50 protein-coding genes and 1 tRNA gene (1 of these 51 running past the window's edge) are annotated in these 53,434 nt (G+C 61.5%); 22 read left to right on the top strand and 29 right to left on the bottom strand.

Features of this window, described 5'->3' with window-relative positions:
• The 4 genes from AADW18_RS04190 to AADW18_RS04175 form a co-directional block, all read right to left on the bottom strand.
• The coding region (locus tag AADW18_RS04190; protein WP_337342081.1) for a flagellin at nt 1-996 on the bottom strand (996 nt) is incomplete at its 3' end.
• An 81-nt stretch (nt 997-1,077) separates the two neighbouring features.
• Nucleotides 1,078-2,250, bottom strand: a complete 1,173-nt coding sequence (locus tag AADW18_RS04185) for a flagellin (protein ID WP_337342080.1) — start codon at nt 2,248-2,250, stop codon at nt 1,078-1,080.
• Nucleotides 2,251-3,202: 952 nt separating this feature from the next.
• Entirely contained in the window at nt 3,203-3,793 is a 591-nt protein-coding gene (locus tag AADW18_RS04180) for a hypothetical protein (protein ID WP_337342079.1), read from the bottom strand.
• Entirely contained in the window at nt 3,786-4,640 is an 855-nt protein-coding gene (locus tag AADW18_RS04175) for a hypothetical protein (RefSeq protein ID WP_337342078.1), read from the bottom strand. Before AADW18_RS04175 ends, AADW18_RS04180 begins: the two co-directional genes overlap by 8 nt.
• Before the next feature lie 249 nt (nt 4,641-4,889).
• Between AADW18_RS04175 and AADW18_RS04170 the strand changes: the two genes are divergently transcribed.
• Nucleotides 4,890-5,309 carry a hypothetical protein gene (locus AADW18_RS04170; protein WP_337342077.1) on the top strand — a complete coding sequence of 140 codons (420 nt, stop codon included), beginning with the start codon at nt 4,890-4,892 and terminating at the stop codon, nt 5,307-5,309.
• 63 nt (nt 5,310-5,372) lie between these two features.
• Here AADW18_RS04170 and AADW18_RS04165 read toward each other — a convergent pair whose 3' ends face one another.
• The 3 genes from AADW18_RS04165 to AADW18_RS04155 form a co-directional block, all read right to left on the bottom strand.
• Nucleotides 5,373-7,157 carry a serine hydrolase domain-containing protein gene (locus AADW18_RS04165; RefSeq protein ID WP_337342076.1) on the bottom strand — a complete coding sequence of 595 codons (1,785 nt, stop codon included), beginning with the start codon at nt 7,155-7,157 and terminating at the stop codon, nt 5,373-5,375.
• A 245-nt stretch (nt 7,158-7,402) separates the two neighbouring features.
• Nucleotides 7,403-8,029, bottom strand: coding sequence for a TetR/AcrR family transcriptional regulator (locus AADW18_RS04160; protein WP_337342075.1), 627 nt, complete (start codon nt 8,027-8,029; stop codon nt 7,403-7,405).
• Entirely contained in the window at nt 8,029-8,298 is a 270-nt protein-coding gene (locus tag AADW18_RS04155; protein WP_337342074.1) for an acyl-CoA-binding protein, read from the bottom strand. Before AADW18_RS04155 ends, AADW18_RS04160 begins: the two co-directional genes overlap by 1 nt.
• Before the next feature lie 151 nt (nt 8,299-8,449).
• Here AADW18_RS04155 and AADW18_RS04150 point away from each other — a divergent pair, with 151 nt between their 5' ends.
• Entirely contained in the window at nt 8,450-10,453 is a 2,004-nt protein-coding gene (locus AADW18_RS04150) for an SDR family oxidoreductase (protein WP_337342073.1), read from the top strand.
• Between the two features lie 95 nt (nt 10,454-10,548).
• Here AADW18_RS04150 and AADW18_RS04145 read toward each other — a convergent pair whose 3' ends face one another.
• The 3 genes from AADW18_RS04145 to AADW18_RS04135 form a co-directional block, all read right to left on the bottom strand.
• Nucleotides 10,549-11,484, bottom strand: coding sequence for a restriction endonuclease (locus tag AADW18_RS04145; protein WP_337342072.1), 936 nt, complete (start codon nt 11,482-11,484; stop codon nt 10,549-10,551).
• Nucleotides 11,485-11,974: 490 nt separating this feature from the next.
• Nucleotides 11,975-12,547 (bottom strand): phasin family protein, encoded by a 573-nt coding sequence (locus tag AADW18_RS04140; protein ID WP_337342071.1) that lies wholly within the window; start codon nt 12,545-12,547, stop codon nt 11,975-11,977.
• 237 nt (nt 12,548-12,784) lie between these two features.
• Complete coding sequence (locus AADW18_RS04135) at nt 12,785-14,038, bottom strand: patatin-like phospholipase family protein (RefSeq protein WP_337342070.1); 1,254 nt, start codon at nt 14,036-14,038, stop codon at nt 12,785-12,787.
• A 101-nt stretch (nt 14,039-14,139) separates the two neighbouring features.
• On the opposite strand from AADW18_RS04135, the gene AADW18_RS04130 reads away from it, so the two are divergent.
• Nucleotides 14,140-14,853, top strand: a complete 714-nt coding sequence (locus AADW18_RS04130; RefSeq protein ID WP_337342069.1) for a hypothetical protein — start codon at nt 14,140-14,142, stop codon at nt 14,851-14,853.
• Nucleotides 14,854-14,953: 100 nt separating this feature from the next.
• Here AADW18_RS04130 and AADW18_RS04125 read toward each other — a convergent pair whose 3' ends face one another.
• Nucleotides 14,954-15,229 carry a polyhydroxyalkanoic acid system family protein gene (locus AADW18_RS04125; RefSeq protein ID WP_337342068.1) on the bottom strand — a complete coding sequence of 92 codons (276 nt, stop codon included), beginning with the start codon at nt 15,227-15,229 and terminating at the stop codon, nt 14,954-14,956.
• A gap of 111 nt (nt 15,230-15,340) precedes the next feature.
• Between AADW18_RS04125 and AADW18_RS04120 the strand changes: the two genes are divergently transcribed.
• Nucleotides 15,341-16,141 carry an FHA domain-containing protein gene (locus AADW18_RS04120; RefSeq protein WP_337342067.1) on the top strand — a complete coding sequence of 267 codons (801 nt, stop codon included), beginning with the start codon at nt 15,341-15,343 and terminating at the stop codon, nt 16,139-16,141.
• Here AADW18_RS04120 and msrQ read toward each other — a convergent pair.
• Both msrQ and msrP read right to left on the bottom strand, forming a co-directional pair.
• Entirely contained in the window at nt 16,110-16,745 is a 636-nt protein-coding gene (gene msrQ / locus AADW18_RS04115; protein ID WP_337342066.1) for a protein-methionine-sulfoxide reductase heme-binding subunit MsrQ, read from the bottom strand. The genes AADW18_RS04120 and msrQ overlap by 32 nt on opposite strands.
• A 157-nt stretch (nt 16,746-16,902) precedes the next feature.
• Complete coding sequence (gene msrP, locus AADW18_RS04110; RefSeq protein ID WP_337342065.1) at nt 16,903-17,871, bottom strand: protein-methionine-sulfoxide reductase catalytic subunit MsrP; 969 nt, start codon at nt 17,869-17,871, stop codon at nt 16,903-16,905.
• A gap of 202 nt (nt 17,872-18,073) precedes the next feature.
• On the opposite strand from msrP, the gene serC reads away from it, so the two are divergent.
• The 3 genes from serC (at nt 18,074) to aroA (ending at nt 21,852) form a co-directional block, all read left to right on the top strand.
• Entirely contained in the window at nt 18,074-19,159 is a 1,086-nt protein-coding gene (serC, locus tag AADW18_RS04105; RefSeq protein ID WP_337342064.1) for a phosphoserine transaminase, read from the top strand.
• A 109-nt stretch (nt 19,160-19,268) separates the two neighbouring features.
• On the top strand, nt 19,269-20,429 hold the full coding sequence (gene pheA, locus AADW18_RS04100; protein ID WP_337342063.1) for a prephenate dehydratase: 1,161 nt from the start codon (nt 19,269-19,271) through the stop codon (nt 20,427-20,429).
• A 115-nt stretch (nt 20,430-20,544) separates the two neighbouring features.
• Nucleotides 20,545-21,852, top strand: coding sequence for a 3-phosphoshikimate 1-carboxyvinyltransferase (aroA, locus tag AADW18_RS04095; RefSeq protein WP_337342062.1), 1,308 nt, complete (start codon nt 20,545-20,547; stop codon nt 21,850-21,852).
• Between the two features lie 145 nt (nt 21,853-21,997).
• Here the strand turns inward: aroA and AADW18_RS04090 are convergent, their stop codons facing one another.
• Together AADW18_RS04090 and AADW18_RS04085 are read right to left on the bottom strand one after the other, a co-directional pair.
• Nucleotides 21,998-22,579 carry a TonB family protein gene (locus tag AADW18_RS04090; RefSeq protein WP_337342061.1) on the bottom strand — a complete coding sequence of 194 codons (582 nt, stop codon included), beginning with the start codon at nt 22,577-22,579 and terminating at the stop codon, nt 21,998-22,000.
• A gap of 135 nt (nt 22,580-22,714) precedes the next feature.
• Nucleotides 22,715-23,359 (bottom strand): energy transducer TonB, encoded by a 645-nt coding sequence (locus tag AADW18_RS04085; RefSeq protein WP_337342060.1) that lies wholly within the window; start codon nt 23,357-23,359, stop codon nt 22,715-22,717.
• Nucleotides 23,360-23,488: 129 nt separating this feature from the next.
• Between AADW18_RS04085 and serS the strand changes: the two genes are divergently transcribed.
• Entirely contained in the window at nt 23,489-24,769 is a 1,281-nt protein-coding gene (gene serS / locus AADW18_RS04080; protein ID WP_337342059.1) for a serine--tRNA ligase, read from the top strand.
• 146 nt (nt 24,770-24,915) lie between these two features.
• On the opposite strand, the gene AADW18_RS04075 is transcribed toward serS, so the two are convergent.
• From AADW18_RS04075 to AADW18_RS04060, 4 genes are all read right to left on the bottom strand, one after another.
• Complete coding sequence (locus tag AADW18_RS04075) at nt 24,916-25,827, bottom strand: NAD(P)/FAD-dependent oxidoreductase (RefSeq protein WP_337342058.1); 912 nt, start codon at nt 25,825-25,827, stop codon at nt 24,916-24,918.
• Nucleotides 25,817-26,281, bottom strand: a complete 465-nt coding sequence (locus AADW18_RS04070) for an Rrf2 family transcriptional regulator (RefSeq protein ID WP_337342057.1) — start codon at nt 26,279-26,281, stop codon at nt 25,817-25,819. The genes AADW18_RS04075 and AADW18_RS04070 overlap by 11 nt, the downstream gene beginning before the upstream one ends.
• 112 nt (nt 26,282-26,393) lie before the next feature.
• On the bottom strand, nt 26,394-28,292 hold the full coding sequence (locus AADW18_RS04065; protein ID WP_337342056.1) for a serine hydrolase: 1,899 nt from the start codon (nt 28,290-28,292) through the stop codon (nt 26,394-26,396).
• A gap of 280 nt (nt 28,293-28,572) precedes the next feature.
• The gene (locus AADW18_RS04060) at nt 28,573-29,991 is read right to left on the bottom strand and encodes a peptidoglycan DD-metalloendopeptidase family protein (RefSeq protein WP_337342055.1); all 1,419 of its coding nucleotides are present in this window, start codon (nt 29,989-29,991) and stop codon (nt 28,573-28,575) included.
• 254 nt (nt 29,992-30,245) lie between these two features.
• Between AADW18_RS04060 and AADW18_RS04055 the strand changes: the two genes are divergently transcribed.
• Nucleotides 30,246-30,905, top strand: coding sequence for a CARDB domain-containing protein (locus tag AADW18_RS04055; RefSeq protein WP_337342054.1), 660 nt, complete (start codon nt 30,246-30,248; stop codon nt 30,903-30,905).
• Nucleotides 30,906-30,934: 29 nt separating this feature from the next.
• Here AADW18_RS04055 and AADW18_RS04050 read toward each other — a convergent pair whose 3' ends face one another.
• From AADW18_RS04050 to AADW18_RS04040, 3 genes are all read right to left on the bottom strand, one after another.
• Nucleotides 30,935-33,697 carry a tetratricopeptide repeat protein gene (locus AADW18_RS04050; RefSeq protein ID WP_337342053.1) on the bottom strand — a complete coding sequence of 921 codons (2,763 nt, stop codon included), beginning with the start codon at nt 33,695-33,697 and terminating at the stop codon, nt 30,935-30,937.
• A complete protein-coding gene (locus AADW18_RS04045; protein WP_337342052.1) occupies nt 33,694-34,248 on the bottom strand; it encodes an ECF-type sigma factor in 555 nt (184 codons plus the stop codon). Before AADW18_RS04045 ends, AADW18_RS04050 begins: the two co-directional genes overlap by 4 nt.
• A 371-nt stretch (nt 34,249-34,619) precedes the next feature.
• Nucleotides 34,620-35,198, bottom strand: a complete 579-nt coding sequence (locus AADW18_RS04040; RefSeq protein WP_337342051.1) for an NAD(P)H-dependent oxidoreductase — start codon at nt 35,196-35,198, stop codon at nt 34,620-34,622.
• Nucleotides 35,199-35,315: 117 nt separating this feature from the next.
• Here AADW18_RS04040 and AADW18_RS04035 point away from each other — a divergent pair, with 117 nt between their 5' ends.
• The 8 genes from AADW18_RS04035 (at nt 35,316) to AADW18_RS04000 (ending at nt 41,630) form a co-directional block, all read left to right on the top strand.
• Complete coding sequence (locus tag AADW18_RS04035) at nt 35,316-36,311, top strand: LysR family transcriptional regulator (protein WP_337342050.1); 996 nt, start codon at nt 35,316-35,318, stop codon at nt 36,309-36,311.
• Between the two features lie 247 nt (nt 36,312-36,558).
• A tRNA-Ser gene (locus AADW18_RS04030) sits at nt 36,559-36,648 on the top strand.
• A gap of 100 nt (nt 36,649-36,748) precedes the next feature.
• On the top strand, nt 36,749-37,189 hold the full coding sequence (locus AADW18_RS04025) for a hypothetical protein (protein WP_337342049.1): 441 nt from the start codon (nt 36,749-36,751) through the stop codon (nt 37,187-37,189).
• 127 nt (nt 37,190-37,316) lie between these two features.
• Complete coding sequence (locus tag AADW18_RS04020; protein WP_337342048.1) at nt 37,317-37,658, top strand: hypothetical protein; 342 nt, start codon at nt 37,317-37,319, stop codon at nt 37,656-37,658.
• Between the two features lie 228 nt (nt 37,659-37,886).
• Nucleotides 37,887-39,923 carry an ATP-binding protein gene (locus AADW18_RS04015; RefSeq protein WP_337342047.1) on the top strand — a complete coding sequence of 679 codons (2,037 nt, stop codon included), beginning with the start codon at nt 37,887-37,889 and terminating at the stop codon, nt 39,921-39,923.
• Nucleotides 39,920-40,342: a hypothetical protein gene (locus AADW18_RS04010; protein ID WP_337342046.1), complete on the top strand. Its 423-nt coding sequence runs from the start codon at nt 39,920-39,922 to the stop codon at nt 40,340-40,342. The genes AADW18_RS04015 and AADW18_RS04010 overlap by 4 nt, the downstream gene beginning before the upstream one ends.
• 182 nt (nt 40,343-40,524) lie before the next feature.
• Complete coding sequence (locus AADW18_RS04005) at nt 40,525-41,157, top strand: class I SAM-dependent methyltransferase (RefSeq protein ID WP_337342045.1); 633 nt, start codon at nt 40,525-40,527, stop codon at nt 41,155-41,157.
• Between the two features lie 248 nt (nt 41,158-41,405).
• On the top strand, nt 41,406-41,630 hold the full coding sequence (locus AADW18_RS04000; protein ID WP_337342044.1) for a hypothetical protein: 225 nt from the start codon (nt 41,406-41,408) through the stop codon (nt 41,628-41,630).
• Nucleotides 41,631-41,958: 328 nt separating this feature from the next.
• Here the strand turns inward: AADW18_RS04000 and AADW18_RS03995 are convergent, their stop codons facing one another.
• Complete coding sequence (locus AADW18_RS03995; RefSeq protein ID WP_337342043.1) at nt 41,959-42,765, bottom strand: isocitrate lyase/phosphoenolpyruvate mutase family protein; 807 nt, start codon at nt 42,763-42,765, stop codon at nt 41,959-41,961.
• Nucleotides 42,766-43,034: 269 nt separating this feature from the next.
• Here AADW18_RS03995 and AADW18_RS03990 point away from each other — a divergent pair, with 269 nt between their 5' ends.
• Nucleotides 43,035-43,592, top strand: a complete 558-nt coding sequence (locus AADW18_RS03990) for a GNAT family N-acetyltransferase (RefSeq protein WP_337342042.1) — start codon at nt 43,035-43,037, stop codon at nt 43,590-43,592.
• Between the two features lie 94 nt (nt 43,593-43,686).
• Here AADW18_RS03990 and AADW18_RS03985 read toward each other — a convergent pair whose 3' ends face one another.
• Both AADW18_RS03985 and AADW18_RS03980 read right to left on the bottom strand, forming a co-directional pair.
• The gene (locus AADW18_RS03985) at nt 43,687-43,911 is read right to left on the bottom strand and encodes a hypothetical protein (protein ID WP_337342041.1); all 225 of its coding nucleotides are present in this window, start codon (nt 43,909-43,911) and stop codon (nt 43,687-43,689) included.
• Between the two features lie 446 nt (nt 43,912-44,357).
• The gene (locus tag AADW18_RS03980; protein ID WP_337342040.1) at nt 44,358-45,239 is read right to left on the bottom strand and encodes a M28 family metallopeptidase; all 882 of its coding nucleotides are present in this window, start codon (nt 45,237-45,239) and stop codon (nt 44,358-44,360) included.
• Nucleotides 45,240-45,393: 154 nt separating this feature from the next.
• On the opposite strand from AADW18_RS03980, the gene AADW18_RS03975 reads away from it, so the two are divergent.
• Nucleotides 45,394-46,041, top strand: a complete 648-nt coding sequence (locus AADW18_RS03975) for a response regulator (RefSeq protein WP_337342039.1) — start codon at nt 45,394-45,396, stop codon at nt 46,039-46,041.
• A gap of 153 nt (nt 46,042-46,194) precedes the next feature.
• Here the strand turns inward: AADW18_RS03975 and rne are convergent, their stop codons facing one another.
• Nucleotides 46,195-49,443, bottom strand: a complete 3,249-nt coding sequence (rne, locus tag AADW18_RS03970; RefSeq protein ID WP_337342038.1) for a ribonuclease E — start codon at nt 49,441-49,443, stop codon at nt 46,195-46,197.
• A 410-nt stretch (nt 49,444-49,853) separates the two neighbouring features.
• Between rne and AADW18_RS03965 the strand changes: the two genes are divergently transcribed.
• Nucleotides 49,854-50,831, top strand: coding sequence for an RluA family pseudouridine synthase (locus AADW18_RS03965; RefSeq protein WP_337342037.1), 978 nt, complete (start codon nt 49,854-49,856; stop codon nt 50,829-50,831).
• 107 nt (nt 50,832-50,938) lie between these two features.
• Here AADW18_RS03965 and AADW18_RS03960 read toward each other — a convergent pair whose 3' ends face one another.
• The 3 genes from AADW18_RS03960 to AADW18_RS03950 form a co-directional block, all read right to left on the bottom strand.
• Complete coding sequence (locus tag AADW18_RS03960; RefSeq protein ID WP_337342036.1) at nt 50,939-51,328, bottom strand: DUF1761 domain-containing protein; 390 nt, start codon at nt 51,326-51,328, stop codon at nt 50,939-50,941.
• A gap of 84 nt (nt 51,329-51,412) precedes the next feature.
• Nucleotides 51,413-51,844, bottom strand: coding sequence for an energy transducer TonB (locus tag AADW18_RS03955; protein ID WP_337342035.1), 432 nt, complete (start codon nt 51,842-51,844; stop codon nt 51,413-51,415).
• Complete coding sequence (locus tag AADW18_RS03950) at nt 51,841-52,188, bottom strand: 4a-hydroxytetrahydrobiopterin dehydratase (protein WP_337342034.1); 348 nt, start codon at nt 52,186-52,188, stop codon at nt 51,841-51,843. The genes AADW18_RS03955 and AADW18_RS03950 overlap by 4 nt, the downstream gene beginning before the upstream one ends.
• A gap of 93 nt (nt 52,189-52,281) precedes the next feature.
• On the opposite strand from AADW18_RS03950, the gene AADW18_RS03945 reads away from it, so the two are divergent.
• Together AADW18_RS03945 and AADW18_RS03940 are read left to right on the top strand one after the other, a co-directional pair.
• A complete protein-coding gene (locus AADW18_RS03945) occupies nt 52,282-52,878 on the top strand; it encodes an NfuA family Fe-S biogenesis protein (protein ID WP_337342033.1) in 597 nt (198 codons plus the stop codon).
• Between the two features lie 15 nt (nt 52,879-52,893).
• On the top strand, nt 52,894-53,434 hold the beginning of the coding sequence (locus tag AADW18_RS03940) for a hypothetical protein (RefSeq protein WP_337342032.1). The gene runs 1,100 nt beyond the window's last position; 541 of the gene's 1,641 nt are visible here — the first part of the coding sequence; it begins with the start codon at nt 52,894-52,896; its stop codon lies off the right edge, out of view.

Below are 53,434 nucleotides of genomic sequence, written 5' to 3'. Positions count from 1 at the left end.
GCTGGTCTGCAGGTTGGCGACCACCGAGGTGAAGCGGTTCTGCACCGCACCCAGGTCGGCGCGGGCACCGTTGACCGAAGTCAGCGCGGCGTCGACGATTTCCAGTGCCTTCTGCGCGCCTTCGAACGTGGTGATGTCCAGGTCCTTGGCGAACTGGGCGGTGCCGGCGGCGGCCGTGGTGGTAGCGGCGGTCAGGCCCGAGCCTGTCACCGTGCCACCGACGACCAGATCCTTGCCGGCCTTCACCGAGTTCAAGGTCAGTTCGTTGTTGGCGGCGCCGCCAACCGTGGCGTACACGCCGGATTCGCCCATCTTGGCGTTGATCGCGGTGGCCAGCGTCTTGGCGATATCCGCACCCGTCGTGCCGTTGGTGTAGGAAACGGTGTCGATGGCCACGCCATTGACGGTCAGGCCGGCAACGCTGCCATCAGCGGCGGCGGTGGCGATCGCTCCGCCCGTGACATCGGCGGCAAACTTGACGTTGCCCAGCGACTGCGAGCGGGCATCGACGACTTTGTCGATGGCGATGGCTTGCGCCGCATTGGCGCCCACCTGGAACAGCTGGCTGGTGAACGAACCGTCCAGCAACTTGGTGCCGTTGAAGTCGGACTGCTTGGCGACGCGGTCGATTTCGGACGACAGCTGCTTGACTTCCGCATTCAAGGCGGCGCGGTCGGAAGCCGAGTTGGTGGCGTTGGCCGACTGCACCGACAGCTCGCGGATACGCTGCAGGTTGTTGCCGATCTCGGTCAGCGAACCTTCGGCGACCTGGGCCAGCGAAATGCCGTCGTTGGCGTTGCGAACCGCGACATCCAAGCCGCGGATCTGGGTGCTGAAGCGCTCGGAGATGGCCAGACCCGCCGCGTCGTCCTTGGCACTGTTGATGCGCAAGCCGGACGACAGGCGTTGAATGGTGGTGGCCAGCGAAGCGCCGCTGGTGCTCAGATTGCGCTGAGCATTGAGCGACATCGTGTTGGTGTTGATTACCTGTGCCATGAATGCGATTCCTTAGGCGGTTGCTGCACGGAGGGTTGAGTTGATGGAACGTCCCCCGCCGTGCCGCCGGGGACGCCTGGTTCAGCGTTGCAACAGACTTAAAACGTTTTGCGGTACCTGGTTGGCCTGGGCCAGCATGGCCGTACCGGCCTGCTGCAGGATCTGGGTGCGGGTCAGTTCGGCGGTTTCCTTGGCGAAGTCGGTATCGCGAATGCGGCTACGCGAAGCGGCCAGGTTTTCCGAGCTGGTCTGCAGGTTGGCGACCACCGAGGTGAAGCGGTTCTGGATGGCGCCGAGGTCGGCGCGCGCACCGTTGACCGAGGTCAGCGCGGCGTCGACCACTTCCAGCGCCTTTTGGGCGCCAGCGAAAGTGGAGACGTCCAAATCCTTGGCGAAGGTGGAAGCTGAAGCCGCCGCCGTGACCGAAGCTGCGATGCCGGTCAGACCGACTTCCACCGCGGTGCCCAAGGTGCCGGCGGCGTAGGTGAAATCCTTGCCGGCTTTCACCGAGGTCAGCGAGATCTGGTTGGAAGCGTCCACCGAGGCGTACACGCCGGTTTCGCCGATCTTGGCGTTGATGCCGGCGGCAATGCTGCCGGCTACTTGCGATGCGCTGGCGCCGTTCTTCCACTCGACCCGGTCCACGACCACACCGTTGATGGTGAGGCCGGTCAGGTTGTTGTCGGCAGCCGCGACGGCGGCGCCGGTGGTGGCGGTGGTGACGGCAGCGAATTTGACGTTGCCCAGCGATGCCGCACGCGCATCGACCACTTTGTCGATGGCGATGGCCTGGCCCGCGTTGGCGCCGACCTGGAACAGCTGGCTGGTGAACGAGCCGTCCAGCAGCTTGGTGCCGTTGAAGTCCGCCTGCTTGGCGACGCGGTCGATTTCGGAGATCAGCTGATCGACTTCGGCGTTCAGCGCGGCGCGATCGGACGTGGAGTTGCTGGCGTTGGCGGACTGTACGGCCAGTTCGCGGATGCGCTGCAGGTTGTTGCCGATCTCGGTCAGCGAACCTTCTGCGACCTGGGCCAGCGAGATGCCGTCGTTGGCGTTGCGAACCGCAACGTCCAGGCCGCGGATCTGGGTGCTGAAGCGCTCGGAGATGGCCAGGCCGGCCGCATCGTCCTTGGCGCTGTTGATGCGCAAGCCCGAAGACAGGCGCTGAATAGTGGTAGCCAGCGAAGCACCGCTGGTGCTCAGATTGCGCTGAGCGTTAAGTGACATCGTGTTGGTGTTGATTACCTGTGCCATGGGTCGTCTCCTCTTGTTTAGGTCCCGGCGGAATGGAACGGGAGTGCTGCCGGTTTTTTGTGGATGGCTAGTCGCCCCCGTTGGTGAAATGAATAACGGCGCTACCGAAAAAACCTTTAGCGCCTGATTGAAAATTTGTGCTAGGCGGCGTCGATGGGCGAGGGGCGATGGGTCGCCAGGCCGGGGGAGGGCGGCCAAAACCGGCGCGAAAGAGTGCCCAGAGCCGGGTAGGAGCGCCGTCCCGCGCCGGGTGGTGAACAGCGGGCTTTCGTCGCTCTTCGCTTCAGGCGCGATCTGACAGGAAGAGCTCGCAGCCGGAGGCAGCTCCCACAACGGCGCTGCCGATAACCCTGTAGGCGCGCCGTCTTGGCGCGAGGTTTTGCCTTCAGCGTGTTCTGACAGGAAGAGCTCGCAGCCGGGGCCAGCTCCCACAACAGCGAAGCCGATAACCCTGTAGGAGCGCCGTCTTGGCGCGAGCGTTTGCCTTTGGCGTGTTCTGACAGGAAGAGCTCGCGGCCGTAGGCAGCTCCCACAACAGCGAAGCCGATAACCCTGTAGGAGCGCCGTCTCGGCGCGAGGTTTTGCCTTTAGCGTGTTCTGACAGGAAGAGCTCGCAGCCGGAGGCAGCTCCCACAACGGCGCTGCCGATAACCCTGTAGGAGCGCCGTCTCGGCGCGAGCGTTTGCCTTTGGCGTGTTCTGACAGGAAGAGCTCGCAGCCGGAGGCAGCTCCCACAACAGCGAAGTCGATAACCTTGTAGGAGCGCCGTCTCGGCGCGAGCGTTTGCCTTTGGCGTGTTCTGACAGGAAGAGCTCGCGGCCGGAGGCAGCTCCCACAACAGCGATGCGGATAACCCTGTAGGAGCGCCGTCCCGGCGCGAGCTCTTCGCTTCTACCGCGATCTGACCGTAGAGCTCGCGGCGGGACGCCGCTCCTACGACAGCAGGCTTGGCTTATTCGCCAGGCGGTTGCGGTACCGGGCTTGGCGGTAAGGGCAGCGTGGCCTTGCGCCAGCTATCCAGAGGATCGTCCAGCAACGACAGGTCGGGGATGCGGTATTCGCAGCCGATCAACACGTGATCTTCCAATCCTGGCTGTTCCGCAGCGTAGACCACCAGGGCATGTTGTTCGTCGAAGGCGCTGGACAGCGGAGTATCGCGACTTTGTTCCAGCGCCTGTTCCAGATGCATGGCCGCCTGTTCCAGCGGACCTTCCACCGCAATCAGGACGCGATTGGCCGCTATCACCACCGCATCGCTGTCGTGACCCCACGCATGCACCGGTTCGTTCAATCGGTATAAGTCCATCACCGGCTCCGAATACTGGCGTTCGGTCTGTACGAATTCGGACGGGCGTTCCTGGCGCAATCGTGGCAACAGCCCTGCGATGTCGGCAGCAGTGGTGCGGCAAGTCAGCGCATCACGCAATGTATCTGAAGGTTCCGCCGCATCGGCGGCGGGCATCGCCGGGGCCGCCGGCGGCGACTGCGCTTGGCAAAACATCGGCAATGCGGCCAGGGCCGCACCCACGAAGACTCTATTCAAGCTGCGCGTTCGCATATGCCGCGTCTAGCGCTTCCATCGCATCCTTGGGCTTCAACTTTCCGGCTTTTTCGAATGCGCCGGCCGCCGCGTCTTCTTTCTTGTCGCCATACAGCAGCAACAGCACGTTGCCATGTTCAACGTGCGCGATAGGCGAGTCGGGGGTCAGCTTCAACGCAGTCTTGATGTGCGATTCGGCTTCCGCCGCTTTCGCGCCGTACGTCAATCCGCCGATCATCGCGCCGATCTTGCCGATGATCTCCGCGTGGTAAAGGGCCAGAGCGGTATGCGCCTCGGCATGCTTGGGCGCCAGTTCCAAGGCGGTATCCAACGCGGCGCGCACCTTGCCGGCGATACCCTGCTTCAGCGCCTTGGTGATGCTCAGGCCTTGGCTATAACGACCCAGTGCGAATGCGTAGCGGTAGTGGCTGTTGGCTTCGTCGGGTAGCGCTTTGATGGCGGCTTCGGCCAATTTGGCGGCTTGGTCGAAACGCTTCAGTTGTTCGGCTTCATCCTCCACCAGATAAGTGGCGTGGATGCCCAGCGCCTTGACGGCTACTGACGTGCCCAGAGCACCTAAAGGCTCGCCGATCTCGAATGCGGCCTGAAAATCTCCGCGGTGGAATGCGCGCCACGCGTCCTGCAGCTTGGCCGACAGATCAGCAGCATCCGCGCCTTTGGCGGCCTTGCCTGCGGCATCGATCAAAGCCTGCGCGCGCTTGGCATCGGGATAGGGTTCGTTGTCTCCGGCATGCAAGGCCGGCCAGGCTTTCTTCAATGCGTCGCCCGCATAGGAGAATGCTTTCGCATCGTGCGGAAACGGCGCCCATTTCGATGATTTTCCCGCCATGTTGTGTTCCCCTCCAGGAGACTCGGAGCATGGCTGGGTAGCTGGCCGCTGACAAGTCCCTGTGTTGTTGTAGGAGCGGCGTCCCGCCGCGAGCTCTTCGCCAGGGTTCACGTTGATCCATCGAAGGGCTCGCGCCGGGACGGCGCTCCTACGAACGGGACGCGACACCAGTAGTGTGTTTGCTCCATACCCGGCCGGCAGCATCCTTCGCCGGAGCCGCCCGTCCGGGCCGGTGATAGAGATGTCGTCATGACTGCAAGAAAGAACTCCCGATCCAAATCTCAGGAAACCACATTGCGGCACCTTTGGTTGGCCGGCCTGGGCCTGGTCTCGATTGCTCGCCGCGGGGCGGTCAACGCTGCCAACGATGCGGCGCACAAAGTGGAAACGTTGAAGCAGCAAGCCGACCGATTGGCCAGCCAGGCTCAGGTCGGCGTTGTGGAAAGTCTCGCCAGCGCGCGTCAGCAGGGTGAAGCACGGATCGGGCGGTTCAGCGCCGATGTGGAGGCGCGACTGGCGCCTGTGCTGGTCAAGCTGGGCCTGAAGCCGCAATCCATGGCCAAGCCGCGCGCACGCAAGCCAGCCAACAAGACCACCGCCAAGCGCACCCGCAATACCCCCGTTCGCAAACCTGCTGCCAAACGTGCCGTCCGCAACGGCCGAGCCTGATCGACTGCCTGAAAAGCTGGGTTTGCGGGCAATAAGGAGCTACGGAACCCAGCCGGTTATTCGCTAGGCGGCCCAGAGCCGCAATGGCAGGATTTCCCAGGCAGTCAACACCAGCGTCCACTGCAGGACAGCCAGCATGGCCAGCGCATCGATGAAGGCGGGCCGGCCTGCCGGACGACGCCTGAGATGAAGCAGCAATCCTGCCATCATCGTCAGCGGAAGCGCTGCGGTGGTGACTGCCAATGCGCCGCTCGCAAGCGTCAGGTCGCCGAGCTGCAGGAAGGACTGACCGAAGAACAGTGGCAGCGTCAGCAACAGCGCCAATACTCCCAGGTTTGGAAGAAACACTGGCTGTGAGACATGCAAGCGTCTCATCAGCAGACGGACAACGCCGGCGGTGAGCAGATGGAGCAGGCCCAGCATGCCGAGAGCCAGGCTCAGCCAAAGCGATGCGAGCTTCACCGTTGGAATCCGATCGTAGCTCTGCGAGCCCGTACTGAATGTTCGCGTGCCGCTCGCCGTCTTCAGCAACACATGCGACGCCATGACGCGATCTGGCGCACGAAACAAAGCTCCACCGACAGGCGTCAACATCACACCCGGCGCGAAAGCGGGTTTGAGTCGCAGCGCGGAGCCGTTTTGCTTGAGCTGGGCAAAGTTGAGCGTGGTATCGATCCAGCTCAAGCTCGCGAATCGATTCGGGACCGGGGCGTAGAAGCCCTCCCAATTTGCGATCTCGACATTCGCCGGCGTAGCAGGCGACGGAGCGGCGGCGGTGATGTCCAATGCCTCGATCAGGCGCTTGTCCAGCGCGCCGTAGTCGGCTGTTTCACTGTCGGTATTGATCGATAGGAAGAACGCGCGCTGTTGTTCGGGAAACAAGCACAGCATGGCGCGATAGCCTATGGTGCTGCCGCCGTGGCACAGGCCGACCACGCCATGGCGGTCGCGCGTTTGCAGGCCGAGGCCATAGCCGGCGGTTAGCCCGGCTTGTGCGGCTTCCGTGCCGGCGGGCTGGCCCATCGCCCGCAACAGAGCGGCGTCGATGAATGCAGCGCCGCCGATGCGGCCATCACTCATCAGGAAGCGTGCGAACTTTCCCATGTCCTCGGCCGTGGTGGTGAGTTGTGAAGCGGGGCGCAGATACATCGGCGCGGCCGCATGCGGCACGGATTCTTCCAGATGACCCATCGCCAGGCGCGGATCATCCTGCTGGGAAACGAAGCCAAAGGTGCTGTCGTGCATTTCCAGCGGCCGCAACAGGTGAGCATCCAGATAACGCTCGTATCTTTCTCCGGTCACCGCTTCGACGATGCGGCCCAGCAAGCCATATCCGGTGTTGGAATAGGAAAAACGCGTACCGGGCCGGCTACGGATGCGCAGGGCGCCACCATCTCGGCTATACGCATCCGCCAGCGGCGTGTCTGGCTGCGCCTGAGTGCTGAAGATCTGCCAAAGATGGGCGTCGTCCAGACCGGCGGTGTGGTCCAGCAGATGGCGTAGCCGAACCGGATCGCTGGATGCCCATGGATTGTCGAACTTGATGTCCGGCAATAGCTCCGAAACGGGCGCGTCCAACTGCAGCCGACCTTGGCTGACCAACCGCAATATGCCCGCGGCCAACAGCGTCTTGGCGACCGAACCGACGTGCACGCGATCCTCCGCTGTGAGCGGTTGCCCTGTACGTGCGTGCTTCAGCCCTGCGGCACCCACGGTGATGGCGGGGGAGACGTCGGCATCAACCGTTGCCCAGACCGCGCCCGTCAGTTCTTCTTCCTTCAGCAACGCCGCCATGTCGTGCGTCAGCGGCGAGGTCCGTGGCGTGGCATGCAAAACAAGCGGAAGCATCGAACACAACACCCATGCTGTGCTGCACAGCCAGCCTCTGGTCGCGCCACTTATCTTTGCCAAGCGCTGTTTCATAGCCAACCGGGTCTGGCGGGTGAAGTGTCAGTCTGGAGAGTGGCCATGCACCACGCGTGTGGACAAAGTCACTGTCACTTTTGCGGGTGTTAGCCGTATGTTGACTACCCACCGGACTTGGGCCGAGTGCTCGCCTCGTCCCGCGAATCACGCCTGCGAACTGTTCCGGCTCAATCCAAATACGCTTGTATCAAGGTATTCAAATGCACCCGTTCCGCATCACGCAGGAAGGGTGCGATCAGCATCATGACCTGCACGATGCCGTGGCGGATGGCGGTTTGTTCGTCCTTGTCGCCGCGCGCGGAGGCGTAGTTGAGCCAGAAGGTAGCGATAACCAGCACGTTGGTCGCCGTGCTGGCCAGTTCGGCGGCGGAAGCGCGCATCACGCCCGCTTTCGATAGACCTCGCATCACCGCATGGGCACTGTCGTCGGCACGCTTGAGGATGCGGGCGAAGCGCATGCGCAGGCGGCGGTTGCGGCTGAGGATTTCCACCAGGTCACGATATAAAAACCGGTAGTCCCAGATGCATTCGAAGATCAGATGCAGCTGTAGCCAGATATCTTCCAATCCCGGCAGCCGATCGGCAGGCGCGGTGAGCGCAGCATCCATCCGCGTTTCGTAGCGGGCGAACAACTGCTCAATGATGTCGTCCTTGTTGCGGAAGTGGTAGTACAGGTTGCCCGGGCTGATTTCCAGCTCGTCTGCGATGTGGTTGGTAGTGACGTGAGGCTCGCCTTGCGCGTTGAACATCGCAAGCGATGCATCGAGGATCCGCTGGCGAGTGTCGCGCGCCACTAGGCGGTGAGCTTCTTCACTAGATCCACATATTTTTTTTGCGCTTCTTCCTGCGGTGTTCCTTTCAGCTTGGCCCAGGCTTCGTACTTGGCGGTGCCTACGAAATCGAAGAAACCCGGCTTGTCGCCTTTTACGTCGCCTTCCGAACCCTGCTTGTACAGCGCGTAGAGGCGCAACAGGGTGTCGTTGTCGGGGCGTTCGGCCAATCCCTGGATGTCTTTGGACGCCTGCTCGAACGCCTGCTCTAATGAACTTTTCGAATCAGCCATGGATATTCCCTCCCGAAGAACGCCGCCATGACACCACGCGCCGTCACCAGGGTCAATCAGCGCCGGGATTGTCGAACGTTGCCGGCTCTGGCAACGTAGGCCAAGGGGTTCGGCGGAGGGGCTGAGCCCACATACCCAAGGGCTGTACTCCATGAGCTACTTCGTCACTGGCGCCACGGGATTCATCGGCCGCTATCTGGTTGGCAATCTTCTCAAGCGCAACGGCACGGCGGTTTCGACTCCGATCTATGTGCTGGTCCGCAAGGACTCGCAGAAGAAGTTCGACGCCATCGCCAAGAAAGCCGGCTGGGACATGAAACGCATCTCGGTGGTTCACGGCGACATGACCCAGCCAAAGTGCGGTCTTACGCCCGCGCAACTGCGGAGTTTGTCCGGCAAGGTGAAACATTTTTTTCATCTGGCTGCCATCTACGACCTGACCGCCAGCCCGGAGTCCCAGAAGGCGGCCAACATCGACGGCACCCAGCATGCCTTGGACTTGGCGGCAGCGTTGAAAGTGGGCACCTTCCACCACACCAGTTCCATCGCCGCGGCCGGACTATATCCGGGAGTGTTCCGCGAGGATATGTTCGAGGAAGCCGAGGGTCTGGACGATCCTTATCTGCGCACCAAGCATGATTCCGAGGGCCTGGTTCGCAACGAGACGCGTTTCAAATGGCGCATCTATCGTCCGGGGATGGTGGTAGGGCATTCGCAGACCGGCGAAATCGACAAGATCGACGGGCCTTACTATTTCTTCACGCTGATCAAGAAACTGCGCGAGATGCTGCCGCAATGGATGCCCGTGCTGGGCATCGAAGGTGGCCGCATCAACATCGTGCCGGTGGATTTCGTGGCTGATGCGATGGACCACATCGCGCACAAGCCCAAGCTGGATGGCCACACTTTCCATCTCACCGATCCGGAACCGATGCGGGTCGGAGAGGTACTGAACACGTTCTGCCGCGCCGGTCACGCACCCGAGATGACCATGCGCCTGGATGCGCGCATGTTCGCTTTCGTGCCCAGCGGTATCCGCATGGCGATGGGCAACCTGCCGCCGGTCCGACGTTTCATCGGCATGCTGCTGCGCGACTTCAAGATTCCCAAGGAAGTGCTGAAGTTCATCACCTATCCAACCCGCTTCGACAGCCGCGAGACCGAGCGGGCGCTAAAGGGCACCTCAATCGCCGTGCCGCGCCTGGACGATTACGCTTGGCGGCTATGGGATTACTGGGAGCGCCACCTGGATCCGGACCTGTTCGTCGACCGCACCCTCAAGGGAAAGGTCCGCAACAAAGTAGTGGTGATTACCGGCGGTTCGTCAGGTATTGGATTGTCGACGGCACAGCGCGTCGCCGATGCGGGCGCTGTCACGATCATTGTTGCCCGTGGCGAGGAGGAGCTGTTCAAGGCGCGTGACGACATGAAGGCCCGGGGCGGCAAGGTCTTCGCCTACACCGCCGATCTGTCTGACATGGCCGACTGCGATCGTTTGGTCAAACAGGTGCTCGACGAGCATGGGCATGTCGATATCCTGATCAACAACGCGGGCCGTTCGATCCGCCGTTCGATCGAACTCAGCTACGACCGTTTCCACGATTTCGAGCGCACCATGCAGCTGAACTACTTCGGTAGCCTGCGCTTGATCATGGGTTTCATGCCGACCATGACGCATCGCCGCAAGGGCCACATCATCAACATCAGTTCGATCGGCGTGCTGGCCAATTCGCCACGCTTTTCGGCTTACGTGGCATCAAAAGCGGCGTTGGACGCGTTCAGCCGCTGCGCACAAGGCGAACTGTCGGGCAAAGGCATCAGCTTCACCACCATCAACATGCCGCTGGTGAAGACACCCATGATCGCTCCGACCAAGATGTACGACAGCGTGCCGACCTTGACGCCGGAAGAAGCCGCCGATCTGCTGGTCAAGGCCATTATTGAAAAGCCAAGCCGCATAGCGACCCGTCTGGGAATCTTCGCCGCGCTGATCAACGCCCTGGCTCCGAAAGCCTACGAGGTGGTGATGAATACCGCCTTCGAGCTATTCCCCGATTCCGCCGCCGCCAAGGGCGATCGCAAAGCGCTGAAGGACGAGACACCGAGTCAGGAACAGATCGCCTTCGCTGCGTTGATGCGTGGCGTGCATTGGTGAGGAGAAGTCAGGCAAATAGTGAAGGGTAAGTAGCAAAGTGGAAAAGCATCGGTCGCTTCTCACCATTTACTCTTGACTCTTCACCATTTGCCTCCTCACATCGTCTTGCATTGCCGCCAGCGCACCGGCTCGTCGCTGCCGGGCGGAGGATTGAGCTGTATGCGCACATTGCGTAGGGCGGGAAACCGTTCCACTTCTTTGCAGATGAGCGGCCAGACTTCTTGTTCCGTTGCGATACGGTCAACCGACAAAGTCAGCGACGTCTGCCAGAAACCACGAGCGAGGCCCGGAGTCTGATTGATGTTGAGAAGCACCTTTGCACGCTGGTCCGCTAGCTCTTCGTCGGTGGGATACGGGGCGACGGTCACGGCGCCGGTGTTGGCGGCGGGAGCCGCGGGTGCAGGCGTCGAGGCGATGGGAGCTGCCGGCCTGTTCGTAGCTAGATAATTGACCACCGCTACCGTGACCAGCGCCCCTGCGGCGAACGCGGCCAACCAACTGATGCCGATGTGGCGCTTGGCGCGTGCGCTGGCGAAGCTCACGATCTCATCCCGTAACGAGGTCTCGATCAGCGGTTTCACCTCGGGCCACAACCGCGGGCCGTCCAGCACCTCGATGTTGTTGCCTTGGGCGGCTTCGCGTCCTTCTTTCTCGACACGACCTTCAGTAGCCAGGATGCCGCCCGCGGCACTGCTCAACCGCACCCCGGCGGCCAATTCGACCACGGGTGCCGCCGCAATGCGGTAGGCGGATCCGTGTTTGCACGAAAGCAGCCAGCGCTTGCCATCGCGATTGAGCACAAAGGTGGATTGGGGCTCACGTGATCCTTGGCCGTCGGGAACCACTTCGATCAATCCGCGGAGCGCCATTGCATCGAGTACCAGGCGTGAGAACTCGCGCCAACGCAAGCCCGAGAGGGCATGCAGTCCGGCGGCCATCTCATCGTTGCGGCGGCGTATGAGCCAGAGGTACGCGGTTGCAGCGGTGCCGATCAACAGGGTGACGGCCAATCCGGGAAGCCAAACAGGCATGAGTCCTTTCGGAAATCGTTTTCGTGAGATCGCGATTCTAACCAGCGGCACTATCGGTGTCTGTCAGGACGCCACCGATACAAGTGAAAGGTTCAGTTCGCATTAGGAGGCAGCAAGCCGCCAGACATCAGGTTCCAAACAGTCCGCGGGCTTGAGGCATGCTCGAAACAACTATCCCAGCACATGGAAGGAGCAAAAAAGCGACGTCGGTTGAGCATTGGATCTGCGCGGAACGGCAGCCGGATCAAGTGCAAATCAGCTCTCCCTATTGTGCAGGAGATCCGCCTTGGGGAACCTGCTGGGATATTGCTGGCAACCGCCGCGCGGCTTTTCCCAGGCCCACGAAAAAGCCCGCCAGTCCGAAGTCGTAAGGGGAGGGGAGCATACGTACTTCGTGTGGACTGGCGGGCTAGAACGATTGTTACGCTTTTCTATGCTGCCTTGCAACAATATTTTCAGGTGCCAGGCGGCGATAGGCGGAACACACCGTTTACTTAGTGCTGGCTCGCTTTGCGCCCTTCGTCACGGGCTTGGCCGGTGACGTTTTTTTGGCGCTTTTGGCCGCGCGGGTGGTCTTGCTGGGCTTCGCCGTCTTGGGGGCCGGACTTTTACGTGCGGTGGGGATGCCGCCGAGCTTGCGCAGTTCGCCGTTCAGCGCATCCACGCGGTCGATCAACGCACCCAGGTCCTCGCGGCTGGGAACCTCCAACCGGCGCAGGGCGCGCTGCACGCGTTCCTCGAATACCTTTTCCAACCGGTCCCAGGTGTCGGTGGCGCGTTCCTTGGCCTGACCCACCGTGCTCTCCACGGCGTCCCGCACCGCTTCGACGCGGCCGCCCGCCAGCTTGCGGGTGGTCTGTTCCAGCGAAAGGCCTTCCTTCACCAAGGTCTCGAACAGCTTGCCGCCTTCGGCTTGGGCGCGTCCAAACGCACCTACTCCGGCTAGCCATACTTGTTGCGCGGATTCACCCAGGCTTTTCGAGAGACGTTCGGCCTGAGCCTGCAGATTGTCGTCCTTGGCGGCGGCGGCGCGCTTGCGTGCTGTTTTCTTCAGAGTAGCCATGGTGCTCCATCAATGGAGGGAAGGGATAAGCCGCAGAATCGCCGGCCTGTCTAGAGTTTTCACACCAGCCGAATGACACCATGCGGTGGTGAGTGATGGGGGAGTGAGCAGTGAGTGGGAAAGCCTGTGCTTTCGTCCCCTTTTTAAGGGGGCTACGGGGGATTTGCTTTCGCTTTGTCTTTGCCTCGTATAGGAGCAAAGGAGGAGGTAAAGCGAGTGTCTTTGCCGCTTCCCGCTCTAAGCGACCCGCCTGCCAGATCTTGCTCGGCGTTGCGCTATGACTTGATCCACGTCATCCAGCGCGCGGCGTAGGCGCGCCGTGGTTTCGGTCATGCGGGGCGGCACGTCCAAGCCGTCCAGAATGGAGCGATGACGGTCGCCGATGATTTCGTCCCGCAGCCGGATGCCATGGGCAGCCAGCATGGGGCGTAGCACGTCGGCGCGCAGGCGCAGATCGGCCAGCGTATTGCGATATGCCAACTGGCAGACACGGTGGCGCGAGGAGAAACTGAAAAGGTTGGTGAAGAACAGTTCGCTGTCGTTCGCGTTGGGCTCGAACACCAATTGATCGATATTCGGGAACTGGTGCGGGTATTTCTCCATGCCGATCTGCATGCGCGACTGCAGCAGGGTACGCAGCGTCTGCGAAAGCACCGCGGGCAGACCGCCGCTGGCCAGGCCCATTTGTTCTGCTTCATCGGCTTGCGGTCCGGCGCGCGTGGCGTCGAATGGCACCAGCGGGTTGATGCCGATCATCAGATCGATGCCGCGTTCCAGCACCGTCGAAGCATGCATCGTGCGACGCAGCGCGCCGTCCAGAAAGTGGCGTCCGTTGATTTCCACTGGCGGGTACAGGCCGGGCAGGGCCGAACTGGCCTGCACCGCTTGAGAGATCGGCACGTTGTCCCAACCGGCTTCGCCGAAGCGCACGGCTTCGCCGCTGTCCAGGTCGACCGCCACCACGAACAAGTCCGCTTCCAGCTCGCGGAAGTCATTGCTGCGACCACGCCGGTTGAACACGTCGCGCAGGAAGACTTCCACGCCCACATTGTCGAACAGTCCAGTGGGCACCAATCCGCCGAAACGCATCACCAGGTCCGACCACCGCACCGCTTTGCGCGGGTTGCGCATCAGTCGGCGCCCCCATTCGGCATACAGTTGGGGCATGCGCGCGGCGCGCTGCAGGTACTCGGCCACGTTGGGGCGGAGGAAGGTTTCCGGCCGGAATTCAGCGTCGTCGCTGGTGCCGGTAATGAAAATGCGACAGATTTCCGCCGTGCTCATGCGATTGGCCAGTCCTGCGGCCAGGAAAGCGCCGGAGCTGACGCCCACGTAGCAGTCCAGGCGCGTGGGATCCAAACCGTCCATTGCCTCGTCCATGGCGCGCAGTGCGCCGAGCTCGTACATTCCGCCGATAGGGCCGCCGCCGGCGATGGCGAGACCAATGCGTCCGCCGCTGCCGCGTGTCCTTGCGCTATGGAGTGAAAGCATGCTGATTCTGTGCGAAAAGATGACCTGGCGAGTGTAGCCGACCAGGACATGGGCTCGCGGGTGTTGCGATCAATGCCAGCGAGCCGGATCATCTGCCAGTCATGGCGCGCGATAACCCTTTGATCCAACGGCTCGGCCGGCGTTTGGCCTGCCACCAGGCCTTGCACGATCCCGACCGCGAGCCGCGCAACGGCTTGCGCTGGCTGGTCGAGCTGCGCCGCTGGCAAGCCCGACGGCTGGAGACCAGCTTCGAGCATTTTCTTAGCGATCCGAAACGCCGCGGTGCGGCTTTGTTCTTCCTGACCGACGTCTACGGTGAGCAAGATTTCAGCCGGCGCGACGCCAATGTCGCCAAAGTGATGCCGATGATGCAGCGGGTGTTGCCGGCAGCCGTGCTGGGCACCGTGGCCGACGGCATCGAACTGGGCGCGCTGACCCAGGCGCTCGATCTTCGAATGGCGGAAACGCTCCATCGCCTTGCGCCCACTCGCAGGAAACTGGACGTCGAGCTTTACGCCAAGACCTATCGCGAAGTGGGGCACGCGCGGCTACGAGCGCACCAGATCGACCTGATCGCCAACGTAGGCATTGGACTGACGAAGGCGGTCCGCATGCCAGGCGTTGTCACCTTGCTGAAACTGTCGCGCGGGCCGGCCCGGGCTACCGGCTTGGGCGACCTTCAAGGCTTCCTGGAACGCGGCTTTGCCGCGTTTTCCGCATTGGGGGACGGCAAGGCCTTCGTGCGGGATATCGAAGCGTCCGAGCGCGAGATCTCGCGCCGCATCTTCGCGGGACATCCGCAGCCGTTCGACTGAAGCGTAGGCCCAAACCGCCAGCCGCCGGTCGGTCTGGGCCACGTCCTCGAAATCGCGAATGATTGCGCGCTCGTCGGGGACGCGACCCCGACCACACGCCTCAGGTGAACCGTTCGTCCAGCACTCGGCGGATTTCCGATTCAATGGGGCCTTTCATCGCCGACAGCAGAAAACCGAGATGGGCGGTTACATGCAGTTGCTCGGGTTGCACGGTGATGTGGCCATCGACCCCTGAGCGCTTGAAATTGAGCGTGTCGCCTTCCCATTCGTAAGCCATGTCGAAGCGCTCTGCCAGTTTTTTCGCCACGTCTTCCACCGCTTTGCGGGCCTGGGCGGGAGTCTTGGAGTGCGGATGCTGAATATCGATGTGGGACATGCGGATTCCTCTCGTAAGGAGGTATTGTGCGCACGTCCAGCGTGTAGGCCAAGTCGCAGCGCGGCACGCCGATGATGTGCGCTTTGCGACAACCTGCTAGGCTGCCGCGGCGTGGAAAAACTACGACTGCATTTCTCCAATCGACAACTGCCCGACCGTCCATTGCCTGTGGGCGTGCACCGGGTCGTGCGTGAAGCCGCGGGCACGCTTGGCGTGGGCGATAACGCACAGGGCGCCTTGTTGGCGCAGATTTGCGTGGACCAGCGCGGCATGTGGCTGCAAGTCGCCAACGGCATGCGGGGCGTCCACATCAATGGCCGGCCGGTCAAGCGCATGTCGCTGCTGCGTGCCGGCGACGCGGTGTACGTGGACGGAGTGGAATTGCTGCTACGCGCCGCGCATGAGGGCGTCGATGCGGTACCCCCGCCCGATCCGGCCACGGCTGAAGACCCTCGCGTCGTGTTGCGTGGAATCGGCGGCGAACACCATGGCCGCAGCTTTCCTTTGTGCCGGCCCTGTACGGTCGGCCGCGCGCGCGATGCCACGCTCCGTATCGACGATCCGGCATTCGCCGAACGCCACGCCGAACTGGAGCTGCGTGGCGATCGCGTGCTGCTGCGTGATCTGGGTTCGGCCGAAGGCAGCCTGGTCAACGGGCTGCCTGTGCGCGATGCACTGCTGAAAGCCGGCGACCAAGTCGTCTTCGATGGTCGCCACCGCTTCGTGATCGAAGTTCCGTGGTTGCCGCACACCATGGCGGAACCGCTGACGGACGAACCGGCGGAGGCGCCGCCCAAGCAGCCGGTGCAGCGCCCGCTATCCCAATCGGTTCGCCGCTGGCCCTGGCTGCTGCTGGCCGCGTTGTTGCTGGCTGGCGCACTCAGCGCGCTGTTGCTATTCGGCGTGCGCTGACCTTCTTCCAAACGCGCCAACCCAGCAACACCGCCAGAATCGAGGCATACAGCAGCGGTTCGCGGATGTCGGATTTCACCAGCCACCAGAAATGCAGAACCGCCAGCACGCCCACGGCGTAGACCGCCTTGTGCAACTTGCCCCAATTGCGACCCAGCCGACGAATCCAGCCCTGCGTGGAAGTGATGGCCAGTGGCACCAGTAGCAGCCACGCGGCGAAGCCGACAGTGATGTAGGGCCGCTTGATGATTTCCTCGAAGATTTGCGTCCAGTAGCCACGCAGATCGAGCGTCAGGTAGGCCGTCAGGTGCAGACAGGCGTAGAAGAACGCGTACAGCCCCAACATCCTGCGGAAGCGGATCAGCACCGGTTTGCCTGTCAGCTGCCGTAGTGGAGTGATCGCCAAGGTGATCATCAACAGGCGCAAGGCCCATAACCCGGTGCGATGTTCGATTTCCGCCACCGGATCAGCTCCCAACGCGTCGCTGCCGGTTTGCCAAACGTCGTAGAACTGCCAGGCAAGGATGCTCAGCGGCGTCAAGGCCAGGGCGTGGACCAGGGCCTTGGCGGCGATCAGGTAAGGGGAGATCTTGGGCTTGGGCATGTCGATCCGGAATTTCGGCTAAGCCGAAGCACAGCCGAAAGGCTGGTTGCTATTCGTATTGCGGGAATGGGACGAGGGTTCTGCAGGTTCTGCTGGGAGCGCGAAGAACGCCAGCATCGACGGCGTTTTCGCGAAGCACCAGGAACATATCAACCACTCAATACCACTTCTTCAAATCCATGCCCGCATACATTGGCGCCACCTGCTCGGCATAACCATTGAACATCTTGGTAGGGATGCGTTCGGCGAATAGCTTGCTGGCGTTGCCGGCAATGCGGCGCTCGGTTTTCTGGCTCCAACGCGGGTGATCCACGGCGGGGTTCACGTTGGAGAAAAAGCCATATTCCGACGGCTGCAGATCGTGCCAGGCGGTTTCCGGCATGCGTTCCACAAACTTGATCTCCACGATCGACTTGATGCTCTTGAACCCATACTTCCACGGCACGACAAGTCGCAGCGGCGCGCCGTTCTGCTGAGGCAACGGCTTGCCGTACAGGCCGGTGGCCAGCAATGTCAACGGATGCATGGCTTCGTCGATGCGCAGGCCCTCGCGGTACGGCCAGTTGATGGACCGATAGCGGATGCCCGGCATCTGTGTCGGGTCTGCCAGCGTGGTAAAGGCGACGTACTTGGCCTTGGACGTCGGCTCGAAGCGCTTCAGCACCGATGCCAGTGGCACACCCAGCCACGGGATCACCATCGACCAACCCTCCACGCAGCGCAGACGATAGACGCGCTCTTCCGGCGTCAATCCTTTCACCAGGTCTTCCAGCGCCAGCTTGCCGGGCTTGGCACATTCGCCGCCCACCGCCACCGACCAGGGCGAGATACGCAAGGTCTTGCGGGCGGTGGACGGATCGGTCTTGCCGGTGCCGAACTCGTAGAAGTTGTTGTAACTGGTGACATCGGCGTAGCGGGTCAGCTCCTCGGCCGTGCGGAAGCCGGAACGGGCCTGATCCGGCGTGATCGCCGTCTTGGGGGCTGCCGGCGGCTCGGCGTCTGCGCATCCGGACATGGCCAGAATCGGGGCCGCCGCAAACGCACTCAACAGCTGGCGGCGTTGGCGGTACACGGATTCGTCGGTGATTTCCGCGGCAGGAATGCGTAGCGCATCGCGAAGTGACATGGTGGTTTCCTCGGTTGCTGATTCTGTATAGAGGCCGCGGCAGGGCAAAAGGTTTCGCGCTATGGCCCGCTGCTGAAACAAGGTTAATACGCGCCCGGTTGTCGGGTGGTGCGGGCGTTGCGAAATGAGTTGCAGAACCGATTTGGTTGCCCCTGCAACCGATGCACTGCGGCATACTAGCCTTTCCCCATTCAGGTGCCTTATGACGCGCGCGTACAACTTCAGTGCCGGCCCCGCCACCCTGCCAGAACCGGTGTTGCGACAGGCCCAGGCGGAAATGCTCGACTGGAACGGTATTGGCGCGTCCATCGTGGAAATCAGCCACCGCAGCGCGGATTTCATTGCGGTAGCGGCCGAAGCCGAAGCCGATCTGCGCGCGCTGCTGGCTATCCCCGATGACTACGCGGTGCTGTTTCTGTCCGGTGGCGCCACCAGCCAGCAGGCGTTGCTGGCGCTCAATTTTGCCTCGCCGGGGCAGGTGGCGGACTATGTGGTTACCGGTCATTGGAGCAAGACCGCCATCCGGCAGGCCAGCCCCTATGTGACCGTGAACGTGGCTGCCGACAGCGAAACGGACGGCTTCCGCCGGATTCCCGCGCGGGACAGTTGGCAGCTCAGCTCAGGCGCGGCCTACGTGCACATCACCGCCAACGAAACCATCCATGGCGTCGAGTTCCGCGGCACGCCGGACGTAGGCGAGGCGCCGTTGTTCGCCGATTTCAGTTCCAGCATCGCGTCCGAGCCCATCGAGATATCGAAGTACGGCCTGATCTACGCCGGTGCGCAGAAGAACCTCGGGCCCGTAGGCATTGCGGTGGTGATTATTCGACGCGACCTGCTGGAGCGCAGCGGGCAGCCACGCGCCGACATCTTTGACTACCGGTCGCATGCCGCGCGGGATTCCATGCTCAATACTCCGCCGACCTGGAACTGGTACCTGCTTGGCCTGACCGTGAAATGGATGCTGGCCGAAGGCGGCGCCATGGAGTTCGCTAGACGCAATACGGTGAAGTCCGGGCTGGTGTATGCGGCCATCGACAACTCCGGCGGCTTTTACCGCAACGAAGTAGCGGCCGATGCGCGTTCGCGCATGAATATCCCGTTCTTCCTGCCCGATGAAACACTGACCACGCGTTTCGTGACCGAATCGAAAGCGGCCGGCCTGCTGGCGCTGAAAGGCCACAAGGCGGTTGGCGGTATCCGCGCATCGCTGTACAACGCGTTGCCGGTGGAAGCAGCGCAGGCGTTGGTGGCGTTCATGCGGGATTTCCAGCAGCGAAATGGATAAACAATTCTGTCTGTAGGAGCGACGTGAGTCGCGATGGAGGCCGGTAAAGCCTCATCGCGACTCACGTCGCTCCTACAGGGGCGAAGATAGAAAAGGAACAGAAAGCGTTATGGCCGCAAAGCCCAAAAAACCGGCGACAAAAAAAACCGCCGGATCCAGCGTCAAGAAAGCCGACAAATCAGTGCCCGCACCACCGGTGCTCGCCGATGTGCGCAATCAGATCGATGGTATCGACCGACAGATCCAGGCTTTGATCGCTCAGCGCGCGCAGTTTGCTCACCAGGTAGGCAAGGCCAAGGGCAAGCTCGCTGCCGCGGTGGACTATTACCGCCCCGAACGCGAGGCGCAGGTGCTGCGCATGGTGGTGGACCGCAACGAAGGTCCGCTGAGCGATGAGCTGCTGGTGCATGTTTTCCGCGAAATCATGTCCGCCTGCCTGGCGCAGCAGCAGCCGCTGAAGATCGGTTATCTGGGGCCGGAAGGTACTTTTAGTCAGCAAGCAGTGCTGAAGCATTTTGGCCGCTCCTCGCATGGCCTGCCATTGGCCAGCATCGAGGAAGTATTCCAGGAAGTGGAGAACGGGAACGCCGATTTCGGCGTGGTGCCGGTGGAAAACTCAGGGCAGGGCACCATCCAGATCACGCTGGACATGTTCCTGACCTCGAACCTCAAGATCTGCGGTGAAGTCGAACTGCGCGTGCATCAGTACCTGCTATCGCGCAGCGGCCGCATCGAAGACATCGAGCGCATCTATTCGCACCCGCAATCGTTCGCACAGACGTCGGCCTGGTTGCGCGCCAATCTGCCGCATGTGGAGAAGATTCCGGTCTCGAGCAACGCGGAAGGTGCCCGTCGCGCGCGCAATTCCGAGGATGCGGCGAGTATCGGCGGGGAAAGTGCCGGCCACGTCTACGGCCTGAAGAAAGTGGTGATGAGCCCCATCCAGGACGATGCCGATAACACCACACGCTTCCTGGTCATCGGTCGCAGCATCTTTCCGCCCTCGGGCCATGACCGTACCTCGGTGCTGGTGTTCATCCACGACAAGCCCGGCGCGCTGTTCGACGTGCTCAGCCCGTTTGCCCGCCACGGCATCAGCATGAACCGCATCGAATCGCGTCCATCGCATCACGCCAAATGGGAATATGGCTTCTTCATCGATCTGGCCGGCCACGTGGAAGACGAAGCCATGAAGCAGGCGCTGGCGGAACTGAAGAAGCACTCGGCGCAGATCAAGGTGCTGGGGTCGTATCCGGTAGCGGTGCCGTAGAACGGGAATGGGGAATCGGGAATGGGGAATGGCTAAAGCAAAAGTCGTCCACGTTCCGATCTCCGCGTCCCGCACTTCGATTCTCTATTCCCTATTCCCCATTCCCGATTCCCCAATGACAAAGCAAGATTGGATCGCATCCTCCGGCACACCGCTACGTGGTGAACTGGACATCCCTGGCGACAAATCCGTATCGCACCGCTCGGTGATGTTCGCGGCGTTGGCCGATGGCGTGTCGAAGATCGACGGTTTCCTGGAAGGCGAAGACACGCGCGCTACCGCGGCCATTTTTTCGAAGCTGGGTGTTCGCATCGAAACTCCGTCGCCTTCGCAACGCATCGTGCATGGCGTAGGCATCGATGGCTTGCGAGCCCCCGATGGTCCTTTGGACTGTGGCAACGCGGGTACCGGCATGCGGTTGCTGGCCGGACTGTTGGCGGCGCAGCGCTTCGATAGTGTGCTGGTTGGCGACGCATCGCTTTCCAAGCGGCCTATGCGACGCGTGACCGGTCCGTTGGCGAAGATGGGCGCGCGCATCGATACCGAGGAAGGCGGCCTGCCGCCGTTGCACATCCACGGCGGGCAAGCATTGCACGGCATCGACTACACCCTGGAAGTCGCCAGCGCGCAGGTCAAATCCGCGCTGCTGCTGGCGGGGCTGTATGCCGAAGGGGAAACAGTAGTGCGCGAACCGCATCCGACCCGCGATTACACCGAGCGGATGTTGGCTGCGTTCGGCGCGGATATCGATTTTTCACCCGGCTATGCGCGATTGCTCGGCGGTCCGCGGCTGTGCGCCACGGACATCACCGTGCCTGCGGACTTTTCCTCGGCGGCGTTCTTTTTGGTTGCCGCCAGCATCGTGCCGGGCTCGGAGCTGCGCCTGCGCGCGGTAGGCCTGAATCCGCGACGCACCGGCTTGCTGACCGCGCTACGCGCCATGGGCGCGGATATTGTGGAAGAGAACGGCAGCGAGCAGGGTGGCGAGCCGGTCGCGGATTTGGTTGTGCGGTACGCGCCTTTGCATGGCATTGAAGTGCCTGAGACCATCGTGCCGGACATGATCGATGAGTTCCCGGCATTGTTCGTGGCTGCCGCCTGCGCGCAGGGGCCCACTGTGGTGCGCGGTGCCGCGGAACTGCGGGTGAAGGAATCCGATCGCTTGGCAGCGATGGCCACCGGTTTGCGGGCGCTTGGTCTGCAAGTGGATGAAACACCTGATGGCGCCACCATCGTTCCCGGCGCAATGCGGGCCGGCACCATCGACAGTCATGGCGATCACCGTATTGCGATGGCGTTTGCGGTCGCGGCGCAGTGTGCGCAAGGCGAAGTGCGTATCGGCGATATCGCCAATGTGGCGACGTCCTTCCCCGGTTTCGACGAACTGGCGACGCGCGCAGGTTTTAGATTGAGGACGGCCTGAGCAAATTAGGCCTTTGTGGGAGGCTTAGGCTTTGTAGGAGCGGCGTCCCGCCGCGAGCTCTTCCGTCAGGTTGTCCAGACTTGCGAAGAGCTCGCGGCGGGACGCCGCTCCTACGAACAAAACGCTCCTGCAAAAAGACGCTTAATCAAATCGGTTTGAAATCCACCGGTATCCTCACCACGCTGGCGGTTGCTTTGCCATTGCGTAATGCCGGCTGGAACTTCCATCGCCGTACCGCCTGAACCGCCGCACGATCCAGGTCACGGTTGCCGCTGCGCTTGGCGATCGACACTTCGGCCGGTTTTCCGCTGGCATCTATCTTGGCACGCACCACGACGGTACCGCCCACGCCCGAACGCAACGCGGCTGGCGGATACTCAGGCACGGCGTTGCTGGCCAGCGGGCGGGGTTCGCGGGAGATCCGGGACGTGCGCTGAGGGGTTCGTTCCGCGACCGCGGGGTCGGTGGCCGGCTTTGGCGGATCGATTGCCGGGACGTCGACATTTTTCTCGACGGGAAGGGGGGGTGGCGTTTCGACCGCCGGAACTTTCTGCGTTACAACCGGCTCGGTCGCCACGCCGGGACGGTCCTGGGCAATCCAGAAAATGGCTGCGGTCAGCAACGCACCGATCAGCATCAGCCACAGACCGGGGCTGGCTTTTGGCGGCAAAGGCCGCGCTTCCGGCATTTCGGTCGGGTGATACTCGCGGAATTCTTTGGAAGACATCGACACAGACCTCCTGATCATTGGGAGTAGGTCGAGTCTTGCATGTGGCTTTGTCGCGATTGCGTGACAAGCCAGTGACAGCGTGTCTGGAAAAAACCGGAGGTTCAGCTAACTGGCCTGGGCAGCGCGAAGGATTTACCGCTCCAGGCTGAAATCGATCGGAATCGTCACGACACTGGTGACCGGCTGGCCGTTGCGCTGGCCCGGCCGGAAACGCCAATCGCGGACGGCCTCCATCGCGGCACGGTCCAAATCTCGCGAACCGCTTCGTTTCGCCACCTGGACATCGGTCGGTGTGCCGTCGACCCCCACTTCGACCCGCACCAGCACCGTTCCCGTCGAGCCGCGACGCATGGCGGTGGCGGGATACCGTGGAGGCGGGGTTTGCCCAGGAATCGGCACTGCCACTTCGCCAGGAGCGACCGCGGCGGTCGCCGATGGCGGCGCAGCAGGCGTTTCTGTTGCCATGACCGGCGGTGGCGGCGGCATCGGCTTTTCTTCGACCAGTTGCGGGCGTTCGCTCTCGCTTTCGGGCGCGGGCTTTTCTTCCAGGCCACTGGCGCCTTCGCGGGATGTCAGCGGCTCGGGCAGCGCCTCGACGGTGGCGGTCGGGCCGGCGACGACCGGCTCGGGCTTGTAGAAGCCTTTGTCGCGGCCCAGCCACCAGACGAGAACGAACAGCAGCAGGCCGACGCCGAACGCGATGGCGGCAAGCCGCAGTGCATGGCGGGGCAGGCGGAAGACGAAATGGGAGTCGTGGCGTTCGCTGGGGGCCGACATGGGATTCACCGGTGAAGACCCCGCAATTCTGGCATAGCCACGGTTAAGTGGGCGAGGCGGCGCGCCGCCCAGCTTTCCACAGAATATCGGCGATAATTGCCGCTTCTTACCTCAAGCCCCCACGCATACATGCTCGATCCTGTCCTGCTTCGCACCCAACCCACTGAACTCGCTCAACGCCTGCAAGCCAGCCGGGGCTATTCCCTGGACGTCGCCGCGTTGGAGTCGCTGGAGTCCGCGCGCAAGCAGATCCAGAAGCGCACCGAGGAGCTGCAGAACCTTCGTAATACCCGCTCCAAGGCCATCGGCCAAGCCAAGGCGAAAGGAGAGGACGTCTCAGCACTGATGGCGGAAGTGGCCGGCTTTGGCGATGAACTGAAGGCTTCGGAAGTGGAGCTGGAGCGCATCCGAGGCGAAATCGAAGCCATCGCGCTGGGCATTCCCAACCTGCCGCATGCCAGCGTGCCGCCGGGTGACGACGAAAGCGGCAACGTCGAACAGCACCGCTGGGGTACGCCGCGCGCGTTCGATTTCCCGGTCAAGGACCATGTGGAGCTCGGCGCCCGCCACGGCTGGCTGGACAGTGACGCCGGCGCCAAGCTGTCCGGCGCGCGCTTCACCGTGCTGCGCGGCCAGTTGGCCCGCCTGCATCGCGCGCTGGCGCAATTCATGCTGGACTTGCACACCAATGAACACGGTTACGAAGAAACCAACGTGCCGCTGATCGTCAATGAAGATTCGATGCGCGGCACGGGCCAACTGCCGAAGTTCGAGGAGGATCTGTTCATTACGGAAGTGGGCGAAACCAAGCGCTATCTGATTTCCACTTCGGAAATCTCGTTGACCAACATCGTCCGTGATGTGATCGTCGACGATGCTGTGCTGCCGCTACGCATGAGCGCGCATTCCCTGTGCTTCCGCGCTGAAGCCGGTAGCCACGGCCGCGACACCCGCGGCATGATTCGCCAGCACCAGTTCGAAAAGGTGGAGATGGTGTCCGTCGTGCGTCCGGCGGAAAGCTACGACGAACACGAGCGCATGACGCGCTGCGCGGAAGTCGTGCTGGAGAAGCTGGGCCTGCCGTACCGCCGCATGCTGCTGTGCAGCGGCGATATGGGTTTCACGGCTAGCAAGACCTACGACCTGGAAGTCTGGTTGCCGTCGCAGGACACCTACCGCGAGATTTCCTCGTGCTCCAACTGCGAGGATTTCCAAGCCCGCCGCATGCAGGCGCGCTGGCGCAATCCCGCCACCGGCAAACCCGAACCCGTGCATACCCTCAATGGTTCCGGCACTGCGGTGGGCCGCGCCCTGATCGCGGTGATGGAGAACTACCAGAACGCGGATGGTTCCATCACGGTGCCTGAGGTGCTGCGCCCGTACATGGGCGGTGCCGAGCGCATTGCCTGATCGTAGGTATCAGTGCGGGAAGGCTCTTGCTTACCTTTCTCTCGTAAAACCTGATGGCAGCAGTAAGCCCTGGGCGACCCGCTCGTCATCCCAGCTTTCGCTGGGATGACGGCGCAGCGCACGCTACTGCTGTTTCGCGAACCACCTCAAGCAGCTTCCGCCACCAGCGCCTGATGCAACGAGATGCCAGCCATCACGCCATCGGCCACCGCAAAGCTGACGCTGTGCCCTGAACGAACGATATCGCCAGCGGCGTAAATACCCGGCACGCTCGTCATGCGGCGTTCGTCGGTGCGAACGATAGGGCCGGTGGGGCTTTCATCCATGTCCAACCGCAACTGCGTGACCAGCGGACATTGATGCAGCACTGGCGCGACGAAGAGCGCATTCAATGGCAGTTCGCGCCCATCCGCCAACACCACACCAGTAAGTGCGGGAGCATTGCCCAATAGCGCAGCAATCGGTGCGGTTTCGAAGACAACACCGCGCGCGATAAGTTTGGCGACGGTCTCTTCATCGGGAAGCGGCGCACCGTTCGTGAAGAACGTAACCGAACCCCAGTCATGCACCAGATTGGCTTGGTGAGCCGACATTGGGTGCGTCGCCAACACGCCTAGCGGGCTTCCGCCGGTTTCATAGCCATGGCAATAGGGACAATGCAGCACCGTGCGACCCCAGCGCTCCGACAGGCCAGGCAGCGCCGGCAACTCGTCGCGCAAACCAGTAGCCATGACTAGCTTGCGGCTCGATATCGCAGTGCCGTCGTTGAGACGAACATCGAAGCCGGATGCGTTAGGCTGGATGGCGACGACTTCGCCGGTTCGCAGTGTCGCATTGGGATAGGCGAGCACTTGCCCGCGTGCTGTGGCAAGGATCTCGCCAGGCGGAAGTCCGTCATGGCCCAGGAAACCGTGTGCGGCAGGGGAGAAATGATTGCGCGGTTGCCCGCCGTCCACCACCAGCACGCGTCGCTTGGCGCGCGCAATGTAGGTTGCGGCCGCCAATCCGGCAAAGCTGCCGCCCACCACCAGGGCATCGTAGTCAGGTTCAATCTGCATGTTCGTGGACTCCAGTCTGATCAGACGAACGTGAAGCGGCACGTCGCCCGAAATCCGCGGCCAGGTCGGCCAGGGTTACTTCGCTCAAGCGCGCGGTCAGCAATGCTTCGGCTTCACGCATGACATCGTTGAGCGCAACGTTGACCGCCGCCTGCACATCGCATTCGGGCCGCTCATTCAACGGGCTCATCTTCAATAGGGCGGAGGTGCCCAAGGCGCGGTGCACATCCAGCAGGCTGATTCGGGCCAGATCACAAGCCAGCAACCATCCACCGCCATGTCCTTTGCTGGAACGCACCCAACCCAGCTCGCGCAACCCCGCCAGCGTGCGGCGCACGACTACGGGATGGGTATTCATCAGTCGTGCGATCTGTTCCGACGTCATCGGATCATCGGTCTGCGCCATGTGCAGCAGCACGTGCAGGACGGCGGAAAGGCGGTCATCTGATTTCATGTAACTAAAACTATTACATGATGTGGGAAGTGTCAAATGGCGCGCGGCGGCGGTCGTATGTAGACCGCAAGCCGGATGGCGGGTCGGCGGGGTAGCCGCCGACCCGACAAGCTCAGAACAGATTGACGTTGGGCCAGCTCGACACACCTTCGACAATGTCCTTCAACATGCCGTCGATCTCTTCCACGTCGCCGTTGCTGGAATTGGCGGCCGCGACGTAGCCGAAGCCATCGCTGCGACGGCGGTAGACCGAATTGGTGCCGGACATCGATCCATAGTGTGCGTACGAATTGCCCAGCAGGGTTTCGTAGCGCATGAAGCGCAGCAGATCGATGGGCGTGGCGATCCAGCCGCCATGCGAATCGAAGCGCTGCGGCTTGACGCTGGAATAGGCGCCGCTGCCGTAGTACTTGACTTCATTCGGCTTGCGGTCGGTTTCCTTGTCGCCGCCGATCACCGCGCTGGTTGCGCCGGCCGGCTTGAACAGCGTATCGCGGACATAGCTCTCGTAGCTCTTGCCGCTGCGTGCTTCCACGACGCGCCCAAGCAGCGAGTAGCCGAAGTTGGAGTACGTCTTGATCTCCTCTCCCGGATTGGTGCCCGGCGCGTAACCCAGCGGATATTCCTTCAACGTCCATTCGATCAAGCCCTTATGGCCGGTGCCGGTGTAGGCGAACATCGGGTCGCTGGCCTTGCCGTCCTTGTTGACGTTGACGAAGCCGCCGCGGTGACGGATCAGGTGGTCCACGGTGATGTCCTCGATCTGCGGGTTGTTGGCCGGAGTGGCGTATTGGCCGCCGAGCACACTGTTGTTGCCGAAGATTTTCGAACTGGCGGTCAGGCTGGTGTTCTGCATGAGCTGCTTCACGGCGGCCTGGGTGAAGAGCTTGGAAACGCTAGCGTGGCGGTAGATATGCCCTGGGCCGGCCAGTTCGTTCTTCTCGACGTTGGCGTTGCCAAAAGCCGCGGCGTAGACCAGGCGCTTGTCCTTGCTGATGGCGACCGACATGCTGGGGATGTCGTTCTTCTTCATGTAGGCACGCACTTTGTTTTCGATCAGGGCCAGATCCTGGGCCTTGAACGTGGTGTTCTCCCACACGCCGTTGAAGCGTACGCCGCTGGAGGAGTTGAATGCCTCGATATAGCGGGGCTCCCAGCTCTGGTAGCGATAGTTGTCGAAGACCGCCTGGTAGTTGGCGCTGGCGATGCCGTGGCGTGCCGACCATTGCGGGCCGCCGGATTTGACCCAAAGCGCGGCGTAGCGGTCGCCATCGCCTTGCTTGTAACCGCTGACCACTTTCAACCGATAGCCTTGCTTGGCGAAATCGTCGAAGGCTTTCTGATAATCGGCCGGGCTCAATCCATGGCGCGCAACCCACGCCGGGCCGCCTTTCTCGAAGATCGCGGCGAAGCGCGGGGAGCCGCTGAGGCTGAATGCACTGACGTGCGACAGCGCGAAGCCGTTCTTTGACATGTCGGCCACCGCGACTTGGTACTGTTCGGCGGTCAATCCATGGCGCGCCTGCCATGCCGGGCCGGCTTTTTTCTCCCAGATTGCCGCGTAGTACGGTTTACCGCCAACCGCGTAGCCATTGACGAAGGTCAGGCGGTATCCCTGCTTGGCGAAGTCATCGAAAGCGCTCTGGTATTGCGGCGGCGTCAGGCCATGACGTGCGCTCCACGTGGCGCCTGCCTGCTTGGTCCACAGGGCGGCGTAACGGGCGCTGCCACCACTTTCGTAGCCGGAAACGGAAGTCAGGCGGAATCCTTTCTTGTTGTAGTCGTTGAACGCTTGCTGGTATTGGGCGCCTGTCAGGCCGTGGCGGGCGGCCCATTCGGCGGCCATCGCGGAGGAACTGGCCAGCAAGGCGAGCCCGATCGCCAGTACGGCATTGGCAGTCCGCCATGCACGGCGAGACGGAAGCGTGTTCGGTTTCGATCTTCGTTGCTCGCCAGATAGGCAGGGAAGGGGAAGTGGCTGTGCGGAATCCGCGACGGTTTTCGGGTGCATGGTTTTCTCCTTGAAGTGAAGGTCGTGAGCGAGAACGTCCAACTCGTTCGCAGCCGGACCGCGGGTGTCGCTCATCTCAGTAGTCGGCGTGAGGGTGAGAATCCCGCCATTTTTTTTGAGGTGTCTTAGCGCGTGGCGCTTGGCTTCTTCGAAACCGCTCGGAGCATTTGGCGGAATTGGAATCGACGGTCAGGAAAAAGGCTCCCGGCGCACCGGGAGCCTTTTTGGAGCCTTCATAGACCGCGCGTGGTTCAGCGTTGCCGAGCGGGTCGTAGTCGGATCACTTGCGCCAGATGGCCGCATAACGCGCAGAGCCGCCGCTGCTGTAGCCGGTCACGTCGCGGGTCAGCAGACCGGCGCCGGTGTTGCTTTGCCATTCGCTCTGATACTGGCTGCTGGTGAGTCCATGTTTGGCCTTGTAGGTGCCGCCGCTTTTCGAACTCCAGATCGCGGTGAAATACGGCTGCCCGCCGTGCATGTAGCCGTTGACGTAAACGATCTGTCGCCCTTGTTCGGCGTTGGCATTGAAGGCCTGTTGGTACTCGCCTGCCGTCAGTTGCGACTTGGCCTGCCAGCTGCCGATGTCGGTTTTCTCGTATAGCGCGGTGTAGCGGCGTTGACCGCCAGAAGAGACCACCGAGACGTTGCGGGGGCGATAACCGGCCTTGGTCAACTCATCCATGCGTTGCTGATGCTCGTTGGCGGAAAGTCCGTGATAGGCCGAAAAAGTAGGACCCGATTGCTTGCGGTAGATCACCGCATAGCGGACGTTGCCTTGGTCCAGGTAGCTTTCGACCTGGTAGGGCCGGTAACCCTTGCCAGTCAGTTCGTCGAATCGTTGTTGGTATTGCGCTCCGGTCAATCCGTGGAAGGCCTTCCAGGCCATATTGGCATTCGGGCGGAACACCGCGTTGTAGTAGACCTTGCCGTCGACATCGAAGCCGTCGATCCATTCCAGCGCATAGCCGGCATTGACCGCTTGGTCGAACAGACACTGGTAGTCGCGGGCGGGCACGCCGTGGCGAGCGACTTCCTTGGCCCCGGGCTTGATGGCGCCGGGTACCTTGCGCGCGGTGTAGTTTTCGCCGCTGACGAACATGCCCTTGTCGATCCCGCAGATGCGGGGGATCCGATTGCGCTTGCTGCCGTCGTTATCGGTCAGGAAACCGCCGGTGGTGGCGATGCCACCGCTGGCCTTCGGCACGCCGACTTCGAAATGCAGATGATCACCGCTGGCGCAACCGACATCGCCTTCGTCGCCCAGATAGGTGCCGGCGCTGACGAACTGCCCGACCTTCAGTTTGGCTTTGCCTGTTGAGGAGCTTTTCTTCATGTGGGTGTACTTGGTCCACTCGCCGTTGGCGTGTTCTATCCACACGTAGTTGTTGTTTTGCGGTTTGTCGGGATTGGCCTTGCAATCGATGCGTTCGCTGAAGCCGTCGACGACGTGGCGGATGGTGCCGTCGGCGGCGGCGACGATCTTGTAAGGACCGCCACTCTTGCCGCTCATGTCGATACGGCCAGGCGGGCTGTGTTTGATGTGGTCGTTGGTGACCTTGACCTCGGTGCTGTCGACGTAGGGAATGCGGTAGACGCCCTTGGACGGGTCGATGGCTGCGGCCTGGCCGGACAACAGCAGCAGCACGCAGGCGGCCAGCAGGGAGGGGACTGGGGATGAAGGATGGAGGGTTCTGGACATGGTCGGCTTCCTCGGTTGCGCAATGGCGGTAGGCGGGAGCGGATTACTCCCGCACCGTTGAAGTCGGGCCCGGCGGGGAAATCCCGCCAAGCATCGGAAAAATTCCGTGCCCGGCTTGCGCCGACCTGCCGGCAGGCGTACACCCGCTGAGCCGAAGGGCGGCGCCGTGGCGGGATCGGGCGCGGTTTTGCGACTGTTTAGGGGAAGGGCGTGAATCCAGCGCCTGTCATCGTCATTTTCATAAGGAGATCAGCATGACCAGCACCAAGAACACCATCGCCATCGGCACTTTGTTTCTGTTCGCTCTGGCCGGCGTGGCCGGCGCCCAGACGCGCGCGACAGCAGAGCCTGCCGCGACACAACCTGCGTCCTCCGCGGAGAAGGCGCAAACCGCTCAATCTTCCAACCCCAATCCGACCAGCGCCACGCCGGAGATCGCGGCGCCTGCGCAACCGCAAAGAAGAGGCGGCGATCCAGGCGGCGGTGGTCAGGGCCGGCAAACGTTGGCAACGGTCGTTCTTGCCGATCTGTCGCTGGTAAGCGCGTTTCAGTTGGGTTCCGCGACCATTCCTTGGGGCACCAGCGCCACCGTCTCCAGCGGCGATGCGTCGTCGAACAAGCGCGGCCTGTGCGGATTCCGCTACAAATACGTCACCCGCAACCAGGGCGGCGCGGCCGCTATCGCGACCACCAACCGCATACGTCGGGACACGCAGAACGGACAGATCGTGGCCAGCAACGCGCTAGCGGCGCTGGCGCCGGGCGCCACCGCGGTATCGGATGGCCACCTGTGGCTGCAGCCGGGGACCTGGATGTTGTATGTGCACGCCGACGAACCGCAGGCGGTGGCCGAAACCGACGAGGCCAACAACCTGCGCCGGGTGAAGGTAACGGTGGAGGGTAAGTGCGGCTGAAGTTAGCGCGGCGCGCGCCGAGGTAGCGGTCAACGGCTGGCCTGCGCTGCGTGACCATCGACGGCGGCCAGGGCAGTGGCCGCTTCGATGGTGCGCGCATCGCTGTCGCCGAAAGCGGTGTGTCGCACGCGCCAGGCTTCTTGCAGCAGTGCGCGCGCTTCCTCCGGCCGACTGCGATCGAGCAGAAGCCGGCCCATGGGCACCAACACTATCGCCAGGCGCGGATGCCCTTCGGGCAGGCGCTTGCGGAAGATCGCCAGCGCTTGTTTGAAGTGTTCTTCGGCTTCGTTCAATTGGCCTTTGCGATGCAGCACGATGCCGATGCGGTTCAGGTCTATGCCCACCCGTTCGTGTTCTTCGCCGTAGTCATCCCGCTGGCGTGCCAGCGCCTCGCGGTAATGCCGCTCGGCCGCCTCCAGGTTGCCGCGCTTTTCTTCCAGCTCACCCAGGTTGAAGACGGTCGCAGAACGCCAGGGGTGTTCCGATGGATAGGCAGCCAGCGCTTGCCGGTAATACGCTTCGGCACCTTCAAAATCGCCGGCTCCGGACAGCGCCAAACCCAGATCGTTGAGATTCATCGCCACTTCCGGATGCTGTTCACCCAGGGCGTCGCGCCGGATCGACAACGCATCGCGCAACAATCGTTCTGCCGCGGGGAAATCGCGCCGCGCCTGCAAGAGCAACGCATGGTTGTTCATCACTGTCGCCACCAGCGGATGACGTTCGCCGCGCGACTGGCGCATCACGGTCTGCGCTTCCCGGTATAGCGCGTCGGCGGAGTCGTATTCGCCCAGATTGACTCGCGTCAGCGCCAGGTTGGAAAGGCTGTTGGCCAGCTGCGGATGGGTGGCGGACAACAACCTGCGCCGCAGCGCCAGGGCCTGGCTGAGCAACGGTTCCGCGGCGGCATAGTCGCCCTGGTGGCGCAACACGGTGCCTAGTTTGTCCAGGCTGTCGGCCACATCGACATGCTCTTCTTTGAACAATTGCCGCCGCATCGCCAGGGCATCGCGGTGATGGCGCTCGGCGGCGTCCAGGTCGCTCATCCGGAACTGCAAGGCGCCCAGGTCGGAAAGCGTTGTGGCGAGTTCCGCATCGGGACTGCCGCGAATGCGTCGGTAGCGATCCAGTGCGCTTTGCAACTGTTCTTCAGCCTTGTCGTACGCACCCAGATCGCTATGCAGACGTCCACGGCTGCGCAACGCGCGTGCCAGCAACAGCGGGTACTCGGCGGCCAACGGCGTGGCTGTTGTCAGGGCCTCGTCGAACAAGGGTTGGGCTCGTTCGTACAAACCAAGCTGACGATAGGCTTCGCCCACGGTGTCGAGCAGTTCGACCCGCACTTCGGGTTGATCCGGCAGTTCGCTTTCTATTCCCGCCCAGCCGCGATCCAGCAGTTCGCGGGCGGTCAGCTGTGCACCACCGGACTGCTGCGGGTCGGCGCCTTCGAACAGCCGCAGCACCAACGACTTGACCTGCTGCGCCTTGGCCGCTTCGGCGCGGGCACGATCGCGTTCGCGTGCGATGGTGTCGGCCTGCAAGGTGACTGTCACCGCATATGCGACCAACAGCAACGCAGCGGCCGCCGCCCCGGTTACGCCGAAGGGATGTCGCCGCACGAACTTGCTGGTGCGGTAACCAAAGGTCTCCGGACGCGCCCGCACCGGACGGCCCTGCTGCCAACGCTTGATATCGTCGACCAGCTCCGCAGCAGAGGCATAGCGCCGTTCCGGCGCCTTGCGCAGCGCCTTCAACACGATGTTGTCCAAGTCGCCGCGCAGCTTGCGCTGCAATGCCACCGGACTGGTATGCCTGGCCGCCGCAATTTCTGCGGTCACCGCGGCGGCACGGACACTGGGGCGGGGCGGTTCAAGCCGGCAGACGACGCGTTCCAGCGTCGCCGGGGATACATCCTCGATCGGCTGCGCACGCTGGCCCGTCAGCAGTTCGTACAGCAGCAAACCTAGCTGGTAGACATCGGCGGCCGTGGCGGCTGGTTGCCCCATTACTTGTTCCGGCGCGGCGTATTCGGGGGTGAACATGCGGACCGCGGTGCGCGTCATTCCCGCGTCGTCCGCCGCCGCCAGCACTTTGGCGATGCCGAAATCCAGCAGCTTCACCGCGCCTTCGGAAGTAACCAGGATGTTGGCCGGCTTCAGATCACGGTGCACGACCAAATGTTGATGAGCGTGTGCCACCGCTTCGCCGACATGCACAAACAGCGCCAACCGCTGCTCGATGGTCAGCCGCTGTTCGTCGCAATAACGGTCCAGCGGCAGGCCTTCGGCATATTCCATGACCAGGTAGGTCCTGCCGTCGACATCGCGTCCGCCATCCAGCAAGCGTGCGATGCCGGAATGGGTGAGGGTGGCGAGAATCTGCCGCTCCTGCGCGAATCGCCATTCGAACTCTTCCGAGTCCATCATCGGCCGGATCAGCTTCAACGCGCCCCGTTGTTTGAAGTCATCGCTGGCGCGTTCGGCCAGATAGACCGTTCCCATGCCGCCGCTGCCCAGCTCGCGCAGCAATCGCCAGGCTCCGACTTGGCGGGCGGATGACGACGGCAGCTCTTCGGCAAGGGCCTGCCACCGCGTGTCGCCGATCAATGCGTCGAAATGCGGAGATGGTTCCTCGGCCAACCGCAACAGAGTTTCCAGTTCCTTGCGCAATTCCGTGTCGCCATCGGTGACGCGATCCAGAAACTGTTCGCGTGCCGTGCCTTCCAGTTCCAGCGCTTGCTCGAACAACGCATCGATCCGCGCGCGCGGATCGTCGGAAGGCGTTGGGTTCATGCCAGCGCCTTCAATAACCAGGCACGGGCGCGCATCCAGTCGCGCTGCACTGTCCGCAGCGAGCTGTCCAATGCCTGGGCGGTTTCTTCCTCGGTCATCCCGGCGAAGTAGCGGCATTCGACGACGCGCGCCAGGCGTTCGTTGAAAGCGGCCAGCCCTTCCAAGGCCGCGTCGACGGCCAGGATGTGTTCCGAAGGCGCGGCCATTGCCACGTCATCCGGCATCAGCGTCAGGTGGGTGACGCCGCCGCCGCGTTTGTCGGCATGCAGGCGGCGCGCATGGTCCACCAGGATCCGGCGCATGGCGCGCGCGCAGACGGCGTAGAAATGCGCCCGGTCCTGCCAGTCAACGCCGAATTCGTCGACCAGCTGCATGTAGGCTTCGTTGACCAGGCCGACCGTGTCCAGCGATTGAGCGCGCCGTCCGGCACGTGCCAACTGTCCGCGTGCGACGATGCGCAGGCGCTCGTACACCAGCGGCACCATTTGGTCGAAGGCCTCGCGGTCCCCTTGATGGTGGCGTTGCAGCAGACGGGTGACGTCATTGGACATCCGCAATCCTCCCCTGATGCTGCGCATGGTACTGCCGGCCGTGATTGGCGTCAGGCTCGGTAACGTGCGTTGGCGCAGGGTTTCGCAACGCGGGACAGGAGGCGTCTCGCCCAAGGCGGTAGCGCGCACCACGGGCATCAGGGTGGGAATGGGAGGGGTAGAACGTCGGCTCTACGAGAAACGCGGCCTACTTGTGGGAGTGGTGGTGGCATGCCACCACCGCTCCCACCAGGATGCTATGCCGACACGTACCGCCATGAGCGTACGCAGGGGTGTTACAAGAACAAGCGAATGCAGCCTCGATGGGCATAAAAAAAAGGGCCTGCATGGCAGGCCTCAGGGAGAGAGAACAACGGCTTTCTGTTATGTGTTCAAGCGGCTTGGCGCAGCGGTTCCGGGATGCTGGCCAGCGCGGACCCGATGGCGTCGGCGCGGTGCTGCGGCGAATAGGCCACGCCTTCGGCCCGGACGAATTCCACGTCGGTGATGCCCAGGAAACCGAACACCTGGCGCAGATAAGGCTCCTGGAAGTCGGTCGGGGCGTCGGTATGAATACCGCCGCGGCCGCTGGCGACGATCAGCTTCTTGCCACCAGCCAGGCCTTCCGGACCCTTCTCGGTGTAGCGGAACGTCCTGCCGGCTACTGCCACGCGGTCGATCCAGGCCTTGAGCGTGGAGGGAACACTGAAGTTGTACATCGGCGCGCCAATCACCAACACGTCGGCGTCCAGAAACTGCTGCAGGGTGCGTTCGCTTTCTTCGGCGGCCGCGGCATCGGCCCTGGTCAGCACCGGGCCGGTCAGGTGGGGCAGGGGCTCGGCGTCCAGGTCGCGATAGGTGACCTCCAGCCCAGGCAGTTTGTCCTGCCAACGGGCTACGATGGCGGCGGTGAGTTCGCGGGTGACCGAGTGGGTACCCAATGCGCTGCTGTCGATGTGCAATAGTTTCATGATGGCTTTCGTCCTGGGGTGCGGCGGTCGCCGCGTTGGAAGCCACTGTAGGTCGTTGCAAATTTGAGATAAAGATGTCTTAATGTCACTGATCGTTCCATTTACGGAAGCAAAGTCATGCAAGACCTGAACGACCTTTATTACTTCGCCATGGTGGTTGACCACGGCGGCTTCGCGGCCGCCGAACGCGCGCTGGGTATTCCCAAGTCGCGCCTGAGCCGCCGCATCAGCCAGTTGGAAACGGATCTGGGTGTGCGCTTGTTGCAGCGTTCCACGCGCCGTTTTGCGGTGACCGACGTCGGCATGAGCGTGCATCGCCACGCACAGACCATGCTGGCCGAAGCGCAAGCCGCACGCGAAGTGGTGGACCGTTTGAGCGCCGAACCGCGAGGCGTGGTGCGCGTCAGCGTGCCGGTCGCGGTGGCGCAGATGCAACTGCCGCGCATCCTGCCGCTCTTCCTCGACAAGTACCCCAAGGTGCGGCTGCAACTGCACGTCAACAACCGCCGCGTGGACATCATCAATGAAGGCTACGACGTCGCGTTGCGCGTGCGTGCCAAGCTGGACGACGACGGCAGCCTGGTCATGCGCAGCTTCGGGCAGATTCAGGAACTGCTGGTCGCCAGCCCCAAATACCTGCAACGCGCCGGCCGCCCGCAAACACCGGAGGACCTGGCCGAACACGTCACCCTGAGCATCAGCGAAGACGAAGCACGCCAACGCTGGGAACTGCACGGTCCCGCTGGCGAAGTACGCCGAGTAGAACTGCAACCGCGCCTGGCAGGCTTCGATTTCCCATTGCTGCAGGCCATGGCCAAAGACGGCTACGGCATCACCCTGCTACCGGAAACCGTCTGCGCCGAAGCCGTGCGCAAAGGCGAACTGGAAGTGGTGCTGCCGGAATGGTCATTGCCACAAGGCATCTGCCACGCGGTATTCGCCTCCCGCCGCGGCCTGCTGCCGGCCGTGCGTGTATTCATCGACTTCCTGGCCGAACACCTGCCGCAACAAATCGAGTCCTCGCGACTGGATTGCGGCGGCAAGTGCAGCAAGGAAGCCGACCAGGCATTGGCCGTTGCCCTGGCCAATAACAAGATCAAGCAGGCCTCGTAAGCAAAACGCCCGTCTTCATGCGAAAATAGCGCCCGGCCTGCAATGGGCTGGGTGGATCCGCCGACCGTTGGCGGATCAGCAAGAAAGCGGCGTAGATGCCGTAGCAAAACAAAAACGGAGAGATGGCCGAGCGGTTTAAGGCAGCAGTCTTGACTGCGAAGGCTGCAGGCCGGAGCGAACATCGACCGTAGGTCGATGGTAAAACTGGTGAACGGCGCGCAAGCGCCGCGGGTAGTGAAGTAACAACGGAGAGATGGCCGAGCGGTTTAAGGCACCGGTCTTGAAAACCGGCGAAGGGTTAAACCTTCCGTGGGTTCGAATCCCACTCTCTCCGCCATAAGCCCAATAAAAACAATAAGTTATTTGGTTATTTTGTGCTTTACCATCATTAAGCCCAACAACGCTTCAGTGTAGGCTTAGACGAAATGGAGGGGATGGTGGGCGAACTAGATTGGGAGATTGCTACCCGAATCTTGGCGATAGTTGGCGCGGTGCTTGGCATCTATAACGCCTTTATCGGCTTCGTTCGCGGGCGGCGCAGATTCAAAGTCAGGGCCATGGTGGCACCTGGCCAAGACGCAGTTGAAGTGAAGATCATCAATCACGGCACGCTGCCCGTTACTCTCTCCAAATTCTATCTAACTAGGGCCGCGCCGAATGGCGGCGGGGCACCGCATATTGACGCAACAGTTGATCGGGATTCGGAACTGCCAGTTCTTGTAAACCCAGGCACGTCAGAACTCTTCCAGATCAAATTTGCGTTGCACCAACAGGCCTTCCAAGGTGGTCACGACATCGTTGTCGCTGAAGCTGCGGATGGTATGCAGCAACAGAGTTGGCAATGCGAGGAGTTGCACAAAATATTCAAACGCCGTTAGCGCAATCCTTGCGGTAGTGTGGCGCGACCGCGTTATCACTTTGTCGCATGCAAGCTCATCATTGACGGCGAGTTGCGCGTGAATACTTTTCTTCTCCGGGACTGTCCCAACACACCCGGAGAAAGCTATGACCTTGCAAGAGATTCGGCAGCGGAAGGCTGCCAAGACCACCGAAGCGCGTGCGCTGCTGGCAAAGGCCACCACGGAAAACCGTCAACTCAACGCCGACGAGTCGTTCAAGTTCGACGCGTTGAAGACCGAAATCACCGAACTGGAATCGGCCGAATCTCGGCAGCAGTTCGTGGACGAACAGGAACGCCGCGCCGGTGGCATGACCGTGGTCAATGGCAACGGTGGCGATACCATCGCGGCGCTGGAAGCAAGCGTAGCCTGGGTAAGCGCAGCGCACCCAGGTTCCTTCGTGACGATAGTTTTTGTCGTGAGAGTAGCGTTTGTTCCAACAAACTAAAGTTTACTCCGAGCGATCATCAGACAGGTCGCTCCTGAAAGCGCTTGGGCTACTGATCTATGGACGTGCTGTAGACGATTTGGTCAAGCGCCTGGACCACACCGCCGTAGTTACACGCGCTACGATCCCGCGAATGGCCTCCAAACCTTATCGCGGCTAGGTTAAATTCTTAGCTCCTGAGACTAATGCAGCACAGCATGCCGGCAAGCCAAACCTAAGGTCGCCGGCATGTCCGCTTACATCCACCCCAAGAATCAAGGAGTGATCGTGACCACCGGAACAGTGACCAGTGAAACCCAGATCACGGGCGAGGGCATAAAAAAGCATTTCAAGTCTACAGAGCCGGTCGAGGCCGTTTACGAGTTGGTGTGGAACGGATTCGATGCCGGGGCGTCAGAGGTTCGCGTCCGCCTGGAACGAAACCAGCTCGGCGGCCTTTCAAGGGTGATCGTTTGGGATAACGGTGAAGGAATTCAGTTCGAAATAACTGGAAGCAACTTTGGCCTCTTCAACGATTCAGCTAAGAAGCTCGATGTCGCCCAGCATGGTTCACATGGTCGAGGCCGCCTGGCCTTTCACCGTCTCGCGTTGCAAGCCGATTGGTACACCAGGCACGCTGGCAAAGAGGCTGTGATTTCAATTGAAGATCATGACATTAAAAAGTTCTCCGTCATTCCGGGTGAAGTGAGTCAGTACGTCTCTGAAGAATCGGGGACTACTGTAGTCCTCAGCAAAACTCACAAAGAGCTGCCTGATCGCTTGGAGCTGCTTGAATGTTTTAGCCAAACATTTGGATGGTACTTGGCACTCCATCCTGCAAAGCGATTGCTGGTCGATGATGAACTGGTAGCCATACCAAAACATGAGCTCCACGGCGAAGTCATCGAAATTGGAAGCGATAGTTTCCGTGTTGACGTCATCCGTTGGATAGAAAAGCCGAACGACGAAAAGTCTTACGTCTACCTGATCGACAGTGCCGGACGCACAGTCCACCGACGCCTCAGCAGTTTAAACAACAAAAAGAATTTCTATACGAGCGTCTATGTCGCTTCTAGTTGGGCAGATAGCTTCGCGGCTACATCAGACCTCATCAATCCGTCCACCAACACCCTTGGCTCTCGCGCATGGTCTGAACTGGAGAGGGGCGTCTCCGAAATAACTCGCAAACTGTATGAAGAGTTTCTTAGGAAGGAAGCCGAGAAGAAGGTTGCCCAGTATGAGGAAGAGGGGTTTTTCCCGACCTATTCTGGGCTTGCAAAGCCTGAAGCAGAGTGGCGTCTTCAGAACACGAAGGAGCTCGTAAAGAACATATACATTGCGGACCCGGCCCTCTTCTCTCTCAACAAGAAGCAGGCTAAGGTACTCATACGGCTCCTCGATAAGCTTGCCGTCTCGGATGAAAACGACTCCTTATGGGAAATTCTTAATAGCGTCCTGGAGCTCGACCAAGCTACGTCCAACAAGCTTGCCGCGCAGCTTCAACAGACCACACTTGAGAATATCGTTAACACCATCGAAGTCCTTCAGAAGCGTATCAATACTATCCATGAGATTAGATACCTCATGGATGAGCATCACGCTGAAGTTACAGAGACGCCCGATCTCCAGAAAATCATTGAAAATAATACTTGGCTGTTTGGCCCACAATACGAGCTGCTTGGCGCTGAGGAAGCGACATTCACGAAAATTTCCAAAAATCTTCGGGGCTCTATAAAAGGCATCGATGATATTGAGGAGAAAGATGTAGAGGGCCTTGCAACAGTGGAGGGCGCCAATAGGCAGCCGGACCTCTTTCTTGCTCGCAAGGTTGTGAGCTTTGATAGCTTTGGGAAGCAAGTCTATCGATGCGTCATTGTGGAAATTAAGCGCCCTGGCGTTTCATTGAACGTCAAGCACCTTCGGCAGCTAGATGACTACGCGGCAATCATCAAAAAGTATCCTGCTTTTAGCAGTGAGTTCATGCGATTCGAGCTAATTTTGGTAGGACGAAAGATTTCCGATGCTGATACTGAAATCGTAGACCGTCTACGTGACAAGGCTTCTAGTGGCGAGATTGGCTTGTACCTCAGCGATGGCAAGACAAAACGCTATGTGCTCAATTGGTACACGTTGCTTGATGGACACGAGCTCGCCAATCAAGCTCTAATTGATAGCTTGCGACTTAGGCGCGACGACCTAACTGCGAGTTCAAAGCAGCGGCTCGTTGAGAGGCTTCAAGGCATTGACCCCGTACCCGCTATGGCCGTCCCCGGGGGCATCCAATGAGCGATTACGAAGGCTTCAAGGCTTTGCACGCGATGAACATGGAGACTAGGCAGAAGCTCGTCTTCTTTCTGATGGCAGCTGCCAGTGCGTGCGTAGGTTTCGCGGTTCAGCAGACCGATGAAGCCGGATGGCGCTGGCCATTGCTACTTTGCGCGGCCGCAGTACTCTCTTTCGGCGTGAGCTTCTACTCAGGCTATCGTGTGATCCGATCCAACATCCACCTATTTCATCTTAACGGGTACCTGCTGATGGATTCGGACAAGGCACGGAACGAAAAGCGCGTAGAGATGATGGAGGTTGAAGGTGACGCCGAATCCCGCTGGACCGCGTGGCAAATCCACGCGCTGATCCTCGGTGCATTGCTGTTTATTGCCTGGCACGCAGTTAGGCTCTACGAGAACTATTACGGTTTTCTCTAGTCCATTCCTTCGGCGACCCTGTCAGCCGAAGAGCGACTTCCGCTGACAAAAATACGATACAAGCGCGGATAAGCGAAGCGCACCCGGGGCTCTTCGCGACGATAGTTGTTGCCGCGAAGGGGGTGTTTGTCCTGGCAAACTAACGAGTACAAAGTCAAAGCAGTCGAACGAAGAAGAGCTCCATGCCTAATCCCAATTCGCCAGACCGTACCAATCACTGGGAAACCGTCTACCAGCAGAAGGCGCCCACCGCCGTCAGTTGGTATAGCCCGCATCTCGATGTCTCGCTAAAGCTGCTCGAGCAAGCTGGTCTCAACTCCGCCAGCCGCGTTATCGATGTGGGCGGTGGTGCTTCGACATTGGTGGACGATCTGATCGAAAGAGGCGTGGCGGAGATCACCGTTCTTGATCTTTCGGCGGCTTCGCTGGAGGTTGCGCAAGAGCGGTTGGGGCCAAAGGGTAGGCGTGCGAACTGGCTAGTGCGCGATATAACTCAAATAGATCTATCGGTCGCGGCTTACACGCATTGGCACGATAGAGCCGTCATGCATTTCCTGACCGAGCCAGCCGATGTACAGGCCTATGCCGCACAGGTGGCTCATGCGCTTGCGCCGGAAAGTTACGCCGCCATTGGCGGCTTTGCGCCCGATGGTCCGGAACGTTGCTCGGGGTTGCCGGTGGCTCGACGTTCGGCGGAGGATATTGCTGCTGTGTTGGGGGCGTCGTTCGTGCTTGTTGGCTCCCATGCTGAGCGTCATCAGACGCCGGCTGGGGTTGAGCAGTCTTTTGTGTATGCGTTGTTGCGGAAGAGCTGAGCAGCCTATCTTCTGCGAAGTATTCGCCCCTAATAGCACTCAATGGTGAGTCATTGCCATTCCCTCATCCGCCCCCGTATCAAGTACGGGGCAGGCTCTCCAGGCACCTTCTCCCGGAGGGAGAAGGGAAGCTTGGATTTTCGTCCCGGATGTAGCGATCGTCTTCACGCATTCGGGGATATAACTCTCCGCAGAAGAACCATTGCGGTACCGCAGCGATGGTTGTCCCAGTGAGCGATGGGTGGGAGATGAAAGTAGCTCTTTACGATGGTCCCGATGAAGTGCATCTGGTCGATATCGAACTGCCGGAAGGCCCGGGCAAGAAGATCGTCGTGGGTGAGCGTACTTACCGCCCGTTGACCCATTCCAATTGGAATCTGAGGAAAGCATGGGGGCCGGAGGTTCTGCTTTACGTATGGGACGATATTCCGGAGACGACGCAGGTTTCTATCGCCAGCGGTGATCCGGATTGATAGGTCGGTTGCGGCTGGCGGTCATGAGCGAGTATCGCTGTTCTCCAGGGGCGACGTATCCGGTCGCGACTTACGTCGCTCCTGCAATGTGAGGTAGTGCCGGTCCGCGCCAAGGTAATGCATTTACCTTTGACAACAGGCACTTAGCCGTTGATAGTCGGTGCTCCCCTGGGGAATGGCGGGATACGGCATGAAGTCGATCATGGTTCGTTCCATGACGTGGCTGGCGATTACGGCCTGTGCATTGGTGCTATTTGGCTTGGCGCAAACGCTGGAGCTTTGGTTGGCGTAGGGCTGCCCATGACTCGCGTGGTCCGCTGATATGGGATCAGCGACCAACGAACAGGGCGTTGAGTTCGGGATACGACAGCCCCTGCGATGGCATTGCAACACCGTTCTCCAGAAACTCCTTGGCGCGCTGCTGCAGGTGGCCGTAGACCGATTCGGCCAGGTTCGAGCCCGCACTGAGTCGGCGCACTCCCAACTCCGCCAGCGCTTGTGGATTCGGCAGGCCAGGCCGCAGCATGACGTTGAGCGGCAGTTGCGCCTGAGTGGCAAGCTTTCGAATTTCGTCGGCATCGGTGACGCCAGGTACGAACAAGCCGTCAGCGCCGGCAGAGCGGTAAAGCGCAGCGCGGTACAAGGTCGCGTCGACTCGTTCGCCAGCAGGCGCCAGCTGACGTAGATAAACATCGGTGCGCGCGTTGATGAAGATGTCCACACCATCTTGGGCACAGGCCTGTTTGATGCTGGCGATCTTGGCGCAGAGCAGTTCGGGGTCACCGCTGCCGTCTTCCAGATTGATGCCCGATACGCCGTTCTGCACCAACTGCACGACGGCATCTGCGACGCGGGCGGGTTCATCGGAATAGCCGCCTTCGATATCGACACTGAGCGGCACGTCGATGACGCGGCGAATTTCGGCGACGGCGGCAAGCAGGTGCGACACCGGCAACTGGTCGCCGTCGGCATAGCCATGCGCCCACGCCACGCCGGCACTGGTGGTGGCGATCGCGGGGGCGCCCAGGCTTTCTATCAGCCGGGCGCTGCCGGCGTCCCAGGCATTGGCGAGCAGCAGCAGGCCGTCGGCATGTAGTTGGCGGAAGCGATCAGTGTGGTCGGCGTAGGTGGTCATGGTGCGTATCACTGGAACAGGGGCGACTATCTTGGCATGGCGAAGCCGAGGGGTTCTCACCGTTTTCGGACATCAACGCGGGTGGGGCTATCTGCGGCAGTTATTCTCGTTTCCGGATGTAGAAAGTCGCTGAGTCCCGGCCTACGCCGGGACGACGAACCTTACTGGTTATCCAAAATACCTTAGGCCCGGACCTGAGGTCATTCGACTTATTCTTCGTACTGCGGAGGGTCGCGTCCGCCAAAGGGCATGCGAGTAAAATACGGACCATGACACATATCATTTTCACCACGCGCCGCTTGATGGGTCGTCATTTGCAGGTCTCGGACGTCGATGCATTGTTCGAGGTTTATGGCGACGCCGACGCCATGCGCTGGGTGGGCGACGGTGAGCCGTTGACGCGCGAGCAGTGCGTGGAGTGGGTGGCGGTAAGCGAGCGCAACTACCACACACGTGGCTATGGTATGTCGGCACTGGTCGAACACGAGAATGGTGAAGTTATCGGGTTCTGCGGTCTGGTCCATCCTGCTGGCCAAATCGATGCGGAACTCAAATATGCATTCAAGAGAAGTCATTGGGGTCGAGGACTGGCGACGGAAGCCGCTGCCGCGATGTTGATGTATGCAAAAGAGACACTGGGCTTGCGTTATGCCATTGCCACAACCGCGCCGGAAAACCTGGCATCGCAGCGCGTGCTGAGCAAAGCCGGCATGCAGTCGACACCGGATTGCATTGAGCCCGATGGAACAGTCATACGCTGTTTCGCATGGCATGCGCCTGCGCCTGCAGGGGCTGAAACTGCGTTGCCACGACATTCGCTGGCGTAGGCCGGAGCCACGCTCCCGAGGCGCAGAGTAGTGAGCCAGGCTGCTGCCACCGGCGTTTTGCCGATTGCCGACCTACGCTGCCTCTCTTGGGATATTACGCGCTAAGCCGCGCCAGTCCGCGAAACAGCCGCCATTTGCCATCGCCGCCTTCCACATTGATGGCGTAGTCGATTCCTTGCTGCTGGCGCTGTGTAGCCAACTTGACGGCATAGAACAACGCCGCACCGCGGCTGGCAAAATGCAGCGGTGGAGATTCGTTGATGGACAGCTCATAGCTACCGTCTTCGGCAGGCGTGTAGGGAATATCGAAAGTCATCATGATGCGGGTGGGGAAAACAAGCACTTGCCGCGACAAGCTACGTACACGGAAGTGATGTCGATGAAAAAACCCGGCTATATAGTTTGCGAATATTCAGAATGTGATGAAACCCTCGTATTCAGCGTGCGCCAGTCGCGCGTCTACACACTTTCTTCGCACTATCTTCCGTATAACTTTACATAGTGGAACGTTCCGCTTGATAGGCGGAATCATTAACCCCTCAAACCGGGCCACCGCGGGCCGATGACCTGGGGACCACAAGAGAACCTAACGCAGCCGGTTTCCCCCTGTTACCGTCTGCGACCAACGGTCAGTCGCGAGTCCGACACCGTCGCCGCCGGGAAAAGTTGGTGGTGTTCTCGTAAGAAAGGCGGGCCTAACGGTCCGCCTTTCTTATTTTCGTATTCGTGCTTTTCGAGCGTAAATCGACTCGAATGCAGATCGACCTAGCGTGTCTTGGCGGTGAGATCCCATGCCCGCAAGCCGCTTTCCAGCGCTGCCAGGGCGGCAGGCACGTTGTCTGCATCCAACTCGGCCACAGTGTCGTTTGGGCTATGGATGACTCGCATTACCTTGGGAACGGAACTGGGTTTGCCGCCGCTGAAGACCGTCAAGGTGGGGTCTATCTCGTCGCTCCCGATCAGCGAGAACGACACGGCCGGCCAGCCGGCTTTCAAGAAAGCCAAGTGATCGGTCGGCGGATACTCAGTACCAGATCGGAACTGCAGCCGGTGCTTGTCGCTGGCGGTGCGCATTGCTGCGACTAACGGAGCGTCTGCTTGCGGTGACATCATCCATAACGTGTCGCCCCAACCGAATACATCAAAATTGATATACAAGGCCGGCTTTTCCCGGCCGGGCGTTGCCACCCAGGCGCGGGAGCCCAACAGGCCTTCCTCTTCCAAATCCCAGAAGACGATTTGCACGCGGTGGTTGGCCAGGGGACGGGCTTTCAGCGCCTCGGCCAATTCCAGCACTGTCGATACCCCCGAAGCGTTGTCGGTGGCGCCGTGGCCTTGAGCGACTTTGTCGTAATGCGCACCGATCAGCAGCAACGGTGCGTCGGCTCGGCCGCCCAGGTCGGCGATCAGATTGGAACCAGCCTGGTCGTCGTGCGTAAACGCTTCTTTGCGCCACGCGATGTTCATTGCATCCAATCGGGTGCCAATCGCGGCGCCGCGGGTAGCGCTATCCTTTCCTACGCTGATGTCGTGGACTTGTTTTTTCCATGACGTGCCGGAGTCGGCGCAAGCGGGCAGGGCGATCAATATTGCCAGCACTGCCGTGCTGTGCAGTAGGGAGCGGAAATGCGATGCGCGGTAAGCCATGGGTTCTCTCTATGAAAGGCAATGCAGGGCGCAGCTGGCGGGGGATGGCCACCGCTCGGCGGATTGTCACACGTCACGGTAGGAATGTGAGTTGCAGCAAGCGTAGCGACGGACTAGGCTCCGGGGAAGCAGTAGATGGGGAGTATCTGGCGGTATGACGATTCGCGTATTTCTAGTCGATGACCACACGCTGGTCCGCACTGGCATGAAGATGATCTTGTCCAGCGAGATCGATATGGATGTGGTGGGTGAAGCGGCGAGTGGCGAGGAGGCATTGCCGTTGATACGCAAGCTCGCACCGGACGTGGTGCTGTGTGATCTGCATCTGCCGGGAATCAGTGGGCTTGAGGTAACGGAACGTATTGCCCATGGCGATGGTTGCCCGCGCGTGGTCATCGTTTCAGTGCTGGAAGATGGTCCGTTGCCAAAACGGCTCATGGAGGCCGGCGCTTCGGGCTATATAGGCAAGGGCGGTGACGCCACCGAATTGGTGCGCGCGGTGCGCGAGGTGGCACGTGGAAAGCGCTACCTGGGCAACAATATCGCGCAGAACCTGGCGCTATTGAACGTGAGTGGCGATACATCGCCGTTCGATGTGCTGTCGCCACGAGAGCTGGAAGTCGCCATGCTGCTGACGCAGGGGTTGCGCCAGGAAGACATTGCCAAACGCCTCAATTTAAGCGCAAAAACCGTCAATACGCACAAGACACGCTTGTTCGAAAAGACCGGTGTACAGGACAACATCGCGTTAGCGCGTCTCGCGACGCAGTACGGCTTATCGGATCCCTCGCGCTCGTTCTGAGTGCGGCTGCAATGTAGGGAGCGGCGCTACCCAGCAGCCGAATGGCTGGCGCTTGTTCCGCAACATACGTCCCGACCCACAAGATGCGAATAGCAGACCGGCCGCATGAAGCGGCCGGTCTGGTGTGTTGCCGTTGATCCGAACGAAACCGGATCAGGCGCTACGTTCGGTACTTTCCTGATCCGGTTCCGACGGCTTTTCATCATCGTTGTGCGCCGTCACGGGATCGGTTTCCACAGGTTGTGCGGGCTTTGACGTGGGCACCGGATCGAACAGGCTGCGGGTCACCGATGCGGGCGTGTCCTGGTCGGCGACGAAGAACAGCGAACCGGTACTACCTGCAGCGGGTGTGGGCGTCTCCGACGTCCCGAAGGAGGTCGCGCTTGGAGTCGGTTTGGCTTCGGTGTCGGCGGGTGTCGCCTGCTGGGCAACTGATTCCGTCGCCGCAGGTTCGGGCTCCGGAGTCGGTGTGAATGACACAGCAGGTGCCGATACAGCGGGGGCGGGAGGCGTCACCGCAGCGGCTTCCTGCGCGATCTCCTGCTTGACAGTTTCGACCACGGACGCGCCTGCCTTGGCTTCCGTTTCGACTACGGCGGTGACTTCGGCCTTTTCTTCCGGCGCGATGGCGGGAGTGACGAACCCAGAATGCTGCTCGAGTTCTGGCTTCGATTCCGGCTGGGGAACCTCAACGGCTGTTTTGTCGGCAACCGCAGGCGTGGCAGAAACCTGCGGAGTCGGCGCAACCGTGTCCTGCTCCGGCGTGATCGCGGGCTCTGCGTCGTGGCTCAACGTAACGGCCGTAGCAACGGCGATTGGAGCAACGGCGACTGGAGCAACGGCGACTGGAGCAGTAGAAGATGCGGAGGTGACAGGTGTTGCCGCGGGAGCGGACGGGCGTGCAATGCGCAACTCTTCTTCTTCGAAGTCGAACTCGGGCTGCGAACTCGTGGCGATGACGTCATCCTGCTCGTCGTCATCCAGACCTTCGATACTCTGACCTTCGTTGGCCACACCTGCCTCGCTGCCTCCGCGGCGACGGCGGCGACCACCACGACGACCGCGGCGGCGGCGGCCCGTGCCTTCACCGTTTTCAGCGCCTTCCGTTGAGGGCGCTGCGTCATCTACGACGCTCTCGGCAGAAACCGCTGGCTTGTCGGCGGTCTCGTCGGCAGGAATTGCCGGTGCTGGTGTGGCGGGGCGGGGTGAGTCGACGGCGGGAGCGACGTTGTCGATCGAGGTCACGGCCGCCGTTGCCACAATCGCGGCTTCCGCGGCTGCGGTATCCGGTTTGGCTGGCTTTGGGGTTTCATTCTGGCGCGGCGGCTTGGCAGCGGCATTCTGGGCCGGCTGCTGCGCATTGGCTTGCACGCCCTGCTGTTGTGGCTTGGGCTGCTTCTGCTGCTTCTGCGGTTGTTGCTGCTTCTGCGGTTGCTCGCCACGCTGCTTTTGTTGCTGACCGCCCTGTGGCTGTGCCGTTTGCGGTTTGCGTTCGTCGCGGCGCTGATCGTCACGGCGGGGTTCGTCGCGACGCGGCTGGCCGCTACGCTGGCCCTGCTGCTGTCCACGCCCATCGCGGTTTTCGCGGCGTTGATTGCCGCCGCGGTCACGATCGCCTCGCTGGCGATTGTCCTGTTGCTGACGCGACTGCGGCGTCTGTGTTGGAGCGGTCGCATCGCCACCGCCCAGCAGGCGCTTGAACCAGCCCATCACGCCGCCGCTGGCAGCCGGTGTGGCCACCGCCACTGGAGCGGGAGCCGGGAGCGGCGCAGGTGTTTCGCGTTCCTCACGCACCGGTGCCGGCTGCGCATGCTTCACATGCGTCACCGCGGGTGCGGCCGGAATGTTCAGTTGAGCCTTGGTCAATGCGTGCACCGGCAGCTTGCGCGGAGTGCCGCGCTGATAGCTGGGCTTGGCGCTCTCTTCGGTCAGTTCGTTTTCGCGGACACGAGTGACTTCGTAGTGCGGCGTGTGCAGCGCTTCGTCGGCGACGATGATGATCGGTGCGTCGTGGCGCTTCTCAATCTCGCGCAAAGCCCCGCGCTTTTCATTGAGCAGGAAGTTGGCGATTTCCACCGGCGCTTGTACCAGTACCTGTCCGGTGTTCTCCTTCATCGCGTGCTCTTCGGCGACGCGGATGATGGACAGCGACAGCGACTCGACGCTACGCATGCGGCCGTGGCCGTCGCAGCGGGGGCAAATGATCTGGCTCGATTCGCCCAGTGACGGACGCAGGCGCTGACGGCTCATTTCCATCAGCCCGAAGCGCGAGATGCGACCCAACTGCACGCGGGCGCGGTCGTACTTCAGTGCATTCTGCAGGCGGTTTTCGACCTCCCGCTGGTGCTTGTTGGAAGCCATGTCGATGAAGTCGATGACCACCAGACCGCCCAGGTCGCGCAGGCGCAGCTGGCGGGCGACTTCGTCGGCCGCTTCCAGGTTGGTGTGGAACGCGGTCTCCTCGATGTCGCCGCCCTTGGTGGCGCGAGCCGAGTTGACGTCGATGGCGGTCAGCGCCTCGGTCTGGTCGACCACGATGGAGCCGCCGGAGGGCAGGCGGACATTGCGTTCATACGCGGCTTCGATCTGCGATTCGATCTGGAAGCGGTTGAACAGCGGGATGTCGTCTTTGTAGTGCTTCAGCTTACGCAGGTTGTGCGGCATCACCTGCTGCATGAATTCCTGTGCGGTGGCGTAGAGCTCCTCGGTGTCGACCAGGATCTCGCCCACGTCCGAGCGCAGGTAATCGCGCAGGGCGCGCACGATCAGGCGCGACTCCTGGTAGATCAGGAACGGTGCGGGCTTGGTCAGCGCGGCCTCGGCAATGGCCTTCCAGACCTGCAACAGGTAGTCCAGGTCCCACTGAAGTTCTTCAGCATCGCGGCCGACGCCGGCGGTGCGGATGATCACGCCCATGTCGTCGGGAATGGCCAGCGAATCCATGGCCTTCTTCAGCTCGGCGCGGTCGTCGCCCTCGATGCGGCGGGACACGCCGCCGGCGGTGGGCGAATTCGGCATCAGCACCATGTAGCGGCCGGCCAGGGAGATGAACGTGGTCAGGGCGGCGCCCTTGTTGCCGCGTTCATCCTTGTCTACCTGCACCACGACTTCCTGGCCTTCGCGCAGCAGTTCGCGCAAGCCGGCCTTGTTGTGGTCGACCCCAGCCTGGAAATAGTCGCGGGAGATTTCTTTCAGAGGCAGGAAGCCGTGGCGTTCAGCGCCGTAATCGACGAAGGCGGCTTCCAGGGAGGGCTCGAGCCGGGTGATGCGGCCCTTGTAGATGTTGGACTTTTTCTGTTCCTTTGACGGCTGTTCGATATCGATGTCGTACAGCGTTTGTCCGTCGACGATGGCCACGCGCAGCTCTTCAGCCTGCGTAGCGTTGATCAACATGCGTTTCATGGTGCGTTCCTCGCGCGCTACTACCGCGCGGAACGCCATGGCGTTTCGCTTCTGGAACCTGCTCCTCGTGAGAGGTCTTTCCGTCCCTTGCGCAGGCGCAGATGGGCCGGGTTGGGTTTCCAGCGCTACGACACCACGGCAGGCCGCGGGAGCGCTTTTTCAAATGTGTTACAGGGCCGGCGGCAGCTTTCCACCAAGTGGTTGCGCCGCACGGGGCATGTTCAGCTCCGATCTCTGACGAACCGGGCGGTATCCGAGCTTGCCGGTAAGCCGCTAACATGGCCGCCCCTGGGGCGGTGGCCGCGCACTAGACCGGAATCGCGGGAAGCTGGGCTTCTGGCCCTTGCAACAACTTCCAGCGAAATCAAACCCTTATCTCGCCCGCCGAGTGTAACAGAATAAATAGACGGATGACCGCCCAGCCCCCCGCACCCTCAGCTACCAGCCCCGCCAAGTCACCCGTTCGCACCGTCAAGGTGCCGGAGGATCGTGGCGGCCAGCGCTTGGACAATTTCCTGCTGGGCCAGCTGAAAGGGGCTCCACGGAGTCTGGTTTACAAGCTGGTGCGCAGCGGTCAGGTACGGGTGAATGGCGGCCGTGCGAAAGCCGAACGCAAGCTGGAACCCGGCGACGAAGTGCGGATCCCGCCGGTGAATCTCGTCGAGGAGGGAGACAAGACGCCACCCCCCGCGAGTTTTCTGGAACGGATGGAACAGGCCATCGTGTTCGAGGACGCGCGCTTGCTGGTCCTGAACAAGCCCACCGGAGTCGCCAGTCATGGCGGTAGCGGAATCAGCCATGGCGCCATCGAGACAATGCGGGTCCTGCGTCCGAACCAGAACCTGGAACTGGTCCATCGCCTGGACCGCGATACCTCCGGCTTGCTCATCATGGCCAAGAAACGCTCGGCGTTGACTGAACTGCAGGCGTTGATGCGTGAAGAAGGCGGCGGTATCGAGAAGCGCTACCTGACTCTTCTGGTCGGCCGCATGCCCGATGGCGTGATGACGGTGGATGCGCCCTTGCACGTAGGTTTACGGCAGGGCGGGGAACGCCATGTGCAGGTGAACGCCAACGGCAAACCATCCGTCAGCCATTTCAGGGTGCTGGAGCGTCGTGGCGGCCATTCGTATTGCGAAGTGCGGATCGAAACCGGCCGCACCCATCAGATCCGCGTGCACGCCCAGCACATCGGCCATCCTGTCGCCGGAGACGACAAATACGGCGATGAAGCGGTCAATAAACGATTGCGCGATCAGGCCGGCCTGAAGCGGTTGTTCCTGCATGCGGCATCGCTGCAGTTCGCATTGGATTCCGGCAAAACGCCTTATGTGCTGAACGCGCCGTTGGCGGACGATTTGGCCGCGGCGCTGGATCGGCTGGCGTAGCGTTCTTCTCGTAGAGCGGAGCTTGCTCCGCTGCTCTGTTTGCGCGGATTGGGCGAGACGAGCAGCCGAGCAAGCTCGGCTCTACCAAAGGTGAGCATCCGGCATTCTTAATGCCAGAGACCCAGTACCAATCCAAAAATGATGAACTGAAGCGTGTGATAGCCACCATCGATCAACCACAGCTTCAGGCTGCGCTGTGCAAACAGATAGTTGATGCCGAAGCTGGCGGCCACAAAGCAGAAGCCGATCAATGCGCCCGTGCAAAGCGCGGATGACAATACAGGCCGCGGGCCAAGCAGATAGGCGAACGCAGCCGCAGCCAACAGTGAGAACACGAATGCTCCGCCGAAGACCTTGGCGGGATGTCCCTTCTGCTGTTCGGTGACGCCGGCCGCAGGCCCCCACGCCTTGCCAAATATCGGGCCGTACCAGACACCGCCAAGCAAAAAACTTGAGGCGGCCGCCACGAGGACGGCCCAGAAATTGATTCCTTGCATGTCTTTCCCCTATTTCGAGCGCCGTTGGCACCGAGGGCAGTCATTCAACTAGCGGCACAACCCGAGAAGGCCGCCGGCCGCTAGTCAGCGCTGCTCGTCCAGTTTGAAACACTCGTCCGGGCGAACTTCCGGCGGTTTGAAGTTCACCGGCACCTGGATGGTCTTCGGCGTCGGTTGGCCATTGGCGGTAGCGGGCCTGAACTTCCAGGTCTTCACCCGTTGCTGTGCTGTTTCGTCCAAGGCTTGGTTGCCGCTGCTTTGGACCAGGGCGACCTGGGTGGGTTTGCCTTCCACGCCGATGGTGACGGACAGAGTGGTGGTGCCGCCGACACCCGCACAGGCGAGCTCGAAGGGATAGTCCGGCGGAGGCGTGTCGATAGCGGCGACTTCTGTGGGGCGCTGAACCGGAAGCGCCTCTTCGCTGGCGCCTCCGCAGCCGGCCAGCAGCAGCGCCGATGCCGCGAACAAGGGCAGTCCGAATCTTGGGGTGTGTAGCCGACGGATCGCAGGTTTCATGATTGCCTCGCCAGGGTTTCGGTCTTGGCCGCGCAAATGAAGTCGTTCTCGCTCAGGCCGCCGACGTCGTGGGTCGAATAGCGCACGACGGCCCGATTGTAGTGCACCCCCAAGTCCGGATGGTGGTCCTCGCGGTGGGCGATATAGGCCAAGGCGTTAACGAACGCCATGGTTTCGTAGTAGTTTCCGAAGTGAAAGGTTTTGGCGATCGCATGACCTTCCTCGATCAGTTCCCAGCCAGGGATCTGCGGCAGCAATTCGGCAATCCGGGCTTGGCCCAGCTTGTGTTCGATACCCTTCAGGGGAAGGCAATGCGCCTGGTCGAGTGGAATCAGATCGGACATGAAGTTTCCTCTGGCGGCGGACCGGCTGAACGCCCGATCCACGCAATGACGGCTCGAGTGAGCGACTAACGAGTAGAGGGCTAGAATACCCGCATGATCCAGATTTCCGACAGCGCCCAAACCCATTTCCGCAAACTGATCGAGCGCGAGGCCCTGCCGGGCCTGGGAGTGCGCTTGAGTGCCGTGGACCCTGGCACCGCACGCGCCGATGCCCGATTGGAGTTCGCCGAACCGCGGGATCTGGCCGGTGATGAATGGGCGGTGGATTGCGATGGCTTCACCTTGTACGTGGACGCCAACAGCGTGGCCTGGCTTGATGGTGCAGAGATCGACTACATCACACAGGGTGCAGGCACGCAGCTGACCATCAAGGCACCGAAGATCAAGGGCGAAGCGCCCGCCGAATCGGCGTCGTTGGTCGAGCGCGTTCGCTGGGTGGTGGAGAACGAAATCAATCCGCAGCTGGCCCAGCACAAGGGGCGGGTTGCGGTGGAAGAGGTCACCGGAGAGGGGGTGGTGCGGTTGCGTTTCGGCGGCGGCTGTCATGGCTGCGGCATGGCCGATGTAACGCTGAAACAGGGCATCGAGAAAACCTTGATGGCCCGCGTTCCTGGAATAACGGCGGTGCGTGACGCGACCGACCACGATACCGGTGACGCACCTTACATACCGCGCGACAACGCGGCCTGACGTTATCCCGCGCCGGTGACGAAAGCCGCCGACCTGATCGCCGCTCTGCTTCCGCGCAAAGCGGTGCCGATGCTGGAACGCCATACCGGCCTGCCATACGGGTGGGGGATATGGATGCGCGCTCTGCCCACGCGTCTGGGCATGATTACCCGAGAGAAATCCGAGAACATCGTTGCGCTGCTGATGCAGCGACCGGCGCCTCAGCGCGGCCCCATCGCGCCTGCGTTGAACAAACTGCAAGCGCTGCGAGCATTGTTCTACCAGGACTGGGATCCGCCGTTGCGCGAAGAGCGCGGCATTCGCTGGTTTGCTGCTTTCGTCAGCCTGGTCATGCACCTGCTGTTCTTCTTGTTGCTGGTGCTGGCGGCATTGGTCAACGTAACGCTGCCCCCACCATCCGGCGACGAGAGCAACAGCCGGGTGCAGGTGGAGTTCATCGGTCAGGGTACGCCGGAAGAGGAAGGCGGCGGTCCACCGGCAGAACAGGTCACGCCCGCGCAATCGGCTGCCGCGGCGTCGGGGGCTTCTTCTTCCTCCGCGCCGCCATCACCGACGG

This window comes from Pseudoxanthomonas sp. CCNWLY206-1, from assembly GCF_039710385.1.
Taxonomy (GTDB): Bacteria; Pseudomonadota; Gammaproteobacteria; order Xanthomonadales; family Xanthomonadaceae; genus Pseudoxanthomonas_A.
Note: the sequence above shows the minus strand (reverse complement) of the source record. Positions and strands in the feature narration are given on the sequence as shown.

Excerpts from the sequence above, each read along its gene's own strand:
- AADW18_RS04090 (WP_337342061.1), bottom strand. The coding sequence starts at position 22,579 with ATGTCTTCCAAAGAATTCCGCGAGTATCACCCGACCGAAATGCCGGAA.
- AADW18_RS04085 (WP_337342060.1), bottom strand. The coding sequence starts at position 23,359 with ATGTCGGCCCCCAGCGAACGCCACGACTCCCATTTCGTCTTCCGCCTG.
- AADW18_RS04045 (WP_337342052.1), bottom strand. The coding sequence starts at position 34,248 with ATGTCCAATGACGTCACCCGTCTGCTGCAACGCCACCATCAAGGGGAC.
- AADW18_RS04050 (WP_337342053.1), bottom strand. The coding sequence starts at position 33,697 with ATGAACCCAACGCCTTCCGACGATCCGCGCGCGCGGATCGATGCGTTG.
- AADW18_RS03975 (WP_337342039.1), top strand. The coding sequence starts at position 45,394 with ATGACGATTCGCGTATTTCTAGTCGATGACCACACGCTGGTCCGCACT.
- AADW18_RS04145 (WP_337342072.1), bottom strand. The coding sequence starts at position 11,484 with ATGCCTGTTTGGCTTCCCGGATTGGCCGTCACCCTGTTGATCGGCACC.
- AADW18_RS04000 (WP_337342044.1), top strand. The coding sequence starts at position 41,406 with ATGAAAGTAGCTCTTTACGATGGTCCCGATGAAGTGCATCTGGTCGAT.
- rne (WP_337342038.1), bottom strand. The coding sequence starts at position 49,443 with ATGAAACGCATGTTGATCAACGCTACGCAGGCTGAAGAGCTGCGCGTG.
- serC (WP_337342064.1), top strand. The coding sequence starts at position 18,074 with ATGACGCGCGCGTACAACTTCAGTGCCGGCCCCGCCACCCTGCCAGAA.
- AADW18_RS04005 (WP_337342045.1), top strand. The coding sequence starts at position 40,525 with ATGCCTAATCCCAATTCGCCAGACCGTACCAATCACTGGGAAACCGTC.
- AADW18_RS04130 (WP_337342069.1), top strand. The coding sequence starts at position 14,140 with ATGGCGCGCGATAACCCTTTGATCCAACGGCTCGGCCGGCGTTTGGCC.
- aroA (WP_337342062.1), top strand. The coding sequence starts at position 20,545 with ATGACAAAGCAAGATTGGATCGCATCCTCCGGCACACCGCTACGTGGT.
- AADW18_RS03985 (WP_337342041.1), bottom strand. The coding sequence starts at position 43,911 with ATGATGACTTTCGATATTCCCTACACGCCTGCCGAAGACGGTAGCTAT.
- AADW18_RS04070 (WP_337342057.1), bottom strand. The coding sequence starts at position 26,281 with ATGAAATCAGATGACCGCCTTTCCGCCGTCCTGCACGTGCTGCTGCAC.
- AADW18_RS03965 (WP_337342037.1), top strand. The coding sequence starts at position 49,854 with ATGACCGCCCAGCCCCCCGCACCCTCAGCTACCAGCCCCGCCAAGTCA.
- AADW18_RS04170 (WP_337342077.1), top strand. The coding sequence starts at position 4,890 with ATGACTGCAAGAAAGAACTCCCGATCCAAATCTCAGGAAACCACATTG.
- AADW18_RS04165 (WP_337342076.1), bottom strand. The coding sequence starts at position 7,157 with ATGCTTCCGCTTGTTTTGCATGCCACGCCACGGACCTCGCCGCTGACG.
- msrQ (WP_337342066.1), bottom strand. The coding sequence starts at position 16,745 with ATGCCCAAGCCCAAGATCTCCCCTTACCTGATCGCCGCCAAGGCCCTG.
- AADW18_RS04125 (WP_337342068.1), bottom strand. The coding sequence starts at position 15,229 with ATGTCCCACATCGATATTCAGCATCCGCACTCCAAGACTCCCGCCCAG.
- AADW18_RS03990 (WP_337342042.1), top strand. The coding sequence starts at position 43,035 with ATGACACATATCATTTTCACCACGCGCCGCTTGATGGGTCGTCATTTG.
- pheA (WP_337342063.1), top strand. The coding sequence starts at position 19,269 with ATGGCCGCAAAGCCCAAAAAACCGGCGACAAAAAAAACCGCCGGATCC.
- AADW18_RS03950 (WP_337342034.1), bottom strand. The coding sequence starts at position 52,188 with ATGTCCGATCTGATTCCACTCGACCAGGCGCATTGCCTTCCCCTGAAG.
- AADW18_RS04135 (WP_337342070.1), bottom strand. The coding sequence starts at position 14,038 with ATGCTTTCACTCCATAGCGCAAGGACACGCGGCAGCGGCGGACGCATT.
- serS (WP_337342059.1), top strand. The coding sequence starts at position 23,489 with ATGCTCGATCCTGTCCTGCTTCGCACCCAACCCACTGAACTCGCTCAA.
- AADW18_RS04060 (WP_337342055.1), bottom strand. The coding sequence starts at position 29,991 with ATGTCCAGAACCCTCCATCCTTCATCCCCAGTCCCCTCCCTGCTGGCC.
- AADW18_RS04185 (WP_337342080.1), bottom strand. The coding sequence starts at position 2,250 with ATGGCACAGGTAATCAACACCAACACGATGTCACTTAACGCTCAGCGC.
- msrP (WP_337342065.1), bottom strand. The coding sequence starts at position 17,871 with ATGTCACTTCGCGATGCGCTACGCATTCCTGCCGCGGAAATCACCGAC.
- AADW18_RS04150 (WP_337342073.1), top strand. The coding sequence starts at position 8,450 with ATGAGCTACTTCGTCACTGGCGCCACGGGATTCATCGGCCGCTATCTG.
- AADW18_RS03980 (WP_337342040.1), bottom strand. The coding sequence starts at position 45,239 with ATGGCTTACCGCGCATCGCATTTCCGCTCCCTACTGCACAGCACGGCA.
- AADW18_RS04065 (WP_337342056.1), bottom strand. The coding sequence starts at position 28,292 with ATGCACCCGAAAACCGTCGCGGATTCCGCACAGCCACTTCCCCTTCCC.
- AADW18_RS04055 (WP_337342054.1), top strand. The coding sequence starts at position 30,246 with ATGACCAGCACCAAGAACACCATCGCCATCGGCACTTTGTTTCTGTTC.
- AADW18_RS04140 (WP_337342071.1), bottom strand. The coding sequence starts at position 12,547 with ATGGCTACTCTGAAGAAAACAGCACGCAAGCGCGCCGCCGCCGCCAAG.
- AADW18_RS04020 (WP_337342048.1), top strand. The coding sequence starts at position 37,317 with ATGACCTTGCAAGAGATTCGGCAGCGGAAGGCTGCCAAGACCACCGAA.
- AADW18_RS04040 (WP_337342051.1), bottom strand. The coding sequence starts at position 35,198 with ATGAAACTATTGCACATCGACAGCAGCGCATTGGGTACCCACTCGGTC.
- AADW18_RS03955 (WP_337342035.1), bottom strand. The coding sequence starts at position 51,844 with ATGAAACCTGCGATCCGTCGGCTACACACCCCAAGATTCGGACTGCCC.
- AADW18_RS04015 (WP_337342047.1), top strand. The coding sequence starts at position 37,887 with ATGTCCGCTTACATCCACCCCAAGAATCAAGGAGTGATCGTGACCACC.
- AADW18_RS03995 (WP_337342043.1), bottom strand. The coding sequence starts at position 42,765 with ATGACCACCTACGCCGACCACACTGATCGCTTCCGCCAACTACATGCC.
- AADW18_RS04175 (WP_337342078.1), bottom strand. The coding sequence starts at position 4,640 with ATGGCGGGAAAATCATCGAAATGGGCGCCGTTTCCGCACGATGCGAAA.
- AADW18_RS04155 (WP_337342074.1), bottom strand. The coding sequence starts at position 8,298 with ATGGCTGATTCGAAAAGTTCATTAGAGCAGGCGTTCGAGCAGGCGTCC.
- AADW18_RS04010 (WP_337342046.1), top strand. The coding sequence starts at position 39,920 with ATGAGCGATTACGAAGGCTTCAAGGCTTTGCACGCGATGAACATGGAG.
- AADW18_RS03945 (WP_337342033.1), top strand. The coding sequence starts at position 52,282 with ATGATCCAGATTTCCGACAGCGCCCAAACCCATTTCCGCAAACTGATC.
- AADW18_RS03960 (WP_337342036.1), bottom strand. The coding sequence starts at position 51,328 with ATGCAAGGAATCAATTTCTGGGCCGTCCTCGTGGCGGCCGCCTCAAGT.
- AADW18_RS04075 (WP_337342058.1), bottom strand. The coding sequence starts at position 25,827 with ATGCAGATTGAACCTGACTACGATGCCCTGGTGGTGGGCGGCAGCTTT.
- AADW18_RS04035 (WP_337342050.1), top strand. The coding sequence starts at position 35,316 with ATGCAAGACCTGAACGACCTTTATTACTTCGCCATGGTGGTTGACCAC.